This is a genomic window from Sphingomonas sp. EU05-FHT14C10 (assembly GCF_058790595.1).
Genome location: NZ_JBYTEN010000001.1, coordinates 388,145 through 441,252, shown reverse-complemented (window position 1 = coordinate 441,252; position 53,108 = coordinate 388,145). Strand labels below are relative to the sequence as shown.

The window sequence follows — 53,108 nt, the reverse complement described above, 5'->3', positions numbered from 1 at the left end:
GATCGCGAGACGCTGGCCAGCAAGTTGCATACCGTCGGGCTGGCCTGAGGCGGCGATGCGCGCGTCGGCGTCACGCATGGCCGGGCGGCAAGCCTCGGGCCAGATGCGGCCGATCAGGCTGCTGATCGTTGACGATTCGGCGGTCGCCCGGGCCGTCTTCACGCGGATGATTGCCGCGCGGCGCGAGTTCGACATCGCGGCGACGGTCTGCAGCGCCGATGCCGCGCTTGCGTTTCTGTCCGCCAATTGGGTCGACATCATCCTGCTCGATATCGAGATGCCGGGGATCGACGGGCTGACCGCGCTTCCCGATCTGCTCGCCGCCAGCAACGGCGCGCGCGTGCTGATCGTTTCCTCTTCGGCAGAGGAGGGGGCGGCGGCGACGATGCGCGCGCTGACGCTGGGCGCCGCCGATACGCTTGCAAAGCCGGGCGTCGGGTCGTTCGGCGGGCGTTTCGCTGACATATTGGCCGAAAGGCTCATACGCATCGGCCATGCGCGGTCGCCGCAGCTCGTGCCGGCCAGCGCCTTTGAAAGCGCGCCCGACGCGCCGGTTGAGCTGCGCCCGCTGTCGTCCGGCCCCGTCGCCTGTGTCGCCATCGGGGCGTCGACGGGCGGCCTTCACGCGCTGTCCGAATTTTTGCGTGCGTTGCCCGACGAGTTCGTCGCGCCGATCCTCATCACCCAGCATCTGCCGCCGGTCTTCATGTCCTTCTTCGCTGCGCAGATCGAAGAGATTTCGGGTCGCCCAACGCGCGTCGCGCATGAAGGCGCGCGCTTGCGCCCCGGCGCGATCGTCGTAGCGCCCGGCGAAGGCCATCTGGGGGTCGAGATCGTCCGCGGCGAACCCGTCGCCCGCATCATCAAGGGGCCGATGGAGAGCGGCTGCACGCCTTCTGTCGATCCGATGTTCGAGGCGGTGGCCGCTGTCTTCGGCTGCGACGGCGTCGGCGTCATTCTCTCGGGGATGGGGCGCGACGGAACGATCGGCGCGCGCAGCATGGTGATGGCGGGCAGCGACGTGCTGCTGCAGAGCCGCGAGACCTCGGTCGTTTGGGGCATGCCGGGGTCTGCTGCGGCGTCGGGCGCGGGATGCGCGATCCTGCCGCCCGCGCAGCTTGCCGAACTTATCGTCCGCCGCGCGCGCGTAGCTGCGCAATGAGGAAGATCACGTCGCCGACGCGTTTCCTTGCTGACCTGCTCGAGCGTCATACCGGACAGCAGCTTGCCGAAAACCGGCTTTGGCGGGTCGAGGCGGCGCTCAAGCCCTTGCTCCGCGAAAAGGGGCTGACCTCGCTCGCCGCGCTTGCCGACCGGCTGGCGGGCGGCGCCGATCGCCTGCTCGAGATCGCCGCGGTCGAGGCGATGCTCAATAACGAGACCTTCTTCTTCCGCGACCAAGCGGTCTTCACCCTGTTCCAGACCGGCGCGCTGGAGAAGCTGCGCGAGGCGCGTGCTAAGGAGCGGCGGCTGCGCATCTGGTCGGCAGGCTGCTCGACGGGGCAGGAAGCCTATTCGCTGGCGATGATCTTCGCCGATTCCCCCGCACGCTGGGATGGCTGGTCGATCGACCTGATCGCCAGCGACATTTCCCAGTCGGCGATCGATCAGGCGCGCGCCGGCCGCTTCACCCAGTTCGAGATCCAGCGCGGCCTGCCCGTGCTGCAGATGCTGCGCTGGTTCGAGCAGAAGGGTGAGCAGTGGATCGCCAGGCGCGATCTGGCGTCGCGCATCCGCTTCCAGCGCCACAACCTGCTCGAGCCGACGCCGTTCGCGGGGCGCGCCGACGCGATATTGTGCCGCAACGTCCTGCTCTATTTCACGCCCGAACGCCGCCGCACCGCCTTTGCTAGGCTTGCGGGGGCGGCGGCGAAGGATGGCTATCTGATGCTTGGCGCCGGCGAGACGGTGATCGGCCAGACCGAGGATTTCGTGTCCGACCCCGGCCTTCGCGGCCTTTATCGTCCGCGCGACTTCGTCGGCGCCCGCCGCGCCGCATAGCGACATTTTCGGATGACGCGGGCCGCCCTCGCTCGCTAAGACGCTTGCGCATGCCTGGGGAACGGCTGGCAGGGGAGTGAGTGGGCTTTGGCCGAGATGATCGAGACGCCGTCGCCCAATTTTGACGAGCGCAAGCTGCCGATCACGATGATCGTGCTGCATTATACGGGCATGAAGGATGCCGCTTCGGCGATCGACCGGCTGTGCGATCCCGAGGCCAAGGTTTCCGCGCATTATCTGGTCAACGAGGACGGGCAGGTCATTCGGCTCGTCCATGAGGACAAGCGCGCCTGGCATGCCGGCCGGTCGCACTGGCGCGGGGTCACGGACATCAACAGCGCCTCGATCGGGATCGAGATCGTCAATCCCGGCCATGAATTCGGCTATCGCCCTTTTCCCGAGGAACAGATCGAGGCGCTGATCCCGCTCATCGCCGACATCAAGGATCGCCACCTGATCACGCGCGGCAACATCGTCGGCCATTCGGACATCGCGCCGACGCGCAAGCAGGACCCGGGCGAGCTTTTCCCCTGGGGGCGGCTGGCGCGTCTGCGCCTTGCCCTGCCGCGCCCGACCAGGAATCTGATGGACCCCAACTGGACCGAGGCGGGCTTCCTGCTCGCGCTCGAGCGCTTCGGCTATGACGTGTCCGACAAGCTGGCGGCGGTCGTTGCTTTCCAGCGCCGCTTCCGCCCCGAGCTGATCGACGGCGAGATCGACGGCGAATGCCGCGCGATCCTCCTCGCGCTTCTGCTGCCCAAACCGCAGGGGGATGAATGAGTCTGGGCCGGTCCGGCTTTCCCCCCGACGCAATCGGCGCTAAGGGCAACCCGGCCAGAGGGTCGGGCGGCCGCGGGCATGGCAACATGCGCGAGGAAAGTCCGGGCTCCACGGAACGACGGTGCCGGGTAACGCCCGGCGGGGGTGACCCCAGGGAAAGTGCCACAGAGAGCAGGTCGCGACGGCTTCGGCCACGCGAAGGTGAAAGGGTGCGGTAAGAGCGCACCGCGCTTCCGGTAACGGCGGCGGCAGGGCAAACCCCACCGGGAGCAAGACCGAATAGGGGTGGTATATGGGCCTGTTCCGGCCCGTCACCCGGGTTGGTTGCTTGAGGCCGGCAGCAATGCCTGTCCTAGAGGAATGGTCGCCTATCCCCGCAAGGGGAAGACAGAACCCGGCTTACAGACCCTCTGGCTCATTCCCCCGCGATCAGGCTGCATTGCCCAGCCGTTCGACCAGCGAGGCTGCAAAACCCGATAGCGTGTCGTCGCGCGCGCCCATCACGACGATGCGGTCGCCGGGGCGCGCGAGGGCGATGAGGCGGTTGCCGCACGCGGCGCGGTCGGGGATGTGCTCGGCATGGCGGCCGGTGGCGGCGACGCCGGCGACGATGCGCTCGCTGCCCGTCGAGCGATCGACGGTGCCGCCGAAATAGACGGGATCGCACAGCAGCAGCACGTCGTCGTCAGTCATGTCGGCGCCGAGCCGCTCGATCAGCGCGTCGCCCATTACCTTGAGCGGGCCATAGCCATGCGGCTGGAAGAAGAGCAGCAACCGCCCCGGAAAGGCGTGGAGCGCCGCCAGCGTCGCACCGATCTTGTCGGGATTATGCCCGAAATCGTCGATCACGGTGACGCCGCCGGCCTCGCCGACAATCTCCATCCGGCGCTTGAGCCCCGCAAAGCCGCCCAGCGCCCGTGCCGCATCGCCCAGCGGCAGCCCGGCGGCGACGGCCGCGCCCAGCGCCGCAAGCCCGTTCGCCGCATTGTGTCGGCCGGGTACGGCGAGCCGCACCGCCGCGCGTTCGCCGGTGGCCCGATCGGTGACGGCGAAGGAAACGGCGTTGGGCTGCTCGACCAGATCGCTCCCCGCCAGCCGTGCCTCCGGAGAGGCGAAGCCGAAGCCGATGAGCTGATCGGCGTGGATTTCATGCGCCACGCGCACCGATTCCGCGTCGTCGAGGTTGATTACCGCCTTGCCCGCGCGCGTCGCGAAATCGCCGAACAGCGCGTGGAGTTCGTCGAGCGATTTGTGATCGAGCGAGATATTGTTGAGCACGGCGATCGCCGGATCGTAGAGCGCGATCGATCCGTCGCTCTCGTCGACCTCGCTGACGAAGACCCCGCCCGCGCCGACGAGTGCGCTGGCGAAGGGCGCATCGGCGGTGACGAAATTCTTCATCACCGCGCCGTTCATGATCGTCGGCTGCTTGCCCAGCGCTTCGAATATCCAGCCGATCATGCCCGTGGTCGTGGATTTGCCGCTGGTCCCGCCCACCGCGATCCCCACCGGCGCGGCGTTGAACAGGTCGGCGAGCAGCGCGGCGCGGGTCAGCCGTTCGCAGTGCAGCGCGATCGCCTGCCGGATATCGGGCACGCTTTCCTCGACCGCGGCCGAGGCGACGACGATCTGCGCGGGATCGGTCACGCCGCTGCCGTCCTGTGCGAACAGTTCGATCCCGCGCGCGCGCAGAAAATCGAACTTGGGCGCCGTCCGTCCCTGGTCCAGCGCACGGTCCGATCCTTTGACCTCATGGCCCTGCGCGCGGAGGATCAGCGCGAGGGGCAACATCCCGCTGCCGCCGATCCCGCAGAAGAAGTAGCTTTCATGCTCGCTCATCCGCGCGCTATCAGGGATTTCGCATGAGCATACAAGCTGGGTGAAGGCATGAGGATCGGGATCGTGGCGCCGGCGGGACGGATCGAGCCGGCGCTCGCCGAACGGCTGCTGGCGCTGGTCGGTCGCAGCGCCGAACTGGTGATCCACCCGCAATGCTTCAGCACCCACGGCCATTTTGCCGGCAGCGACGAGGAACGCGCGGCGGCGCTTGTCGCCTATGCCAATGATCCGGCGATCGACGCGATCTGGTTCGCGCGCGGCGGCTATGGATCGGCGCGCATCGTCGAGCGCGTGCTGCCCGCGCTCGGGCCTGCGGCGCGCGCTAAGCCCTGGCTGGGCTATAGCGACATGGGGACGCTGCTCGGCGCCTTCTACGGCGCGGGTTTCCACCATCTCGCGCATGGCCCCATGCCTGCCGACCTGAAGCGCGAGGGCGGCGAGCGCGCGGTGCTGCGCGCCATCGACTGGCTGGTCAATCGCGATTCGGCGGCGCTGGAGCCTTCGCCCGGTCGCCGCGCGGCCTTCAACATCACTATCCTCGCGCATCTGATCGGCACGCCCTGGCAGCCCGATCTTTCCGGCCATGTGCTGATGCTGGAGGAAGTCAGCGAATATCACTACGCGATCGACCGCGCCTTTGCGCAGATCACGGCCAATGCGAACATCCGCCGCGTCGCCGGAATCCGGCTGGGCCGGTGCAGCCTCATCCCCGAGAACGACGTCGATTTCGGCATGGATGAAGTGGCGATCGCCGAGCATTGGTGCCGCGCCTCGGGAATCCCTTTCCTCGGGCGTGCTGATATCGGTCATGATTCCGATAATCGGATCGTGCCGTTCGGCTGATCGCGCTTGGCTTGTGCAATGCGGCGTGGCACCTATCTGCGCCCTATGGCTCGCCGACAGACTCGTTCACTCGATTGGGGTTTTCCACGCTGGCGCGAATATGGTTCGTCGCGCGCGGCGGCCGAGGTGCGCCTGTGCGATCGCCATGGCTGCGACGAGGTGGGCGATCGCCCCGCGCCCAAGGCGCCCAACAGCCGCGAACGCTGGTATTTCTGCGAGCGCCATGCCGCCGAATATAACGCGAACTGGGACTATTTTCAGGGCCTCAGCGACGAGGAAGCCGCGCAGCGCGAGGCCGACGAGCGGCGCGATGCCGGCGGGTTCACCCAATCGGCGCACAGCCGCTGGGCGGGCCCCGGCGACGGTAGCCGATCGCGCGACGAGATGCGTGCGCTGGGCGTGCTGGAGCTTGAGGCCGATGCCGATTTCGAGGCGGTGAAGGCCGCATGGCGGCGGCTTGCCAAGGCCAACCACCCCGATGTGAAGCCCGGCGACGCCGATGCGGCGGTGCGCTTTCAGGCGATCCAGGCGGCTTATGAAGTGCTGCGCAGCGCTGAGGAACGGCGCGCGGCGTGAAATCCTCGGTCCGATCGAACTGGCAGGCGACGCTGCTCGTCTGCGGCAAATGCTCGAAGAAGCTCGGCGGCGGCTTCGGCCCCAAGGGCAAGACCGGCCTCGCCAAGGCGCTCAAGAAGGAAACCGGCGGCGGCAAGGGACGCAAGGCGCGCGTCGGCATCATCGAGACCAAATGCCTCGGTGTCTGCCCCAAACATGCCGTGACGATGGTCGATACGCGGCGCGGGCAGGACTGGATACTGGTCCGCGAAGGCGCCGACGTCGGCGATCTGGTCCGCGAGCTGGGGCTGGCCGACGAGGATTGAGGCCTGTGCCGCTATCCCCCGGCGTGCGCTGACCCTCCACACCAACCGTCATCCCCGCGAAGCTGGGAATCCATGAACGCAGACCCATTCTGAAAAGGCAGTGTTCATGGATTCCGGATCAAGTCCGGGATGACGAAGATGGAGTGCATCCGATCGGAGGCTAGCCCAGATAGCGCTCGGCGGTCTCGCGGATCAGTGCGATCATGTTGGGAATGCCCTGTGTCCGGTTCGAGCTGAGCTGGCTCTTCAGGTCGAAGGGCGCCAGCGCTTCCGCGATGTCGGTCGCGACGATCTCCGCAGGGCTGCGATCCTGCACGGTCAGCAGCACAAGCGCGATGATCCCCTTGGTGATCGCGGCATTGCTGTCGGCCAGGAAATGCAGCCGGCCGTCGTCGCGACGCATCGGATAGACCCAGACCGACGCCGAGCAGCCGCGGACCAGGGTTGCATCGGTTTTCAACGGATCGGGCATCGCCTCGAGGGCGCGGCCGAGATCGATCAGTTGGCGATAGCGATCGTCGGGTTCGAACAGTTCGTAGTCGGCAAGGACATCGGCAAGGCTGCTGGTCATGCCGGCCACTTAGTGCGGGGAAGCGCTCAGGTCATCCCCACATCGTCGTCATTGCGAGCGTAGCGAAGCAATCCAGCCGATGTTCGGCGGCTTGCCGGATTGCTTCGCTACGCTCGCAATGACGATCTCGGCATGTCACAGATCCACCCCGGCAGCGATCGCTTCCAGCTTGCGGATGCGTTCCTTCAGATCGGCGATTTCGATGCGCGATCCCGCGGTGGTCGAGGGGGCGGATTCGATCTGGTGCTGCTGGATTTCCAGCCGCTTGAGATCGAGCCATCCGCGCCAGCCGCGCAATCCGGCGGCCGAAAGCATCGCCAGCCCGGCCAGCGTGCTGGCGGCGATAGTGAGGATGATCACGGGGTCGTTCATGACGGCGTCCCTTTCTTCGTGATGCGGTTCAAGCCTTGTCGCGGAGACGTTCGATCTCGCGCTCCAGGCTGCTGCTGTCATCGGTGGCGAGGCGTTCGAGCACCGCCACACGTTCCTTGAGCGCCTTCAGCTCCTCGCGCAGGCGTTCCTTCTCCGGGTCGTCGCGGCCGACGAATTCCTCGCGGGCGTTCCGGCCGCGGCCGATGCGCACGACGCCATATTTGGCGCGGATGACGCTGGCGACCGCGGTGATGAAGACGATCGCGACAACCATTTCGAACGGGTTCATTGTCTTCTTCTCCGATCAATCAGTTGAGCGGGGGCCGGTCGCGCAGCTTCTCGATCTCGTCGGACACATCGATCCCCTTGTCGGTGACGATGCGTTCGAGGACGCGCATGCGCTGCTCCAGTCGCTCGGTATGGGCGGCATATTGGGCAGTCTTCTCGGCAGTCTCGCGCGACTGCGCTTCAAGCTGGCGTTCCTTCAGCTGCAGCCAGCTGCGGAAGCCCTTTACCGCGATCGCGGCGAGCGGGATCAGAACCCAGATGGTGGCGGGGCTGAATATGGTCATGGCCCTGTTCCTCAGTGCGCCTGATCGCGAAGGCTGTCGATCTCGGTCGAGAGGTCGACGCCGCGATCGGTGGCGATGCGCTCGAGGACGCGGACACGCTGTTCCAGCCGCTCGGTGTGCGCCGCATATTGCGCGGCTTTCTCGGCGGTCTGCGCGCCCATCACCTCAAGCTGCTTTTCCTTGTACTTCAGATGGCTCTTGTAGATGCCGGCGAGCACGGGGATGCCCACGACGATGAAGAAGAAGCCAAGGAAGACATAGGGTTCCATGTCGCGCGCTCCTCAGTTCGTCTTGTTGCGCAGCGCGTCGATCTCGCGATCGAGGCTGTGCGCGCTGTCGGTGACGATGCGCTCGACATTGGCGAGGCGATCCTTGATCGAGCCGAGCTCGGCACGGAGCTGGGCGTTCTCCTGCGTCAGCAGCTTCACGCGTTCCTGCGTCTCGGCATCCTTGCGCGGATAGACCGCCTGGCCCCAGGCTCCGTCGAGCGGGTAGCCGTTCTTGATCCGCATCCAGGTGGTGAGCACCCACCCGCCGACGCCGATTGCCGCGACGGTGGCGATGATTGGCGCGATCTGCGTGAAGAAGATGAGTTTGTCGTTCATGCCTGATGTCCCTGTTTGACTGCTGGCGCGTCGGGCGGCGAGGGCGATCCGGTTTCGACGAACCGCAACCCCGCTTCGATCAGCGTAGCTTGTCGATTTCCTCGGCGAGGCGGTTGGGCCGGTCGGTGGCGATCCGCTCGAGCACTGCGATCCGTTCCTCCAGCCGCGTGATCTGACCCTTCAGTTTCTCATTCTCGTTCGAAAGCAGGCCGATGGCGCGTTCCTGATCGGGGTTGTGGCGATCGACCTTGCCGCCCCATTCATTCTCGATCGGGTAGCCATGCTTGGCCCGGATGGCGGTGGTGATGACCCAGGCCACCATGCTCATCGCGATGATCGCAAGGACGAAAGTCGGACCTTGGAAGCTCATCATTTTTCTCCCCTGTCCGGTCTAGCGGTTGACGCTGGGTCAACCGCAAGCCGGGCAATGTCTGTTCAGCGCAGGCTGTCGATCTCGTCGGCCAACCGGCTGTTGCGGCTGGTGTAGTAGAGCTCGACGTCGGCCAGGCGGCGGTCGATGTCGCGGAACTTGGCGCGGACGTCGCGGGTGGAACGGGCGGGCGAGGTGCGGACGCCTTGCCAGAACTTCGCATCCTCGGCGCTGGAATAGAGGCCCACCGGCTTGGGGGTGCCCATCCAGGCGGCCATGAAGTATGCGATCAGCGTCCAGGGGAAACCGCCGATGAAGGTCAGGATGACCAGTCCGATGCGGACCCACATCACGTCGACGCCGGTATAGTCGGCGATCCCCGCGCAGACGCCCGACCATTTGGCGTTCTGCTTGTCGAGGTAGAATTTGGTGCGGCTGACGCTCATTGAATTTCTCCCCTGATCTTGGTTTCCAGATAGTCCGGAGCCGGGCGGCGCAGCTCCAGTCCGGGGTTGTCGGCGGCGATGATCCGCTCGATCGAATTCATCCGATCGTCGAGCCGGCGGGCCATCTCGTGCAGTTCGTCGAGCAGTTGTTCATCTTCGCGGGTGATCCCGCCGGCCTTCTTCCACTGGGTGACGTAGTGGAGGATCAGCCATGGCATCGCGACGAAGAGGAAGCCGCAGACGAAGATGGGGACGAGCACGTCTTCCATCGGATCAGCCCTCCTGTTCGGTCGGGCGTCCCAGCGCCTTGGCCTTCAGGGCTTCCAGCTCGGCCTCGACCTTCTCGTTCGAGCGCAGCTCGGCAATCTCTTCCTCGAGGCTCTTGGGCGCGGCCCCGAAACCGGCGGCTTCGGCGCGGCCCTCGGCCAGGTCGGCGCGGCGCTCGAGCATGTCGAAGCGGCTGAACGCCTCGTCGATCTTCGGGCCGGCATAGGCCTCGCGCATCTTCAGGCGATTGTGCGCGCTTTCCATGCGGGTGACGATCGCGTTCTGGCGGGCGCGCGCCTCGCGCAGCTTGCCCTGCAGCTTGGCGATGTCGGCTTCCGAGGCGCGGAGCGCGTCGTCGAGCACCGAAATCTCGGCTTCGAGCTGCTCGGCCATGTCCTTCGCCTTCTGCTTTTCGACCAGCGCGGCCTTAGCGAGATCCTCGCGACCCTTGGAGAGCGCCAGCTCGGCCTTCTCGGTCCAGCTGTCCTGCAGCTTGTCGAGCTTGGCGATGTGGCGGCGCATTTCCTTCTGATCGGCGATGGTGCGGGCAGCCGAAGCGCGGACCTCGACCAGCGTTTCCTCCATCTCCAGGATGATCATGCGGACCATCTTCGCCGGATCCTCGGCCCGATCGAGCAGATCGGTGACGTTGGCGGCGATGATGTCACGGGTTCGCGAGAAAATTCCCATCGATTGGCTCCTGAAACGCGGTTGGGAAGGGGTAGTGTGGGTCCGCTGAAGGCGGGGTGCCGGGACGAGCGCGCGTGAGGGGGGAAGCGCGCTCATCCCGGCGCTGGTCTCGGTCATGCCAGCGGCGCCGAGACGGTGTTGTCAGCGACTGTCCGGATCACCTGGGCGTCGTTGGCGCGGGCCGGGCCCACGGCGCTCAGCACGCAGGTGGTGCTAAACAGGACGGTGCAGAGGATCGCGGAGGCGGTCTTGCGGAATTCGAAGCTGCTGAACATTTCTGGTCTCCCTGTATCTCGAATGCGGTGTCTCAAATCTGGCGCCGTGGGCTTCCCCGGCGGCTTGTCCAAAGCATTGCAGGGCGCGTGCCAGTTTTTGCGCAACACGGATTTCCGCCATTTTTTCAGCAGTTGATTGGCGGCTTGGCATTTTTTCATTGCCAACTGTTGGGAAATTGCACCATATCGCGGCATGGACAGGGCCAATGCATTCATCGGTCAATCGCTCGCCTTTCTCGACTCGGTCGAGCGGGCCAGCCGCGCCGCGGCGCTCAATCGCCCCGTGCTGGTGATCGGCGAGCGCGGGACGGGCAAGGAACTGGTCGCGGAGCGCCTTCACCGCCTGTCGCCGCGCTGGGATGGCCCCCTGATCATCATCAACTGCGCGGCGCTTCCCGAAACGCTGATCGAGGCCGAACTGTTCGGGCATGAGGCGGGCGCCTTCACCGGCGCCACGCGCGCGCGCGCCGGCCGCTTCGAGGAAGCCGATGGCGGCACATTGTTCCTCGACGAGCTGGGCACGCTGTCCGCCGCCGCACAGGAAAGGCTGTTGCGCGCGGTCGAATATGGCGAGGTGACGCGGATCGGATCGTCCCGGCCCGTGCGCGTCGATGTCCGCATCGTCGCTGCCACCAACGAGAATCTGCCCGCGCTCGTCGATCAGAACCGCTTCCGTGCCGACCTGCTCGATCGCCTGTCGTTCGAAGTGGTCACGCTGCCGCCGCTGCGCGCGCGCGAGGGCGACGTGCCGGTGCTCGCCGATCATTTCGGTCGCCGCATGGCTGCCGAGCTGGATTGGCCGCACTGGCCGGGCTTTTCGGACGACGCGATGGCGACGCTGCTCGCGCATCGCTGGCCGGGCAACGTCCGCGAGCTGCGCAATGTCATCGAGCGCGCCGTCTATCGCTGGGACGATCCCGAACGGCCGATCGACGATATCCAGTTCGATCCCTTCGCCTCGCCCTGGGCGCCGAAGGGCGAGGCTGCACGCTCGCTCGCTACGGCGCAGGCCGCCCCCATGGCCGCCGCGCCTGCCGCCAATGTCGAGGTCAACGTCACGATCGAGGAGGTCGGGGACTTCCGCTCGGCGTGCGAAGCCTATGAGAAGAAGCTGCTGACCGAGGCGCTCCAGCGCTGCCGCTACAATCAGCGCCTGACTGCGAAGGCGCTGTCGCTGACCTACGACCAGCTTCGCCACGCACTGCGCAAGCATGAGCTGCTCAACGTGGTCGCTGTAGGTCAACCCACATAAGTGCTCCTGCGGAAGCAGGAGCATAGGAGTCACGCGCCCTGTGGCTCGATATCCCACGGAATCGGGCTTCCGCCGAGCACGGATTATCACGCCGTCATTGCGAGCGCAGCGAAGCAATCCAGAACATGCCCGACTTCGTACTGGATTGCTTCGCTGCGCTCGCAATGATGGAAAGGGGCTCAGAATCCCTGCTTTCTGCGAACGTTTCGCAAAGATAACGCGGGACATTTCCCGCCGCCATGCGTTAGCAGCGGCGACGACCGGACTCACGCCGAAGCCCCTCATTAAGGAGACCTGACATGGCTTTCGTCCTCCCCGAACTGCCCTACGCCAAGACCGCGTTCGGAGACATTCTGTCGGAAGAGACCTTCGACTTCCATTACGGCAAGCATCACAAGGCCTATGTCGACAACACCAACAAGCAGGCCGAAGCGGCGGGCCTCGCCAACGCTTCGCTGAGCGAAGTGATCAAGGCGGCGAAGGACAGCGGCAACAAGGGCCTGTTCAACAACAGCGCACAGATCTGGAACCACAGCTTCTACTGGCTGGGCCTCACCCCTGAGAAGAAGACGCCCAGCGCCGCGCTGCAGTCGAAGATCGACGCCTCGTTCGGCTCGACCAAAAAGCTGCTCGAAACGCTGAAGACCGAAGCCGTCGGCCACTTCGCCAGCGGCTGGGCCTGGCTGGTGCTCGATGGCGACGCGCTCAAGGTCACCTCGCTTCACGATGCCGATACGCCGCTCGTCCACGGCCTGACGCCGCTGCTGACGATCGATGTGTGGGAACATGCCTATTATATCGACTATCGCAACGCGCGCCCGAGCTATCTCGATGCGCTGCTCGCGGGCGCGATCAACTGGGATTTCGTCGAGCAGAATCTGGACGGCAAGGGCGTCAGCCGCGCCGACCAGCCGGGCGCGTAACGCTCACCCGCCGTCATTGCGAGGAGGCGAAGCCGACGAAGCAATCCAGCCGATGGCGAAAATCGCACTGGATTGCTTCGCCCCGCTCGCAATGACGCACACAGAAGTGCTCCGGCTTTCGCCGGAGCACTCTGCATTTGAGCATTGAAAACCTCAGCCTTCGGGCGGAACCGGCGGCGAATCCTTCGCGGTCTCGGCGGTCAGCCCGTGCTTCATCAGCATCGGGATATTGGCCATCGCGAACAATATGGTCATCGGGATCGCACCCCACAGCTTGAAGCCGACCCAGAAATCCCAGCTTTGGGTGCGCCAGACGATCTCGTTGAGCACGGCCATGCCCGCGAAGAAGATCGCCCAGTTGATCGTCAGCTTGCGCCATCCGATGTCGTTCAATCCCGGATAGGCATTTTCCAGCAGCATCTTGAGCAGCGGCCGGCCGCTGATCAGCCCGTAGGTGAGGATGATCGAGAACATCGCGTAGACGATCGTCGGCTTCACCTGGATGAAGGTCTGGTCGTGGAACCACAGGGTCAGGCCGCCGAACACGACGACGAGCCCGCCGCTGATCCACAGCATCGGCGAGACGCGTCCCGATTTCGCCCAGGACACGATCATGGCGATCACCGTGGCGATCACGAAGGCAGTCGTCGCGACCAGCACTTTCATCAGCTTGGGCTCGGGCGCCAGCGCATTGGCGGCGAAGAAGGTCGCCAGCGGCCCGAAGTCGATGGCCATGCGCAGCCCGGGGGAGAGCGCTTCCTTGGCGGGGGCGGGGTTGGTCACGTGTTGATCCTCAAATTCCGGTCGGGCTGGGCCCGTCGAAGCCCTTTACGTCCTGCATGCTGAACGAAGGAAGAAGCGAAGGGCTTCGACAGATTCGACCTGGATGGCGCAATTTTACTTTTCGTCGACGCCCGCGATCGCGCGCGCCAGTTCCTGCGGATCGAAGGGGCGCAGATCGTCCATGCCCTCGCCGACGCCGATCGCATGGATCGGCAGCCGGAACTTCTCCGCCGCCGCGACGAGCACGCCGCCGCGTGCCGTGCCGTCGAGCTTGGTCATGACGAGGCCGGTGACGCCGGCCACTTCCTTGAAAATCTCGATCTGCGACAAGGCGTTCTGCCCCGTCGTCGCATCGAGGACGAGGACGACGTCGTGCGGCGCTTCGGGGTTGAGGCGGCCAAGGACGCGGCGGATCTTCGCCAGCTCGTCCATCAGCTCGCGCTTGTTCTGTAGGCGGCCGGCGGTGTCGACGATCAGCACGTCGATGCCCGTCGCCGTCGCCTGTTTCACCGCGTCCCATACCAGCCCGGCAGCGTCGCCGCCCTCGGCGCCCGTGACGATCGGCACGCCGATCCGCTCGGCCCAAACCTTGAGCTGGCCGATCGCGGCGGCGCGGAACGTGTCGCCGGCGGCCAGCATCACGCCATAGTCCTGCTCGAGGAACAGATGCGCCAGCTTGGCGATCGTCGTCGTCTTGCCCGATCCGTTGACCCCGATGACGAGGATTACCTGCGGGCGCGGGAAGGCGTCGATCTCCAGCGGCTCTGCGACGGGGGCGAGCACCTTGGCGATCTCCTCGGCCACGACCTCGCGTACCCCGGCTTCGTCGAGCCCGCGCTCGAAGCGGCCCTCGGCCAGCCGTTCGCGCACGCGCCCGGCCGTCGCGGGGCCGAGATCGGAGACGATCAGCGCTTCCTCGATCTCGTCCAGCGTCTCGCGGTCGAGCGCGCTCTTGGTGAACAGCCCGGTGAGGTTCTCGCCCAACCGGTCCGAGGTGCGCTTGAAGCCGCCGAGCAGCTTCTCGTGCCAGCGCTTGTCGCTCATGCAATTGCTCCGGAAATCAATGTGTCGTCTTCGCGCGCGACGATCGGCGCGGCGATGATGCTGCCCGGCGCGGCAGGCGCGGGGAGGCGGATCCTGGCGAAATTCTCGGCATGGCCGGTCAGCCCGTCCTGCTCGACCAGCATCGTCTGCACCGTTCCGATCAGCGCGTCGAGCCAGCCATCGCGGCGCGCTTCGCAGGCTTCGCGGAGCAGGCGGGCGCGGGCGCGGGCTACTTCGGGCGCCACCTGCGGCATGTGCGCCGCTGGCGTGCCTTCGCGCGGCGAATAGGGGAAGATATGGCCATGCACGATGTCGCACTCGGCGACGATCTTCAGGCTGTTTGCAAACATCGACTCGGTTTCCGTTGGAAAACCTGCGATAATATCCGCGCCGATCGAAATTTCCGGGCGCGCCGCCTTGATCCGCTCGACGAGTGCGATCGCATCCGCGCGCAGGTGGCGGCGCTTCATCCGCTTGAGCACCATGTCGTCGCCCGCCTGCAGCGACAGATGGAGATGCGGCATCAGCCGCGGCTCGCTTTCGATCAGCGCGACCAGCTCGTCGTCGATCTCGACGGGGTCGAGCGAGGAGAGCCGCAGGCGCGGCAGATCGGGAACCAGCCGCAGGATGCGACCGACCAGGTTGCCGAGCCCGGGCTTGCCGGGCAGGTCGCCGCCATAGCTGGTGACATCGACGCCGGTCAGCACGATTTCGCGCTTGCCGGCCGCGACGAGCGCGCGGATCCGATCGATCACCGCGCCGGCGGGCAGCGAGCGCGCGGCTCCTCGCGCATGCGGGATGATGCAGAAGGTGCAGCGATGGTCGCAGCCATTCTGCACTTCGACGAAGGCCCGGGCGTGCGTCTCGTCCACTGCGTGCGGCGGCGCGGTGGTCGCGGCGGGGAGGCCGAAGCTCTTCGCGTCGAACTTGTCGGGGCCGCGCAATATCCGCGTCACTTCGGGCATGGATTCGAACGAAAGCGGGTCGATCTCGACCGCGCAGCCGGTGACGAACAGCCGTGCATCGGGGCGCTCGCGCCGCGCCTTGCGGATCGCCTTGCGCGTCTGGCGCACGGCTTCCGCCGTCACCGCGCAGCTGTTGACGATCACCAGATCGTCCGCCGACCCCCCGGCAAGCTCGCGCATCGCGGCCGATTCCGCGATGTTCAACCGACAACCTAGCGTGATCGTCTGCGCGCTCATCCGAACGCCTCGCTGTCCGCCTCGCCGGAGAAGACGAGCGTTGCAGGCCCCGCCATGCCGATCGTCCCGCCCTCGTGCCAGTCGATCATCAAATCGCCGCCGGGCAGCGTCACGCGCACAGGCGCGTCGACCAGGTTGCGCCGGATCGCTGCGACTGCCGTTGCGCAGGCGCCGGTGCCGCACGCGAGCGTCAGCCCCGCGCCGCGTTCCCACACGCGCAGGCGGATATGGTCGCGCGCGACGATCTCGGCGACGTTGACGTTCACGCGTTCGGGAAAGAGCGGATCATGCTCGATCAGCGGCCCCAGCCGCTCGAGCGCGATCGCATCGATATTCTCGACGAAGAAGATGACGTGCGGATTGCCGACGTTGACCGCCATCGGCCGGTCGAGCGCTTCCCAGCCGACCGGCATGTCCGCAGTGTCCTTGGCGTAGGCGAGGGGGATCGCATCCCAGTCGAAGCGTGGTGCCCCCATATCGACGCGCGCATTGGCGGCTTCGCCTTCGGCCCGGAGCAACCCGCCGGCGGTCTCGATGCTCAGCGCGCCGCCGATCAGGCTGGCGACGCAGCGCGTGGCATTGCCGCACGCCTCGACCTCGCCGCCATCGGGATTGAAGATACGCATCTTGAGATCGGCAATGTCGGACGGCTCGAGCAGGATCAGTTGATCGCAGCCGATGCCGCGATGCCGGTCGGCGATCGCCTGCGCCAGCCGTGCGTTCACGGCAAAGGCGCGCGCGCGTGCATCCACGACGACAAAGTCGTTGCCGAGCCCGTGCATCTTGTGAAAGGCGAAGCGCATCGCGCGCGACTTAGGGTCGCGACGCGCCGAAGTCCATCTTGGAGGCGGTCAGCCGGCCTTGCGCTGGCGCGCCTTGGCGATCGGCGCGACGGGCGCGGGTTCGCGCGCGGTCGGCAGAAGGCCGCGGTCGGCGAGCAGCGCGCGGACGCTGGGCAGGTCCATCGGCTTGCCGAAAAGCCAGCCCTGGCCCTTGCTGCAGCCCAGTTCGCGCAGGCGCGCCTCGATGACCGAATCCTCTATGCCTTCGGCGGTGATCGGCAGGTTGAGGCTTTCGCCCAGCCGCGTGATCGCGTTGACGATCGCGGCGCTTTCCGAATTCTCGTTGATCGACGAGACGAAGCTGCGGTCGATCTTGATCCGGTCGAAGGGCAGCGCGCGCAGATGCGCAAGGCTCGAATAGCCCGTGCCGAAATCGTCGAGCGCGATGCGGATGCCCTGATTCTTCAGGCTGCCGACGATCGACTGGGCGAGGCCGAGATTCTCGAACAGCGAGCTTTCGGTGATCTCGACTTCGAGGCGCTGGGCGGGGAAGCCGGTCTCGATCAGCAGCTTGACGATCTTCTGCGCAAGCCAGGGATCCTTGAGCTGCATCGGCGAGATGTTGACCGACAGCATGATCGAGCGGTCCCAGCTCTTCGCTTCCATGAAGGCCTGGCGCATGACCGACAGCGAAAGATCGCCGATCATGCCGGTTTCCTCGGCGATCGGAATGAAGATGTCGGGCGGGACGATGCCGCGCGTCGGGTGGATCCAGCGCGCGAGAATCTCGAAGCCGTGGAGACGGCCTGTGGTCAGGTCGATCTGCTGTTCGTAATAAGGCACGAACTGGCCCTGCGGAATGCCGTCGCGCATGCCGAGTTCGATCGCATTGCGCGTCTGCAACTCGCGCTCCATCGATCCGTCGAACCAGTTGTAACGGCTGCGGCCTTGATTCTTGGAAACATACATGGCGATGTCGGCGCGGCGGATCAGTGCTTCGATCGTCTCGCAATCGGCCTCGGTCCGGGCGATGCCGATCGACACGCTGATATGCGCGCTGATCCCCTTCGCTTCGAGCGGACGGCTGAGCCGCGCGACGATGCTTTCGGCGACGAGATCGACGACTTCGGGGGCGGCGGGATCGAAGGGGATGGCGCAGGCGAATTCGTCGCCGCCCAGCCGCGCCGCGATGGCGTCGGTCGGCAGTCCGGCCGCGATGATGCTCGATGCGACGCCGAGTACGGCGTCGCCGGCGGCATGACCGTTCACGTCGTTGACCGTCTTGAAATGGTCGAGGTCGAGCAGCAGCACCGCGACGTACTTGCCGCGCTTCGCTGTCTTCTCGATCATTTCCGCGCCGTCCTCGAGGAAAGCGTGGCGATTGGGCAGGCCGGTCAACGTGTCGCTATAGGCCAGCGCGCGGACGCGCGCCTCGGCCTCGGTGCGTTCGCGCACTTCGCGCGAGAGATCGACATAACGTCGCCAGCCGAACAGCAGCAGCGCGATGTTGAGGATCAGCGTGGTCGCGAGGACCGTATCGGCATTGGCGCCCGCGCCCGAGATCAGCTGGCCGATCGAGGGCAGGACCGCGCTGCCATTGGCGACGAAGAGGAAGATCGTGGCAACAACGATGCCGCCCGCGACAATCTCGCGATTGGCGATGGAAAGGGGGCTGCGGCCGCCTTCGTCCTTGTCATTGTCCTGAACGCCCATGACTCCCCCGCGTGCCGGAAACCCTGTTGTGCTGCCTCTGATCGCATTTCCGGCTCTATAAGATGTTAACGCGGGGGTACTCGCCCTCGCTTGCGTCCCGGGCGCGGATCGGTTAGGGGCGCGGCAACATTTCCTTCCGGGGAAAGGTCTGATGCAAGCGCCTGCAGGGCGCACGCTGGTCGGCGAGGTTTCGCCCACCGGCGTTTTTTGCGTTACGACCCGGACAGCGGGAGGCGCAATGGAGTGAGTGCATGTTCGACACTTTGAGCGATCGGCTCGGCGGCGTTTTCGACCGTCTTCGCGGGCGCGGCGCGCTGAATGAAGCCGACGTGCGCGCGGCGATGCGCGAGGTGCGCATCGCGCTGCTCGAGGCCGACGTTGCGCTCCCCGTCGTTCGCGATTTCGTCGACAAGGTGACCGAGCAGGCCGTGGGGCAGCAGGTGCTGAAGTCGGTCACGCCGGGCCAGCAGGTCGTCAAGATCGTCAACGACGCGCTCGTCGAGATGCTGGGCGCAGATTCGAGCGATCTCGCGATCGACGTCACCCCGCCCGCGATCATCATGATGGTCGGCCTGCAGGGCTCGGGCAAGACGACGACGACCGCCAAGATCGCGAAGCGCCTTGCCGAGAAGGACCGGAAAAAGGTCCTGATGGCGTCGCTCGACGTCAATCGTCCCGCCGCGCAGGAGCAGCTGGCGACGCTGGGCGAGCAGACCAAGGTCGCGACCCTGCCGATCGTCGCGGGGCAGTTGCCCGTCGATATCGCGCGCCGGGCGCTGAGCGCCGCCAGGCTCCAGGGCTATGACGTGCTGATGCTCGACACGGCGGGCCGCCTGCATGTCGACCAGGCACTGATGGACGAGATGAAGGCGGTCGCCGATGTCGCGCAGCCGCAGGAAATCCTCCTCGTCGTCGACTCGCTGACCGGTCAGGACGCGGTCAATGTCGCGAAGAGCTTCTCCGAGCAGGTGCCGCTGACCGGCGTGGTGCTCACCCGCATGGACGGCGATGCGCGCGGCGGCGCCGCGCTGTCGATGCGCGCGGTCACCGGCAAGCCGATCAAGTTCGCGGGCGTCGGCGAAAAGCTCGACCAGCTCGAGGCTTTCCATCCCTCGCGCGTCGCCGGGCGCATCCTTGGCATGGGCGACGTCGTCGGCCTCGTCGAGCGCGCGGCCGAGACGATCAAGCAGGACGAGGCCGAGGCGCTTGCCGCCAAGATGGCCAAGGGCCAGTTCGACATGAACGACCTGCGCGCCCAGCTTGCCCAGATGAAGCGCATGGGCGGCCTCGGCGCGCTCGCCGGCATGATTCCGGGCATGAAGAAGGCGCAGGCGGCGATGGCGTCGGGCGCGGTCGACGACAAGATACTCGTGCGCATGGATGCGATCATCACCTCGATGACGCCCAAGGAGCGCGCGAAGCCCGAACTGCTCAATGCCAAGCGCAAGATCCGCATCGCCAAGGGCAGCGGCACGACGGTTCAGGACGTGAACCGCCTGCTCAAGATGCATCAGGAAATGGCGACCACGATCAAGAAGCTCCGCAAGATGGGCGGGCTGAAGGGTCTGGCCGCGATGTTCGGCAAGGGCGGCGGGCTCGGCGGTGCGCTGGGCGGCGGCCTTCCCGGCGGCGCGGGCGGCATGCCCGATCTGTCGGGGCTTCCGGGCCTTCCCGGCGGCGACATGCCCAAGCTCCCGCCTGGGTTCCAGAATTTTTTGAAGAAGAAATAAGTTCAAGCAAAGGAAGTTAAGATGGCAGTTTCCATTCGTCTCTCGCGCGGCGGTTCCAAGAAGCGCCCCTATTACCGCATCGTCGTCGCCGACGCGCGCAGCCCGCGCGACGGCAATTTCATAGAGAAGATCGGCACCTATAACCCGCTGCTCGCCAAGGACAGCCCGGAGCGCGTGAAGCTCGACACCGATCGTGCGAAGCACTGGCTGAGCGTCGGTGCGCAGCCGACCGACCGCGTCGCCCGCTTCTTCGACGCCGCGGGCGTCAAGGAACGCGCCGCGCGCAGCAACCCGAAGAAGGGTGAGCCGGGCGAGAAGGCCAAGGAGCGCGCCGAGGAGCGTGCCGAGAAGCTGAAGGCCGCGCAGGAAGCAGAGACCGAGGCGTCGCAGGCCGAGACCGAAGCTGTGATGGCCGCCGAGATCGAAGCCGCGACCGAAGAGCCGACCCCGGAAGCCGAAGCGGTTGCCGAGGCGGTCGCTGAGGAAACCCCGCCGGCCGAGGCCTAAGTGGCAAAGCATTCCCCCGTCACGCTCGCCGTCGTCACGGGCGCGCACGGCGTGATGGGGGAAGTCCGCCTCAAGGTCTTCGCGGACGCGCTGAAGCGCTATAAAAGCTTCAATGGCGGCGCGCTGACGCTCAAGTCGCTGCGCGACGGCAGCAATGGCGCGATCGCGCGCTTCGCCGAGATCGCAGACCGTAACGCCGCCGAAGCGTTGCGCGGTACCGAACTGGTCGTGCCCCGCAGCGAACTGCCCCCGCTGGCCGAGGGCGAATATTATCATGTCGATCTGATCGGCCTGCCTGTCGTCTCGGACACGGGCGAGGCGCTCGGCATCTGCGTCGCTGTCGAGAATTTCGGCGCGGGCGACGTGATCGAGATCGAACGCGCCACCGGCAAGCGCTTCATGGTCCCGATGCGGCCCGAGGCGGTGCCCGAATGGGGCGATAGCATCGTCGTGGCCGACGCCTTCGTCGAGCGATGAGCTTCGCCGCCACGGTCCTGACGCTTTACCCGGGCATGTTTCCGGGGCCGCTCGGCACCTCGCTTGCGGGGCGTGCGATGGCGGAAGGGCGCTGGTCGCTCGATGCCGTCAACATCCGCGACTTCGCTGCCGACAAGCATCGCACGGTCGACGACACGCCGGCCGGCGGCGGGGCTGGGATGGTGCTACGCGCCGACGTACTGGCTGCGGCGGTCGACAGCGTGGCTGACGAACGGCCGATACTGGCGATGAGCCCGCGTGGGCGCCCGCTCACCCAGCAGCGTGTTCGCACGCTTGCGGAAGGGCCGGGTGCGATCATCCTGTGCGGCCGTTTCGAGGGCTTCGACGAACGGATTTTCGAGGGGCGGGCGATCGAGCCGGTCTCGATCGGCGACTATATATTGTCGGGCGGCGAGATGGGCGCGCTGGTGCTGCTTGACGCTTGCATTCGGCTGCTTCCCGGCGTAATGGGCGCGGCTTCGAGCGGAGACGAGGAAAGCTTCGAAAGCGGCCTCCTCGAATATCCGCACTATACCCGACCTGTCGAATGGGAAGGGCGCACGATCCCTGAAGTGCTGCGATCGGGGGATCATGCGAAAATCGCCGCCTGGCGGAAACAAAGGGCGGAAGATGATACACGGCTAAGGCGGCCGGACCTTTGGGAGCGCTATGTCGGCGCTCGGGACCAGTCGCCCTCTGGTGCGCATGCGAAGAAGAAGGACTAGAGGCATGAACCTCATCCAGCAGCTCGAAGCCGAGGCGATCGAGCAGTTCAACAGCACCAAGAAGATTCCCGAATTCCGTCCGGGCGACACCGTCCGCGTCGGCGTGAAGGTCGTCGAAGGCGAGCGCACCCGCGTTCAGGCCTATGAAGGCGTCTGCATCGCCCGCGCCAACAAGGGCATGGGTTCGTCGTTCACCGTCCGCAAGATTTCGTTCGGCGAAGGCGTCGAGCGCGTCTTCCCGCTCTATTCGCCGAACATCGATTCGATCGAGGTCGTGCGTCGCGGCGTCGTCCGTCGCGCGAAGCTCTATTATCTGCGCGGCCGTCGCGGCAAGTCGGCCCGTATCGCCGAACGTCGCGACACGCGCGAGACGGCGGAGGCCTGATCGGCTTTCGTTCCCGCGTTTCGCAGGCTACGAACGGGCGTCGGCATCTTGGTGTCGGCGCCCGTTCCTCGTTCAGGATCCTTTGATGCTCAGGACGCTGCTGATCTCTACCGCGCTCATGATGACGATGACCCAAGCAAACGCCCAGCAGCCCGAGAAGCTCAGCCTCGAACGCGTGTTCGGAAACCCCTCGCTTTCCGGCCCGACGCCGCGTGCGGTGAAGCTGTCGCCCGACGGCCGCTGGCTGACCTCGCTGCGCAACCGGCCCGACGAGAAGGAGCGGTTCGACCTGTGGGCCGTCGATACCTCGACGGGCGCGGCGAAGATGCTCGTCGATTCGAAGAAGCTCGGCAGCGGCGCCGAACTGTCCGAGGCGGAGAAGATGCAGCGCGAGCGCGCGCGCATCGCCGACCTGAAAGGCATCGTCGCCTATGACTGGAGCGCGGACGGCAAGTCGATCCTCGTGCCGCTCGACGGCGATCTCTACCTCGCCGGGCTGGATGGCAGCGTCCGCCGGCTGACCAGCAGCGCGACGAGCGAGCTCGACGGGACGACGAGCCCTAAGGGCGGCTTCGTCTCCTTCGTGCGCGACCAGAATCTGTTCGTGCTCGATCTGGCGAACGGCGCCGAGACGCAGCTGACGCGCGACGGCGGCGGCACGTTGAGCTGGGGCGTCGCCGAATTCGTCGCGCAGGAGGAAATGCACCGGACGCGCGGCCATTGGTGGTCGCCCGACGACAAGCGCATAGCGGTGGCGCGCGTCGACGAGAGCCCGGTTGCGATCGTGACGCGCGCGGCGATCGGCGCGGACGGCACCAAGGTCTATGACCAGCGCTATCCGAAAGCGGGCACGCCCAATGCCGTCGTCGAGCTGTACGTGATGGCGCCCGACGGCTCAGGATCGGTGAAAGTCGATCTGGGTGCCAACAAGGACATCTATCTGGCGCGCGTCGACTGGGCGCCCGACGGATCGGCGCTCTACGTCCAGCGCGAAAGCCGCGACCAGAAGAAGCTCGATATGCTGAAGGTCGATCCGGCGACGGGGGCCGCGAGCATCGTCTTTTCCGAGACCGCCAGGACCTGGCTCAACCTCCACGACAATTTCAAGCCGCTGCGCAATGGCGGTCTGCTCTGGTCGTCGGAACGCGATGGCTACAGCCACCTCTATTTCTGGAAGTCGGGGCGCTGGACCCAGCTGACCAGAGGCGCGTGGGGAGTGCGGTCGGTGATCGGCATCGATCAGACGCGCGGGCGCATCTATTTCATCGCCAACAAGGATACGCCGCTCGAGTGGCAGCTTTATTCCGTCGACCTCGGCCATCCGGGGCTGATCCAGCAGCTGACCGAGAATGGCTTCACCTATAATGCAGTGATGGACGACAATGCGACGCGGCTGATCGTGACGCGCCAGTCGCCCGCGCAGCCGCCGCAAAGCTACCTCGCCGACGCCACCGGCAAGCGCATCGAATGGATCGAGCGCAACGCGATCGACGGCGACCATCCCTATGCGCCGTTCAAGGCGGCGCATGTCGTGCCCCAGTTCGGCGTCATCAAGGCCGATGACGGGTCGGACCTGCAGTATAAGATTTTCGTGCCCAAGGGCTTCGACGGACCGCGCCCGGTGCTGGTGCAGGTCTATGGCGGGCCGGGCGCCGGGCGGCAGGTGACGCGCGACTGGGTGAACCCGATCCAGGAATATTTCGTGTCCAGGGGCTGGATCGTCTTTTCGATCGACAATCGCGGCACGCCCGATCGCGGCAAGGCGTTCGAGGACCAGATCTACCGCGCCATGGGCAGCGTCGAGGTCGCCGACCAGTTGAAGGGCGTGGCATGGCTGAAGGCGCGAGCCGATGTCGATCCCAATCGCATCGCCGTCTTCGGCTGGTCCTATGGCGGCTATATGACGCTGAAGCTGCTGGAAGCCGCGCCGGGCGTGTTCGCGGCGGGCGTGGCTGGCGCGCCGCCGACCAAATGGGAGCTTTACGACACCCATTATACCGAGCGCTACATGGGCAATCCCGCGACCGACCCCGCGCCTTATGTGAAATCCGATGCGCTGACCGAGGCGACCAGGATCGCCGATCCGCTGCTGCTGATCCACGGCATGTCGGACGACAATGTCGTGTTCGACAATTCGACCGCGTTGATGGCGAAGCTGCAGGGCGCGGCGGTGCCGTTCGAGACGATGGTCTATCCGGGGCAGGGGCACCGCGTGGCGGGGCCGGGGATTAGCGTCCACCTCTATCGGACGATCGAGAATTTCCTCGACGCCAAGGTGCTCGGCAAGGGCGAGTGAGCGCGCAGCCATCGTCACGCTGCCCGCTGTAGGGAATCGCGGAAAAGCGTGATTCCCGTCTCTGGAAGTTGACAAAGTTGAGAGGCTGGAGCGGTCTTCTCAACTTCCGAGTTCGGGCGAGGTCAAAGAGCGGGGCGGTTTGCGCGCAGCCCGCCTAGCAGCACAGCCGGGCTGTAGGACAGCTTTTCACGCTGCGGCCCGCGCTAGGGCGCGACGACGAGGCAGGCATTGCCTGCGGCCTTGGCGGTCGCGCAGAGCTTCTCCGCAGCGGCCTTGGTCTCGACCGGGCCGGCGCGCAGGCGGGTGACGGCCCCGGCCTTCTCATAGGCGGGCTGGAGCGCGGCAAAGCCATCCAGCGTCGCGCTCTTGCCCCACAGCGTGCGGGCGCGGCCTTCGTCGCTGAACGCGCCGAGCTGAATGCGCCAGCCGCCGGTAGAAGCGGCAATGGCCGGGGCCGCGGCCGGAGGGGCGACGGCGGGCTTTGGCGCGACCGGCGTCGGTGTGGGCTTCGGGGCGGGCGGCGGCGCCGGCTTGGGCGTAGCGGCCATCTGAACCGGGCGAGGCGATGCTGAAGGCGTCGGCGCTGCAGCCGGGGGCGGCGCGTAGCTTGCGCCGGCCTGCGACGGCGGGAGCTGGGTGGTTGCAATGGCAGGCACGGCAGGGCGCGGCGCCATGGGGATCGGCGCGCGTGCGGTGCCCATGCCCGCCTGAACGGGGGGTGCGGGGGCAGGGCGAGGCTGGGCCGCCGCCATGGTGCGGGCGAGCGCGATGCCTTTGGTGCGATCGGCCTCCGACAGATATTTGTCCATCTGCGCGAGGCTGGTGGTCGCCTGCGTGATCCCTTGCGCCGACGATCGCGTCATCAGCGCATAGGCGCGGGGCCAGTCCTTCTCGGCGAGGTCGCCGTTGAACATCGCGGTGCCGAGGACATATTGCGCGCGGGGCTCGCCGCGATCGGCGGACTTGCGGATCCACGGCATCGCTTCCTGCCGCTTGTTGTTCTGGAACAGGATGAGGCCGAGATTGTCCTCGGCCTGGACATGGCCTTTCTGTGCGGCCTTGCGATACCAGTCTTCGGCGATGTTCAGATCCTGCGGCACGCCGCGCCCGAGCTTGTAGGCCTGCGCGAGATTGAACTGGGCATCGGGATCGCCGGCGACGGCAAGCGGACGCCACTCGGCCACGGCCTGCGCGAAGTCGCCGGCCTCCCAAGCATCGACGCCCGTCTTGACGTCGGCGAGCGCGGGCGTGGCGGCGAGCATGAGCCCGACGATCAAAGCGCGCTTCAAACCAGTCCGCATCTGTTCCCCAACCCTGAAAAAGTACCGCCCGACAGCGATAATCCCGCTTTCCTAAGGATATGTTATCCAAGTTCGGCGAGGGATTCACGCCTTCCTTCGCACGGCCGGGCATTTGCCGCCACGACGGCGCGACGCCGCGCATATTAACCAGATTTTAGGCTCCCGATGCGACCACAGCGGAGAGGGACTTCTACCCGAAGGGGATGAAATGCGCGTTTTGGCGATGGCTTCGCAAAAGGGCGGATCGGGGAAAACCACCCTGTCCGGCCATCTCGCCGTCCAGGCACAGCTGGCCGGGGCAGGCCCCGTAGTGCTGATCGACATCGATCCGCAGGGCTCGCTGGCCGACTGGTGGAATGAACGCGAGGACGAATTCCCCGCCTTCGCGCAGACCACGGTCGCGCGGCTTGCCGCCGATCTTGAGATGCTGCGCCAGCAGGGCTTCAAGCTGGCGGTCATCGATACGCCGCCCGCGATCACAATGGCGATCCAGAGCGTCATCGCCGTCGCCGAACTGATCGTCATCCCGACGCGCCCGAGCCCGCACGATCTGCGCGCGGTCGGCGCCACGGTCGATCTGTGCGACCGCGCCGGCAAGCCTCTGATCTTCGTCGTCAACGGCGCGACCCCCAAGGCCAAGATCACCAGCGAAGCCGCCGTCGCCCTTTCGCAGCACGGCACGGTCGCGCCGATCACGCTGCATCACCGCACAGATTTCGCCGCTTCGATGATCGACGGCCGCACCGTGATGGAAGTCGATCCCAATGGCCGCTCCGCCGCCGAGGTGCGCGAGTTGTGGACCTATGTCTCCGACCGGCTGGAGAAGAATTTCCGCCGTACCGTGTTCAGCGCGCCCGGCGTCGGCCAGGCGGGCTTCGGCCATCGTCCGGCAGGTGGCGGCTTCGGCCGTCGCGTGGTCGGCCAGTGAAGGGAGCGGGACACATGTCTGAACCGAAGCCCTTCGCTTCGCTCACTTCGGGTCTTCTGGCGCGCAAGGGACAGGCGAAGCCTGCCATGCGTCCGCAGGGCTTTGCCGGTTTCGGCCCGATGACCGGAACGGGTCACGAGGATCTTGGCTGGAACGATATGGGATATGACGCGCCGCGCCCGGCGCCGACCCCGGTCACCGAGACACCGATCGTCGCCCCGGTGCCGGCGGTGATCCGCCAGCGTGAGGCGCTTGCCGCCGAAATCGAGACGCCTGCGGCCCAGCCGGAAGCCAAATCGGCGCCCAAATCTGCCGAAGTCACGCCGATCAAGCGCGATACGGCGCGGCCCAAGAAGCAGATGGTGATCAGCCGTGTGCCGACGAACAGCACTAAGGCCAAGGCAGCCTTCACGCTGCGCCTCGACGCTGATCGCCACCTTCGGCTGCGGCTGGCGTGCGCGGTGAGCAACCGTTCCGCCCAGCAGATCGTCACCGAGGCGCTCGACAATTTTCTCGCGACCATCACCGAACTCGATTCGCTTGCCGGACAGGTGCCCGCACGCAACGCGGGCTGAGGGGGACAAGATGATCAACAAGCGTGTTCTGACCCGGATCGCCGCTTCCTCGCTGATCATCGCCGCGGCGATGGTCGGTGCAGGCAATGTCGGGCTTGCGCCCAGCGCCAATGCTTCGGGGACGACCGAGCAGACGCGCGATGCGATGAAATCCGCCGACCGCGCCGAAAAGGCGCTGGCCAAGAAGGATTATGCCGCCGCGATCGGCTTTGCCGAGGAAGCGGTGGCGGCAAGCCCGCGCGACGCGGGCTACCGCATGCTGCTCGGTCGCGCCTATTTGGCCGGCGGACGCCTGCTTTCGGCGGGAACGACCTTCCGCGACGTGCTTGACCTCGATCCGTTGAACGGACGCGCTGCGCTCAACCTCGCGCTGATCGAGACTGCGCTCGGCAGCAAGGAGGATGCGCGCGAGACGCTGTCGACCAACGCGGCGTCGATTCCGGTGAGTGATCGCGGGCTTGCGCTCGCGCTGGCCGGCGACTCGACTGCGGCGGTGAGCCTGCTCGAAGGCGTGGTGCGCGCCGGGCAGGCCGACGCCAAGACGCGGCAGAATCTTGCGCTGTCCTATGCGCTCGCCGGTCGCTGGTCGGATGCGAAGGTGATGGCGTCCTACGATCTGCCCGAAGATCAGGTGACTGTGCGCATCATGCAATGGTCGCAGTTCGCGCGGCCGACTTCGGCATCGGATCAGGTGGCGTCGCTGTTGGGGATCAATCCCGTTGTCGATGCCGGCCAGCCGACGCGGCTCGCGCTCGGCGCGGTCGAGGCCCAGCCGGTCGCGCTGGCGCAGGCCCAGCCGGTGCCGGCGCCCGTTCCGACGGTCGCAGCAGCGCCCGAACCCGCCCCGGTGCCCGTCGTTGTGGCGCAGGCCGAGCCGGCTCCGGTTCCTGTTCCCGCGCCCGTCGCGCCGGTCGTCGAGCAGCGGAGTGCGCCGTCGATCGTTGCTTCGGCTGAGCCCGCGCCGGCCCCGGTTTCGGCTGCGACGCAGGCCAATTTCTCGGGCGTGACCTTCGCGCCGCGCACCGAGGTGGTGCAGGCGCTCCCAGTCAAGGCGGTTGCCGCCAAGGCCGAAGGGCTCGACAGCTTCCTTGCCAGCAAGCCGCAGCGCACGGCCGCCTTCGCGCCCGAGCGTGTCGCCGCGACCGAAACCAAGGCGCGCGTGCTGCGCCCGGCCGGCTTCCAGCGGGCGGCCTATGTGAAGCCCGCCGCGACCGGCGGCCAGTTTGTCGTCCAGCTTGGTGCTTTCTCGAGCGCGTCGCGCGTCGAGGCCGCGTGGAACAAGGCGGTGGGCCGCTTCGGGTCGCTCCGTGACTTCTCGCCTTCCACCGCGACCTATGTGCGCACCACGCCGGCTTCGGCGACGCTTTATCGTCTGTCTATCGGCGGTTTCGCGACGCGTTCGGATGCCGTGCAGGTGTGCGAGCGGATCAAGACGGCGGGTGGTGCCTGCTTCGTGCGCGGCGTTGCCGGCGATGCGCCGCTGCAATGGGCGTCGCGCAACGCGCCGACGCGGCTCGCCGCACGCTGACCCATCGCTTCAGTCGATCTTCCCGAAAGGCGGTCAGTCGAGAGGCTGGCCGCCTTTCAGCGTTTTGAGCACCTTGCCCTGCACCGGCAGCCCGTCGAACGGCGTGTTGCCGGCAAGCGCGACGAGGCGTTCGGAATCGATTTTCCACGGCGCGCCGGGATCGAACAGGATCAGGTCGGCAGGCGCGCCCGCCTCGAGCAATCCGCCAGGAACGCCAAGGATGCGCGCGGGGTTGGCGGCAAGCAGTTCAAACAGGCGCGGCAGATCGACGAACCCGTCGCGGACGAGGCCGAGCGACAGGGCAAGCAGCGTCTCCGCGCCCGCCATGCCCGGCGCGGCATCGGCGAAGGGCAGGCGCTTGTCCTCCGGACCGCGCGGATCATGGCCGCTGGCGATCACGTCGATCGTGCCGTCGGCGACGGCGGCGAGCGCGGCCTGACGATCGACTTCGCTGCGCAGCGGCGGAGACAGGCGCGTGAAGGTGCGGAAACCGGTCATCGCGATGTCGGACAGGAAGAGGTGCGCGGGCGTGATCCCGGCGGTGACGCGCAAGCCGGCGCGCTTGGCGGTGCGGATCAGATCGAGGCCGCGCGCCGTCGTCACCTGACGGAAATGAATGCGCGCGCCGGTCGCCTCGGCAAGCGCGAGGTCGCGCGCGATCGCCATCGCCTCGGCGGCGGCGGGCGCGCTCGGCAGGCCGAGGCGCGTCGCCGTCTCGCCATCGGTCGCGACGGCGCGGTCGGTGAGGCCGCCATCCTCGCTGTGGACGACGACGGTCAGATCCTGCGCGGCGGCATAGGCGAGGAGGCGGAGCATCACGCCCGAATCGGCGATCCAGCCGCGTCCGGTCGCCACGCCTTGCGCGCCGCCGGCCTTCATCAGCCCGATCTCGGCCAGCTCCTCGCCCTTCAGGCCGCGTGTGGCGGCGGCGAGGGGGTGAATCCAGACGCTGGGCTTGCCGATCGCGGCGGCGTGCTGGATCAGTGCGGGGTGATCCAGCGCGGGCGACTGATCGGGCATCAGCGCGGCGCGGGTGATGCCGCCGGCGCGGAAGGCCGCGCGATCGACCGCGAACACGCCGAGATCGACCAGGCCGGGAGCAATGATCGCACCTGCGGCGTCGAGAATGTCGGCGTCGGCAGGCAGCGCGAAATCGCCGACCGCGACGATGCGGTCGCCCTCGATCAGCACGCCGCCGCGCGTGCCGTCGGGCAGCTTGCCGCCGATGATGGCGAGGCGGTGGGTGTTCGTCATGCCCAGCCCTCCACGCCGCGTCGTTTCCGGGTCAAAATATCGAGGCAGGCCATGCGGACGGCGACACCCATTTCGACCTGCTCGGTGACGGCGGAACGCAGCGGATCGTCTGCGATCACGCTGTCGATCTCGACGCCACGGTTCATCGGCCCCGGATGCATGACCAGCGCATCGGGCGCGGCGCGGGCGAGCCGCTCGGCCGTCAGCCCCCACAGCGCATGATATTCGCGCGGCGAGGGGATGAAACCGCCGTCCATGCGCTCATTCTGCAGGCGAAGCATCATCACCACGTCGGCGCCTTCGAGGCCCGCGTCCATATCGGTGAAGGCCGTGACGCCCATCCGCTCGACATCGGCGGGGATCAGCGTCGGCGGGGCAACGACGCGAACGTCGGCGGCGAGCGCGGTGAGCGCGAGGATGTTGGAGCGCGCGACGCGGCTGTGGAGCACGTCGCCGCAGATCGCGACGGTGAGGCCGGCGATCTGGCCCTTGCGGCGACGGATGGTGAGCGCATCGAGCAGCGCCTGAGTGGGGTGCTCGTGGCGGCCGTCGCCGGCATTGAGCACCGGGCAGTCGACCTTGTCGGCGATGAGCTGGACCGCACCCGAGCTCTGATGACGGATCACGATCATGTCGGCGCGCATCGCGTTGAGCGTCTGCGCGGTATCGATCAGCGTCTCGCCCTTCTTCACGCTCGACTGGGCCGCGTGCATGTTGACCGTGTCCGCGCCCAGCCGCTTGCCTGCAATCTCGAACGAGAGAAGCGTGCGCGTCGAATTCTCGAAAAAGGCGTTGATCAGGGTCAGCCCGGCAAGCCGGTCGTCATGCTTGGTGGTGGCGCGGTTGACCGCGATCCACTGTTCCGCCTCGTCGAGAAGGAAGCTGATTTCGTGGGGCTGAAGCCCGCTGATTCCAAGCAGATGCCTGTGCGGAAACATCTCGGCGCCGGCGAGCGCGAGGGGAGGGCGGGGATGCGATGTCATTAAAGCCCGTCCCTAGCGCCGGGGGCGATCAGGGGCAAGCGGTGCCTGTCCCACGTCGTTCGGGCAGAGCCTGTCGAAGCCCATTTCTTATTTACTGACGCCGCAAGGGAAGGATTGGGCTTCGACAGGCTCTGCCCGAACGGTAGGCGACAAGGCTGGTTAGCCCATCATCATCGCGTCGATCGCGCCTTGCAGGATGTAGCTGGCCGCCATCTTGTCGACCAGTTCGGCACGGCGGGCGCGGCTGGCGTCGGCCTCCAGCAGCGTGCGCGTGACGGCCTGGGTCGACCAGCGCTCGTCCCACAACAGGATCGGGCGATCGCCTGCCATGTTGCGCGCGAAGGCGCGGATCGACTGGGTGCGCGGCGAATCGCTGCCGTCGAGGTTGAGCGGCAGGCCGATGACGAGCCCGGTGACGAACTGCTGCTTCATCAGCGTGTCGAGCGCGGCCTTGTCGACCGCGAACTTGGCGCGCTTGATGAGGCTTGCGGGGCTCGCGATCGTCCACTGCGCGTCGCACAGAGCGGTGCCGATCGTCCGCGTGCCGACGTCGAGCCCGATCAGCCGGCCGCCATTGGGCAGCGCGGCGCGGAAATCCGCAGCCTTGTCGTGGATCATTGTGCTTCGAATGCCTTCAGCCTGCGATCGATGTCGGCACGGATATTGGCCCAGAACAGGCTGTAGTCGAAGACATGATAATTATTGCCGGGCAGCGTGTACGGCCCCATGTCCGGCGGCGAGCCGATCAGCAAAATGCCGCGCTGGTCGCAGCGCGCGCCGATGCGCCCGGCCTCGATCGTCGCGCTCTTGAGGTCCGCGCCTGGATAGAGCGCGCCGAGATTGGCCGAGGGCAGGGCGGCGGTGCCCGGCGCCCCGGTGATCGGGTTGACGCAGAGCATCGGCGTGCCGCGGCGCGGCTTGCCGTCGAAGCCCGTGCTCTCGTCATAATGCTCGAGGATCAGCGCCGGGTCGGCGGGTTCGGCGAAGGCCTGCCAGGAGAGGATGCAGCCCGCCTGATCGGGGCGTTCGCACGCCGGCATTCCCATCGCCTTGACGTCGGTGGCGAGCGAGACCGGCCAGCCGACGATATAGGCCGCGACGATGCGTTTCACGAGCGGCTTGCCGGCCACCCGATCGCGCAGCAGGCGCGTGAGGTGCAGCGCGCCCTGGCTGTGGCCGGCCAGGATGATGGGCTGATCGGCCGGCGCGTCGGCAAGGAAGCGATCGAAGGCGGCGAGTATGTCGCCATAGGCGAGGTCGAGCGCCTTGTCGGCATCGGCGCGCGTGGTGAGGAAAGCCCCGAAGGTCGCCTGGCGATAGCGGGGCGCCCACACGCTGCCGACGCCGTTGAAGGCGCTGGCCTGCCCGCGCAGGAACAGCGCGGCACGGTCATTGGCTTCGGCATCGTCGAGCGGGGCGTTCCAGGCGGCGCGATTCAGGTAGCTTGTCGGGTGGATATAGAAGATCGCCGCGCGCGGGGTCGTGGTCGCCTGATAGCCTTTGGGCGTCCACAGCGCAGGATCGGCGCGGCCCTTGCCGGGACTCGAGAACCACATGGCGGGATCGGCATAGGCGTTGGGCGCAAGCGGCGCTTCTGCCTTGAAGGATGCGGACGGGATCATCGTCGCCCGCAGGATCTGCAGACCGAATATCCGGTATGCGAACGAAGCGGCAATAGCGAGCACGATCAATCCTGCGATTATATAGAGAAATTTGCGAGCCAAGGGCTGTTCCGTTGTGCAGTGCAACATGAATGACGTGCGGTTGCAAGTGCGTAACCGGCAACCGCGCCTCCGTCCAACGGAAGTGTAGTGTCCGGGGATGGGTTCAGGCGTTTCGGAGGCGGCACCGGCGCCGCCAATCCATCAGGCTTGATGCGGAGCGGGGCGGATGCTAGCCGCGCGGCCATGTCAGTCGATACCGCAACCGTCCGCCGGATCGCCGGCCTCGCGCGCATCGCCGTGAGCGATGCCGAGGTCGATGCGATGGTCCCCGAACTCAACAATATCCTCGGCTGGATCGAGCAGCTGGGCGAGGTCGACACCAGCGGGATCGAGCCGATGACGGCGGTGATCGCCAATCATCTGCGCCTGCGCGACGATGTGGTGACCGACGGCGCGGTGCGCGACAAGGTGCTGGCCAATGCGCCGCAGGCCGAGCATGGCTTCTTCGCCGTTCCGAAGGTGATCGAATAATGGGCGCGCTGACCGATCTTGGGATCGCCGCGATCCGCGACGGCGTGCGCGACGGCGACTTCACTGCGCGCGAGGTGACGGAAGCCTTCGTCACGCGCGTCGAGAAGGCGCGTTCGCTCAATGCCTTCCTCGTCGAGACTCCCGACCATGCGCTGGCGGCGGCCGATGCGGCGGACAAAGACCGCGCGGCAGGTGCGCTCAAGCCCCTGTCCGGCGTGCCGATCGGCATGAAGGACCTGTTCTGCACCGTGGGCGTGCAGGCGGCGGCGGCGAGCCACATCCTCGAGGGGTTCAAGCCCCCCTATGAATCGACCGTCTCGGGCAAGCTGTGGTCGGCGGGCGCCGGCATGCTGGGCAAGCTCAACATGGACCAGTTCGCGATGGGTTCGTCGAACGAGACCAGCGCGTTCGGCAACGTCATCTCGCCCTGGCGACGCAATGACGGCGGCAATGCCCCGCTGACCCCCGGCGGTTCGTCGGGCGGCAGCTCGGCTGCGGTCTCGGCGCGGCTCTGCCCGGGGGCGACGGGCACCGATACCGGCGGCTCGATCCGCCAGCCGGCGGCCTTCACCGGCATTTCGGGGATCAAGCCGACCTATGGGCGCTGCTCGCGCTGGGGCGTGGTCGCTTTCGCCTCGTCGCTCGATCAGGCGGGAGCGATGGCGCGCGACGTCCGGGACTGCGCGATCATGCTAGAGGCAATGAGCGGCTTCGATCCCAAGGATTCGACGTCGCTCGACCTTGCCGTGCCCAACTGGGAAGCCGCGCTTTCGGCCGACCTGCGCGGCAAGCGCGTCGGCATCCCCAAGGAATATCGCGTCGACGGCATGCCTGTCGAGATCGATGCGCTATGGAAGCAGGGCGTCGACTGGCTGACGGAAGCGGGGGCGGAGATCGTCGACGTCTCGCTGCCGCACACCCGCTATGCGCTGCCGGCCTATTATATTGTGGCGCCGGCCGAGGCTTCGTCCAACCTCGCGCGCTATGACGGCGTGCGCTACGGCCTGCGCGATCTGCCCGACGGGGCCGGGTTGCAGGACATGTATGCGGCGACGCGCGCGGCCGGTTTCGGCGCGGAAGTGAAGCGGCGCATCCTGATCGGCACCTATGTGCTCTCCGCCGGCTTCTACGACGCCTATTACACGCAGGCGCAGAAGGTGCGCGCGCTGATCGCCCGCGATTTCGAGAAGGCCTGGGAAAGCTGCGACCTGCTGCTGACCCCCACGGCGCCGTCGGCGGCCTTCGGACTGGGCGAGAAGTCGGCCGACCCGATCGCCATGTATCTGAACGACGTCTTCACCGTGCCGTCGTCGCTGGCCGGGCTGCCGGCAATGTCGGTGCCGGGCGGCGTCGATGCGGTCGGGCTGCCGCTGGGCCTGCAGGTCATCGGCAAGCCGCTGGACGAGCAGGGCGTTCTCAACGCCGCGCTGGCGATAGAGCAGCGCGCGGGCTTCGTCGCGCGGCCGGCGGACTGGTGGTGATTTGAAAGCCCCGGCTCAGCGACCGAGCCGGGGTTTTTTGGAGTTCGCCGGACCGGTGTCGTGCCTGTCCCATTTTGGGAATGACGGTGCTGCGGGGCGCTTTTGGTGTCCCACAACGGCACATCGTTCAATCAAAAATAGTAAAACTTTCGATTTAGCGGTGAAACGTTCACGCAACATGTTGCGTTGCAGCGCAATGGGTTGTTCCTGATCGCTCGAAGCATAGTTTTGCGGGGCGTGGTTGCGGGGAGCGTTTTAGGCGTGATGGACGCTATGGTCTCATTCAACGACCGGCCGCTGGTCAGCGGTCGCGCTGCCGCGCGTCTCGATGGCCGGATCGGACTGCTCTCCAACGCCAATCTCTCGCCGTGGATCAACTGGACCACGCTGGCGCCGCCGCTGTTCGAGGAAATCGGGCGGCTGACCGACAGCGTCGAGATCGCGCCGCCGCCGCTGAGCATCGGCAGGATCGGCGGCATGGCGGGCGCGATCGGGCGCGCCTGGTCGGTCAAGCACATGTTCCAGTTCCAGGCCTCGTCCAAGCCCGAACTGCCCTTGCTCGCGATCTCGGCGATGCGCGGTTTCGTGAAACGGTCGGCTTTCGTCGTCGATCCGTGGCGGCCGCAGCTTGGCAAGATCGCGATGGGCGCGCGGCTCCAGCGGCTCGACCATGTCTTCATTCCCTATATCGAGGCATGGTCCGAGCTGTCGCGCGACGGGGCGGACGAGCGTTACCACTGGCTGCCCTTCGGCGTCGACACGACGGTATTCGCCAGCCACACGCCCGAGCGCGACATCGACATCTACTGGATGGGCCGGCGCTACGAGCCACTGCACCGCGCACTGCTCGACCTCAGCGAGCAGACCGGGCTCAAATATGCCTATACCGGCAAGGTCTCGATGTTCGACAATCCCATGGAACTGGGCAATTTCGTCAGTCGCTGCCGCTATTTCGTCGTCACGCCGCCCGATCTCGACAATCCCGAGCGGACGGGCGGGTTCAGCCCGCTGGTGATGCGCTATCTGGAAGGGCTGGCCGCCGGATGCCGGTTGCTCGGCGTGCTGCCGAAAAGCGGCTCGTTCGAGCGGCTGTTGCCGCGCAACGCGATCCTCGAAGTCGCGCCCGACGGCAGCGACCTGGCCGAGAAGCTGGCCGCCGATGCGGCCGATCCCGCCGGCTGGGATGCGACGATGCTCGCGACGCGGCTGGTGCGCGATCGCCATAGCTGGGCGGCGCGCGCGCGCACGATTGTGGATGTGCTCGCCAGGGGCTAGGGGGTTCCGATCAGCCATAGCGGATCGAAGATGACCAGCAGCACTTATCGTATTCAGGGCGCAACGGGCGAGTGGGAGGTCGTGATCGGCCTCGAGGTCCACGCGCAGATCACCTCGAACGCCAAGCTCTTCTCGGGCGCGGCGACTGCCTTTGGCGCCGAGCCCAATACGCAAGTCTCGCTGATCGATGCGGCGATGCCGGGAATGCTGCCGGTTCCGAACCGCGAGTGCATCCGCCAGGCGGTGCGCACCGGCATGGCGATCGACGCAGTGATCAACCGCTGGTCGCGCTTCGATCGCAAGAATTATTTCTACGCCGATCTGCCGCAGGGCTACCAGATCTCTCAGCTTTACCACCCGCTGGTCGGCGAGGGATCGATCACCATCGAGCCCGCCGAAGGCGAGGAGAAGGTCGTCGGGATCGAGCGCATCCATGTCGAGCAGGATGCCGGCAAGCTGATGCACGACCAGCATCCGACGCGCTCCTATGTCGATCTCAACCGATCGGGCGTGGCTCTGATGGAGATCGTGTCGCGGCCTGACATGCGTTCGCCTGCGGAAGCAGGGGCTTATGTGCGGAAGCTGCGATCGATTCTGCGCTACGTCGGCTCGTGCGACGGCAATATGGAAGAAGGATCGATGCGCGCCGACGTGAACGTCAGCGTGCGCAAGCCGGGCGAGGAATTCGGGACGCGGACCGAGACCAAGAACGTCAACTCGGTGCGCTTCGTGATGCAGACCATCGAATATGAGGCGAGCCGCCAGGTCGACGTGCTCGAATCGGGCGGTCGCGTGGTGCAGGAGACGCGGCTCTTCGATCCCGACAAGGGCGAGACGCGGTCGATGCGCTCCAAGGAGGATGCGCACGACTATCGCTATTTCCCCGATCCCGACCTGCTGCCGCTGGAGCTGGACGATGCCTTCATCGCCGAGTGCCGCGATAGTCTGCCCGAGCTGCCCGACGCCAAACGCGCCCGCTATCGTGACGCGCTGGGGCTGAGCCCCTATAATGCCGACGTGCTGACCGCCGAGGCGGAGACCGCGCGCTGGTTCGAGGCGCTGCTGGCGGCGTGTGGCGACAAGGTGGCGCCCAAGGCGGCAGCCAACTGGGTGATTTCGGACCTGTTCGGTGCGCTCAACCGGCTGGGCAAGGACATCGAGACCAGCCCGGTGACGCCGGCGCAGGGCGCCGAGCTGCTCGGCCTCGTCGCCGACGGCACGCTTTCGGGCACGCTTGCCAAGCAGGTGTTCGAGATCATGCTGGAAACCGGCGACGATCCCGCGAAGATCGTCGAGGAGCGCGGCCTGAAGCAGACCAGCGACACCGGCGCGATCGAGGACGTGATCGCCGGCGTCCTCGCCGCCAATGCCGACAAGGTCGAGCAGTATAAGGGCGGCAAGGAAGCGCTGTTCGGTTTCTTCGTCGGCCAGACGATGAAGGCGATGGGCGGCAAGGCCAACCCGCAGGTGGTGAACGAGCTGCTCCGAAAGGCGCTTGCCTGAGGGCAGGAGCTGGATCATTCCTTTCGGGCGGCGCGGGGGCGTCGCCCGGGGGGGATGGGATGAAGTCGCTTGTTCGCGCGGTGATTGCGGGGCTGTGCCTGCTGGCGGCGGGCACAGGCCATGCGCAGGAACGCTTCGCCGTGAAACCCGGCTTCGCTTTCCCCGCGGATCGCCCCTCGACGGTCGTCGTCTATCGTCCCGACGTGCATGTCGGCTCGCTGACCACGGGCGGGATCGAGGAGCCCAACGCCGACTGGACGGCGGAAGCGCGCGGTCTGCTGGCCGATGCGCTGAAGGCCGACGGCAGGGTGGCCGGGGCGAGGCTGATCTTCGCCGAAGAGCCGGCGGGCGACGACGCCGACTATCTGGCGCAGTATCGCGCGCTCTTCTCGGTCGTGGCCGGATCGATCATGGAATATAAGCTGTTCCCGGGCGGCCGCCTGCCGACGAAGAAGAAGGTCTTCGACTGGACGCTGGGCGGCGGCGTGGAGCGGCTGGGGCGAATGACGGGGGCCGATTATGCGCTCTTCATGTTCACCCGCGACGCATACGGATCGGCGGGGCGCAAGACGGCGCAGATCGTTGGGCTGCTGCTGGGCGTCTATATGCCCGCAGGCGTGCATCTAGGCTATGCCGGGCTGGTCGATCTGAAGACCGGCGACGTCGTGTGGCTCAACGCCGATCCGCAGATGGGCGGCGACGTGCGCACCTCCGAAGGCGCGGCCAAGCGCGTGACGCAATTGCTCGAGGGGCTGCCGGGGCGTGCGCCCGCAGCCGGAGCGGCGATCGTCGCGGCGAAATGAGGCTGCGCCGGGCTATCGATGCGCTGATGATCGCCGCGCTGACCACCGGCGCGGCGCCGCCATCGACACGCACACCAGCGCCCTTCGCGCGCGCCGGGATGGGGTTCGCGCCGCAGGACAAGGACGAGCGCGGGCTGTGGTTCGAGATGGACGAGGAGGAGCGCCAGCTCAAAACCTCGCAATTCGTGATCCGGGATCGGGCGTTGAACGCCTATGTGCGCAAGGTGTTCTGCCGCGTTGCCGGACCCGATTGCGCGGCGATGCGGCTCTACATCGTGCGCACGCCCTATTTCAACGCGAGTGCTGCTCCGAACGGCATGATCCAGGTCTGGTCAGGGCTGTTCCTGCGCGTGCGCAACGAAGCACAGCTCGCTGCGGTGCTGGGGCACGAATATGTCCATTATCGCGACCGTCACATGATCCAGATCTGGCGCGACATGAAGAGCAAGACGGCTTCGGCGACCTTCCTGTCGCTGTTCGGTCTGGTCGGCGGGCTGGTGGCGATGGGGCAGCTGACGAGCGTCTACAGCTATTCGCGCGACTTCGAGGCGGCGGCGGACAGCGGATCGATCGGGCTGCTCGTCGCGGCGGGCTATGATCCGATGGCGGCTTCGCAGATCTGGGGTCAGATTCGCGACGAGGCCGATGCGACGGCGGCGGCGCGCGGGACCAAGAGCCGCAAGGACAAGAATGGCGGCATGTTCGCCACGCACCCGCCGACCGCCGAGCGCATGGCCGCGCTGAAGGCGCTGGCCGAGCAGACGCAGGTGACGGGCACGCCGAAGTTGGGGCGCGCCGATTATCGCGCGGCGCTCGCGCCCCTGTGGACGAGCTTCATCGACGATCAGATCAAGCTCAACGATTTCGGCGCGACGGAGTATCTGATCGGCCAGCTTGCCGCCGAAGGCTGGACCACCGACCTCGTCTATGCTCGCGCCGAGCTGTATCGTGCGCGCGGGCGGCCGAGCGACCTGAAGCAGGCGATCCTCTTCTACCGGCAGGTGACGGCCGACCCGGCGGCGCCGGCCGAGGCATGGCGCGGGCTGGGGCTGTCGTTGCTGCGTGCGGGCGAACAGGCGGAGGGGCAGGCGGCGCTCAGGGATTATCTGTCGCGCCGACCCGATGCCTCTGACCGCGTGATGATCGCGGCGCTGGTGGGAGCCTGATGTGGCGACGATGCGTGGCGTTGCGCTGGTCCTCCTGCTGGCGGTGGCGGGCGAGGGGGCGGCTTTGGCCGCGAAGCTGATGCACAGGGACGTGGCGGTCGCGGTCGCCAGGTCCGAGCTGACGGTGACGCCCGCCGACGACTGGAACCGGATCGGAACGCGGCCGGGGCGCAATGCCGAGAGCTGGACGCTCGACGGGCTCGGCCTCAACGACCTGACTTTCTATGGCGGGATCGCCGACGACCGCACATTGTTCCGCGACGCGCGTCGCAAGACCGACCCGCTGCCGCGCTTTTCCAGATCGATGCTCGCGCCCGACATCGCCCAGCTTTTCGAAAGCAGCTACCGCGTCGCCGCCGGCACTTCGCTGATGGCGATCGATACGATCGAGCCGGTGCGTTTTGCAGGGCGGCAGGGCTTTCGCTTCACCTATCATTTCACCCTGCAGGGCGAGGAAGTACGCCGTAAGGGCGAGGCGGCGGGAGCGGTGATCGACGGGCGGCTCTACCTGATCGCCTTCGAGGCGCCCGAGATCCATTATTTCGACGCTGGAATCGACCGGGCTCGCGCGATCGTCGCCAGCGCGCGCATCGTGCCGATCGTCAAATAGCGGGACTCTTTGCATTCCGTCATTGCGAGCGCAGCGAAGCAATCCAGTCTCGATGGTTGCCATCTCCTGGATTGCTTCGCTGCGCTCGCAATGACGAAAAGCGGCGATTGGAGGAGATCGGCGGTTGATATGTCCGATCCGCTTGCCCTTCCGGCCTCTCCTGTTATAGACGCCGCCGACCGGCGGTCCTGAAGCGGGCGTGGCGGAACTGGTAGACGCGCCAGATTTAGGTTCTGGTATCGCAAGATGTGGGGGTTCGAGTCCCTTCGCCCGCACCAGTCCAAGCGCCCCGAGCGCAGGACCGGCCAAAGAAATTCAGCTTGAAAAGGCTTGTTGACCGAGATGCAGACTGTCGAGACGTTGAACGAAGGCCTGAAGCGCGCCTACACGCTGACCATCACCGCCAAGGATATCGACAAGCGCGTCGATGCCGAGCTGAAGTCCGTCGCGCCGCAGGTGCGCATGCCCGGCTTCCGCCCCGGCAAGGTGCCCGCCAATCTGGTGCGCAAGATGCACGGCCCGGCGCTGACGCAGGACGCGCTCAACAGCTCGATCCAGGAAGGCGTGCAGAAGATTCTCGCCGACAACCAGATTCGCCCGGCCATGCAGCCGGCGGTCGAACTGGTCGAGGGTTATGAGCCCGGCAAGGACGCCGAGGTGAAAGTGACGCTCGAAGTCCTGCCGAACGTGCCGGCGCCGCAGATCGAGGGCCTGAAGCTCGAGCGCCTCGTCGTTCCCGTGACCGATGCCGAAATCGACGCGCAGGTCGAGCGCCTCGCCCAGCAGAACAAGAGCTGGGACGAGACGAAGGCGACCTACAAGGCGAAGACCGGCGACCTCGTGACCATGGACTTCGTCGGCAAGGTCGACGGCGTCGAGTTCGAGGGCGGCAAGGGCGAAGGCATGTCGGTCGAGATCGGATCGGGCCAGCTCATCCCCGGCTTCGAGGACCAGCTCGTCGGCGTGAAGGCCAATGACGAGAAGACCATCGAGGTTTCGTTCCCCGAAGATTACGGCGCCAGCCAGCTCGCCGGCAAGCCCGCGACCTTCGATCTCGTCATCACCGAGGTGAAGACGCCGAAGCCGACCGTCGCCGACGACGAGTTCGCCAAGCAGCTTGGCCTCGAAGGCCTCGAGCAGCTCCGCGAGCTGTTCAAGGGCCAGGTCGAGCAGGAGCATAACGGGCTGACCCGCACGCACATGAAGCGTCGCCTGCTCGATCAGCTTGCCGCCGCGCATGATTTCGACGTTCCGCCGTCGATGGTCGATGCCGAGTTCCAGCAGATCTGGGCGCAGCTCGAGCATGAAGCGAGCCACGAGGCCGATCCGGCCGCCGCGCTTGCCGAGATCGAGAAGGATCGCGAAGATTACCGCGCGATCGCGGTGCGCCGCGTCCGTCTGGGCCTGCTGCTCTCCGAAATCGGCCAGGCCAATGGCGTCGAGGTCAGCGCGCAGGAAATGAACCGCCTCGTCCAGCAGGCTGCGATGCAGTATGCGCCCAAGGATCGCGAGCGTTTCGTCCAGTATCTGCAGCAGGAGCCGATGGCGGCTGCCCAGCTCCGCGCGCCGCTCTATGAGGACAAGGTCGTCGACTTCCTGTTCTCGAAGGCCGACATCAGCGAGCGTGAGGCGACCCGCGAGGAAATCGAGGCCGAGATCGAGTCCGAGGATGACGGCCACGTCCATGGCCCGGGCTGCGGCCACGATCACCACCACGATCACGACCATGGCAAGAAGCCGGCCGCCAAGAAGGCTGCACCGAAGAAGGCCGTGAAGGAAGATGCCAAGGCCGAGGACGCCGCCGTCGAGGACGCGCCGAAGCCGGCCGCCAAGAAGGCTGCGCCGAAGAAGGCCGCCGCCAAGGCCGACGAAGCCGAGACGGCGGAAGCCAAGCCCGCCGCCAAGAAGCCGACGGCGAAGAAGGCTCCGGCCAAGAAGGCGGAGTAAGGGTCTGCACGGGCGCCGTCATCCCGGCGGCGCCGATCCTGCAAGGGGTGGGGTGTGACTGACGTACCGCTTCGCGTTGCCGTCCTGCTGCCCTGCTATAACGAGGAAGCCGCTGTCGCGCAGACGATCGCCGGTTTCCGCGCGGCGCTGCCCGGCTCCACCATCTATGTCTATGACAATAACAGTCGTGATCGCACGGTAGAGGTGGCGCGCGCCGCGGGCGCGGTCGTGCGCAGCGAGCGGATGCAGGGCAAGGGCCATGTCGTCCGCCGGATGTTCGCGGACATCGAGGCCGACATCTATGTGATGGCCGATGGCGACGCCACCTATGACGCCTCGGCCGCTCCCGCAATGGTCGCCAAACTGGTCGAGGAGCAGCTCGACATGGTGGTCGGTGCACGCGAATCCGAGGTGCAGGCGGCCTATAGGCGTGGCCATATACTCGGCAACCGGTTGCTCACCGGCCTGTTGGCCAAGATGTTCGGCCAGAGCTTCAGCGACATATTGTCGGGCTATCGCATTTTCTCGCGCCGTTTCGTGAAGAGTTTCCCCGTCTTGTCCGCCGGGTTCGAGATCGAGACCGAGATCAGCGTCCACGCACTCGAACTGGCAATGCCGGTGGGCGAGGTGGTGACGCGTTATGGCGCGCGGCCCGAAGGATCGGTGTCCAAGCTCGCCACCTATCGCGATGGTTGGCGCATCCTGAAGACGATGGGCAATCTCTATCGTTCCGAACGGCCCGTTTCCTTCTTTGGGCTGGTGGCGGCGGCGCTGGCGTTGCTCGGCGTGGCGCTGGTCGTGCCGCTGGCGATCACTTATATGGAAACGGGGCTGGTCCCCCGGCTGCCGACGGTGGTGTTCGTCACCGGGCTCGGGATCATAGCCGTGCTCAGCATCTTCGCAGGGCTGATACTGGACACGGTGACCAAGGGACGGCGCGAGGTCAGGCGGCTCGCCTACCTGTCGTTCCCGGCGCTGGGCGCGGAATGATCGCCGCTCGCACCGGCAATCGTGCGACGAGATAGCGCCGCGAACAGCGGCGGCCCGAATGCCGGATCGCGATAATGCGGCAGGACTGTGCGATCATCCGATATCAGGACTTGTGAGCCGAACCGCATGGTCGCGGCGGGGGCTTGCGCCCGGCGCGGCGACATCCGATGTAGGCGGGGCAAATACGGAGCCTCTATGTCCTATCCCGATCATGCTGACATCGCCAACGCGCTCGTGCCCATCGTCATCGAGCAGTCGAACCGCGGCGAGCGCAGCTTCGACATTTATTCACGCCTGCTGCGCGAGCGGATCATCTTCGTCACCGGGCAGGTCGAGGACCATATGGCCTCGCTGATCACCGCCCAGCTGCTCTTCCTCGAGTCCGAGAACCCGAAGAAGGACATCTATATGTACATCAACTCGCCGGGCGGCGTGGTGACGGCCGGCCTCGCGATCCACGATACCATGCAGTATATCCGCCCGCGCGTCGGCACGGTCTGCATCGGCCAGGCGGCGTCGATGGGCAGCTTCCTGCTCTCGGCGGGCGAGCCGGGGATGCGCGTCGCGCTCACCAACAGCCGGATCATGATCCACCAGCCCTCGGGCGGTGCGCAAGGCATGGCGGCCGACATCGAGATCCAGGCGCGCGAGATCCTGCGTATGCGCCATCGGCTCAACTCGCTCTACGCCAAATATACCGGCAAGAGCCTGGAAGAGATCGAGACGGCCATGGACCGCGACAAGTTCATGGAAGCCGACGAAGCCAAGGCCTTCGGCCTGATCGACGAAGTGTTCGAGAAGCGCCCGACCCCGGCCGATGAGCCGAGCCAGGCTGCCGCGTAAAACAGGCGATGCCGGAACCAAAAATTCGGCATTGTCGAATAGAAGGGGGCCGCGCTAGGATGCGTGGCCCCAAACGGCCCGCAGTACGGGCCAAAGGAATGTGTGAATGACGAAATTGAGCGGCGGCGATTCCAAGAGCACTCTCTACTGCTCCTTCTGCGGCAAGTCGCAGCACGAGGTGCGCAAGCTCATCGCCGGACCGACGGTGTTCATCTGCGACGAATGCGTCGAGCTGTGCAACGACATCATCCGCGAGGAAACGAAGTCGGCGCTGGTCTCCAAGAAGGACGGCGGCGTGCCGACGCCGCACGAGATCTGCGAGCATCTCGACCAGTATGTGATCGGGCAGAACCGCGCCAAGCGCGTGCTCTCCGTCGCGGTGCACAACCATTACAAGCGGCTCAACCACGGCGCCAAGGGCGGCGAGGTGGAGCTTGCCAAGTCGAACATCCTGCTCGTGGGCCCCACGGGTTCGGGCAAGACGCTGCTCGCCCAGACGATGGCGCGCCTGCTCGACGTGCCCTTCACCATGGCGGATGCGACGACGCTGACCGAGGCAGGCTATGTCGGCGAGGATGTCGAGAACATCATCCTCAAGCTGCTCCAGGCCTCCGACTATAATGTCGAGCGGGCGCAGCGCGGCATCGTTTATATCGACGAGATCGACAAGATCAGCCGCAAGGCCGAGAATCCCTCGATCACGCGCGATGTTTCGGGCGAAGGCGTGCAGCAGGCGCTGCTCAAGCTGATGGAAGGCACGACCGCGAGCGTGCCGCCGCAGGGTGGGCGCAAGCATCCGCAGCAGGAGTTCCTGCAGGTCGACACGACCAACATCCTGTTCATCTGCGGCGGCGCCTTCTCGGGCCTCGAGAAGATCATCGCCGACCGTCTGCAGGGCAAGTCGATTGGCTTCGGCGCGCATGTCGCCGCGCCTGACGAACGTCGCACGGGCGAGATTCTGCGCCACGGCGAGCCCGAGGATCTGCTGAAGTTCGGCCTGATCCCCGAATTCGTCGGCCGTCTGCCGGTGATCGCGACGCTGGAGGACCTCGACATCGAGGCGCTGGTCAAGATCCTCATCGAGCCGAAGAATGCGCTGGTGAAGCAGTATCAGAAGTTGTTCGAGATGGAGGCAGTGAAGCTGTCCTTCACCGAGGAAGCGCTGGCCGCGATCGCCAGGAAGGCCATCGAACGCAAGACTGGCGCGCGCGGGCTACGCTCGATCCTCGAAGGCATCCTGCTCGACACCATGTTCGACCTGCCGTCGATGGACGGCGTCGACGAGGTGCTGATCGACAAGGACGTGGTCGACGGCCGCAAGGAGCCGATCCGCGTCTATGCCAAGAAGGAAAAGGAAAAGGCGGGCGGGGCGGCATAACAGCCGGCCTTTCGCCGCCGCGCGTTCGAGAGCTCCGAAAACGCATGATTCGTGGTCCGCGCAGGGATGTGCGGGCCGCGAACGTCGTTAATAGGCGGCGTTTTCGCCCTTTTGCCCACAGTTTTCGACAAGTGGCGGCCCGGCGCTGATTGATGCGCCGCGCCTCGGCACCATATAGTCATGCGAACGGCGCCACCGGGCGCCACCGGAGTTTGCATGACGACAACCTATCCCGTCCTTCCCCTGCGCGACATCGTGGTGTTCCCGCAGATGATCGTTCCGCTTTTCGTCGGCCGCGACAAATCCGTCGCCGCGCTCGAACAGGCGATGACGGCCGACAAGGAAATCTTCCTCGTTTCGCAGCTCGACCCGCAGGAGGATGATCCCGGCCGCGACGATCTCTACGATCTCGGCGTGCTGGCGACCGTGCTCCAGCTGCTCAAGCTGCCCGACGGCACGGTGCGCGTGCTCGTCGAGGGCAAGCAGCGCGCGACCCTCGATACGCTCACCACCGAGAACGGCCATCTCGTCGCGACCATCGATCCGATCGCCGACATCACCGCCAGCGGCCCCGAGGCCCAGGCGCTGATGCGCTCGGTCGTCGAGCAGTTCGAGAATTACGCGAAGCTCAACAAGAAGCTGCCGCCCGAGACGGCGGTGCAGCTTGCCGAGATCGACGATGCTTCGCGCCTCGCCGACGCTGTGGCCTCCAACCTGTCGATCAAGGTTTCCGACAAGCAGGCGTTGCTTGCCGAACGCGATCCCGCGCGCCGGCTGGAAATGGCCTTTGCCTTCATGGAAGGCGAGCTGGGCGTGCTCCAGGTCGAGAAGAAGATCCGCAGCCGCGTTAAGCGGCAGATGGAGAAGACCCAGCGCGAATATTATCTCAACGAGCAGTTGAAGGCGATCCAGCGCGAGCTGGGCAACGAGGGCGAGGAAGAGGGCGACGAGATCGCCGAGCTTTCGGCGCGTATCGCCAAGCTCAAGCTGTCGAAGGAAGCGCGCGCCAAGGCGACGTCGGAGCTGAAGAAGCTCAAGACGATGGCGCCGATGTCCGCCGAGGCGACGGTGGTGCGCAATTATCTCGACGTGCTGCTGGGGCTGCCCTGGGGCAAGAAGTCCAAGCTCAAGAAGGATATCGGCGAGGCGCAGGCGATCCTCGACGAGGATCATTATGCGCTTGAGAAGGTGAAGGACCGGATCGTCGAATATCTCGCGGTCCAGGCGCGTACCAATAAGCTCAAGGGGCCGATCCTGTGCCTCGTCGGCCCGCCGGGCGTGGGCAAGACCTCGCTCGGTCGCTCGATCGCCAAGGCGACGGGGCGCGAGTTCGTGCGCCAGTCGCTGGGCGGCGTGCGCGACGAGGCCGAGATCCGCGGACACCGCCGCACCTATATCGGCTCGTTGCCAGGCAAGATCGTGTCGAACCTGAAGAAGGCCGGCACCTCCAACCCGCTGTTCCTGCTCGACGAGATCGACAAGCTCGGCCAGGATTTCCGCGGCGATCCGGCCTCGGCGCTGCTCGAAGTGCTCGACCCCGAGCAGAACAGCAAGTTCCAGGACCATTATCTGGAGATCGACATCGATCTGTCGGACGTGATGTTCGTCACCACGGCCAACTCGCTCAACCTGCCGCAGCCCTTGCTCGACCGCATGGAGATCATCCGGCTCGAAGGCTATACCGAGGATGAGAAGGTCGAGATCGCCGAGCGCCACCTGATCTCCAAGCAGATCGAGACGCACGGGCTGAAGGATGGCGAGTTCGCGCTGACGCAGGACGGCCTGCGCGACCTGATCCGCTATTATACCCGCGAGGCGGGCGTCCGCACGCTCGAGCGCGAGATCGCCAAGCTCGCGCGCAAGGCGCTGCGCCGCATCCTCGAAGGCAAGGCGGCTTCGGTCGAAGTCACGCCCGAAAATCTCGCCGACTTCGCGGGCATCCGGAAGTTCCGCCACGGCGTGGGTGAGGAAGAGCATCAGATCGGCGCGGTCACCGGGCTCGCCTGGACCGAGGTGGGTGGTGAGTTGCTGACCATCGAGTCGGTCACGGTGCCGGGCAAGGGCGCGGTGCGCACCACCGGCAAGCTGGGCGACGTGATGCGCGAGTCAGTCGAGGCGGCCTTCTCCTACGTGAAGGCGCGTTCGCCGGGTTACGGCATCAAGCCCAGCCTGTTCGGCCGCAAGGATATCCACATCCACCTGCCCGAGGGCGCTGTGCCCAAGGACGGACCGTCGGCGGGCATCGGCATCGTCACCTCGATCGTCTCGACGCTGACCGGCGTGCCGGTGCGCCGCGACATCGCGATGACGGGGGAGGTTACGCTGCGCGGCCGCGTGCTGCCGATCGGCGGGCTGAAGGAAAAGCTGCTGGCGGCGCTGCGCGGCGGGATCAAGACCGTTCTCATTCCGATCGAGAATGAGAAGGATCTGGCCGAAATTCCGGCCAACGTCCGCGAAGGGCTGGAGATCGTGCCGGTCGCGCATGTCGACGAGGTGTTGCGACTCGCTCTCACCGAGCCGCTGACGGCGATCGATTGGACCGAAGCGGATGAGCTGGCCGCCCAGCCGCCCGTCGCGAGCGCCCAAACGCTTGCCGAGGGCGGCTCAGGCCTCGCCCACTGACCGAAAAAGCGCTGAAATTGGCCATCTATCGGCCGATTTCGGCGCTTTTGCTTTGACAGTTCGTTAGAGTCTCGCCTTATTGGCGCATGGCCAAGCGCCATGATTCAACGACACCAGCCAAATCTAGGGGGTTCCCAGGGCATGAACAAGCAAGAGCTGATCGGCGCCGTCGCTGACGCTTCGGGTCTGAGCAAGGGCGACGCGGGTAAGGCCGTGGAGGCCGTGTTCGATTCGATCGGCGCCGCGCTGAAGAAGGGCGACGAGGTTCGTCTCGTCGGCTTCGGGACCTTCTCCGTCAGCAAGCGCAAGGCTTCGACCGGCCGCAATCCGCGCACCGGCGAGCCGATGACCATCAAGGCGTCGAGCCAGCCGAAGTTCAAGGCCGGCAAGGGCCTGAAGGACTCGGTCAACTGATCGTCGACCGCCGGCGCAGGGGATGCCCTGCGCCGGCGGTTTCGATTTATGCCAGCTTCGGGCTGGACAAGCAGGCGGCGGATGCCTATTCGGCCGCGACCGGATCAGTCGCCCTCGGGCAGATCGATCCTTTTGAAGAGACGAAGCGCGGCGGAACGCCCGTTTCCATCCTCTCTTCTTCTCAGGCGTGGGCGCGTAGCTCAGCGGTAGAGCACACCCTTCACACGGGTGGGGTCACAGGTTCAATCCCTGTCGCGCCCACCACGCCTTTCCTCCTCGCTTTCAGATTTTGGCCGGCAGGAAGCGCGGATTCCTGAGCAGCCCTGCCGCGATCAGCGCGACGACCAAGCCCACCGGGAAAATCTCCAGGAAGGTCATCGGCAGCCTGAACAGCGGGTTGCGATACTGGATGCGCATCTCCTCCAGCTTCGCGCTCTCCGCCGCCAGCGCTGCGCCGGTGACGCCGGCGGCCTGCTTCGCCTTGAGGATGCCCGCTATATATTGATCCATGAAGGCATAATGGGTCAGCGCAAGATAAACCTCCCACACCGCGACATAGACAAGCGACGCCATCACCGCGATGCCGAGCCCCAGCGCGAAGACCTGGCCGAAACGGATGACGCCGCCGCGCTCGACGTCGCGGAAGCGTTTCATGCCCACGAAGACGAAAGTCATCGCGACGAGCATGACGAGATAGCCGAACCACATGGTCGAAAAGATGCTGACCCGGTCAGACAGCCCGATGCCGGCGATGAGCACGATGATGATGATCAGCCCCGACAGCGTTCCATAGCTGAGCGCGTAGCGTAGCGGCGTGTTCATATGGTCGAACCTCCCTGTGACTGGCATGCAAGGCTATGCCGGACCTTGGGGGAGAGCCATCGCCCGGATGGGTGATTTGAGCGTGGTCGCCCGATTTTCCTATTCGATCAGCGCCAGCATCCGCGCCTTTTCGATGGCGTGGATGCGGCGATCGACGCCGAGCTTCCCGAACAGGCTGGCGAGGTGCGTCTTCACCGTATTGGGCGAGATGCCGAGGCTGCGCGCGAGCTCCTTGTTCGAGCGGCCCGAGGCGAGCAGCGCCAGTATCTCGCACTCGCGCGCCGTGAGCCCGAGCGAACGGATCGCTGCGTCGTTGCGCGCAAACGTGGCAGGGCGTGGGCGCGGGGTGAGCGCGCGGCCGGCCCAGAGGCCGAGCGCGGTAAAGCCCGCCGCGATCAGCAGGATGTAGAGTTCGCCGGGTAGGGCGAGAATCGCCCGCTTGTAATCGAGCCAGGCGAGGAGCGTCGCCGCGAGTCCCAGCGCCAGCGCGTAAAGGCCGATCGTGCGTGCCATGAGGTGCGAAGCTGCCAGAAACGGCGACGCGCGACTAGCGGCGCGATCAGTGCAGCTTGGCGATCGAAAGGCCGTCCTGCTTGGCGCGTTCCTTGACCGATTCCTCGCTGCGGGTGAGCGCCTTGGCGATGGCTTTCAACGCCATGCCTTTCTTCGCGAGCGTGTGGAGTTTCTGGATCTCGGCACTCGTCCAGGGTTGGCGGTGTCGTTCGAAGCGTTCGGAAGCCATGGGTGATCCTATCCGATCCGTCTGAGGCGGACCAGCGCCTCGTCGAGCGCCGAGAGGAAGCGCGATCGATCGGTCTTGCTGAACGGCGGCGGGCCGCCGATCGCGTCGCCGCCGGCCCGGAGATCGGCCATGATCGCGCGCGTGGCGATCGCGCCGCCGATCGAGCTGGTGGTGAAGGGCTTGCCGTTGGGCGCGATCACCACCGCGCCGGCCTTGAGCGCGCGATCGGCCAGCAGGATATCCGCCGTCACCACCACCGCGCGCCGGTCGGCCTGTTCGGCGATCCAGTCGTCGGCGGCGTCGAAGCCGTCGCTCACCACGACGCGGCCAATCAGCGGATGATCGGGAACGCGCAAATGGCTGTTGCTGACGATGGTCACCGGCACGGCGAGGCGGAAGGCGACCTTGTAGATTCCCTCCTTCACCGGGCAGGCATCGGCATCGACCAGGATGCGGAGCGGGGCGGGGGACGGCGTACTGTTCATGATCAGACCCTACGGACTTTCCCGATTTTGCATATTGGGGCGAGTTGAGCGACACTCGGTTTCGGAGAGAAACGTAACTGATCGGCAAAAGCGACATGGAGCATTTCGACGTCATCATCGTTGGCGCGGGGCTGTCGGGCATCGGCGCGGGCTATCATCTGCAGAAGAACTGCCCCGATCGCAGCTATGCGATCCTCGAGGCGCGCGGCGCGATCGGCGGGACATGGGATTTGTTCCGCTATCCCGGCATCCGATCCGATTCGGACATGTACACGCTGGGCTACAACTTCAAACCCTGGCGTGAGGCGAAGGCGATCGCCGACGGTCCCTCCATTCTCAAATATGTCCGCGAGACAGCGAGTGACAACGGGATCGACAAGCATATCCGCTTCAACCATTCGGTGACGCGCGCGTCCTGGTCGAGCGCCGATGCGCGCTGGACGATCGAGTCCGACCATGACGGCAAGACCGTCAGCTACACCTGTTCCTTCCTGTTCATGTGCAGTGGCTATTATGACTATGCGCAGGGGCATGACCCCGAGTTCGCGGGTCGCGACAGCTTCGCCGGCACGATCGTCCATCCCCAGCATTGGCCCGAGACGCTCGATTATTCGGGCAAGCGCGTCGTCATCATCGGCAGCGGCGCGACGGCGGTGACGCTGGTGCCCGAAATGGCGAAGACCGCAGCGCATGTTACGATGCTCCAGCGCTCGCCCACCTATGTCGTCTCGCGCCCGGCGGAGGACGGCATCGCCAACTGGCTGCGCAAGCGGCTGCCCGCGATGACCGCCTATCAGATGGTGCGCTGGAAGAACGTACTGTGGGGCATGTTCTTCTTCAACATGGCGCGCAAGAAGCCGGAGAAGGTGAAGGAACGGCTGATCGGCATGGTGCGCGAGCATCTGGGGCCGGACTATGACGTCGATCGCCATTTCACGCCGCGCTACAATCCGTGGGACCAGCGGCTCTGCCTCGTCCCCGATTCCGATCTGTTCGATTCGATCAAGGCCGGGCAGGCCTCGGTCGTCACCGACCGGATCGAGCGTTTCACGCCTTCGGGCATCAAGCTCGAATCGGGCAACGAATTGCCCGCCGACGTCATCGTGACCGCAACGGGGCTGAAGCTCGTCGTGCTCGGCAAGGCCGAGTTCCTCGTCGATGGCCAGCGCATCAATTTCAGCGAGACGACCAGCTATAAGGGCATGATGTATAGCGGGGTGCCGAACATGGCGTCGTCGTTCGGCTATACTAACGCATCGTGGACGCTGAAGGCCGATCTGACCTGCGAATATGTCTGCCGCCTGCTCAATCACATGAAGGCGGGGGGCTTCGACATCTGTACGCCGACGCTTTCGGGCGAGCCGATGGAGGAGATCCCCTGGCTCGACTTCTCGTCGGGCTATGTCCAGCGCTCGCTGGAGCTCTTCCCCAAGCAGGGCGCGCGCAAGCCTTGGCGGATTCATCAGAATTACGCGAAGGACCTGCTGGCCTTCCGCTATGCGTCGGTCGCCGACGAGGCGATGGTCTTCGCCAAGCGCGGCAGCGCAAATCAGGACGCAGGGACAGACAAAAACGCCGAACTCCAGTTTACGTCAGCGTAAAGCGGCGCTACCTAGTCGGCGATAACAAGGAGTCGGCAGGATGGACCTGAATTTCACGCCGGAGGATCTGGCATTCCAGGCGGAGGCGCGCGCCTTCATCGCCGAGAATTATCCGGCGCATTTGCGCGGCAAGCAGGATGAAGGCGAGGAGCTGGCGAAGGAGGATTTCCTGAGCTGGCACCGCGTTCTGGCCAGGAAGGGCTGGATCGCGCCGGCATGGCCCGTCGAATATGGCGGCCCCGGCTGGACGACGACCCAGCGCTATATCTGGCAGGAAGAACTGGCCCGCGCCGATGCGCTGCCCATTCTGCCTTTCGGCATCAGCATGGTCGCGCCGGTGATCTACACCTTCGGCACGCCCGAGCAGAAGGCGCGTTTCCTGCCGCGCATCCTTTCGGGCGACGACTGGTGGTGTCAGGGCTATTCGGAGCCGGGTGCGGGATCGGACCTCGCCTCGCTGCGCACCAAGGCGGTGCGTGACGGCGATCATTATATCGTCAACGGGCAGAAGACCTGGACAACGCTGGCCCAGCACGCCGACTGGGGCTTCTTCCTCGTCCGCACCGATCCCGACGCCAAGCCGCAGGAAGGTATCAGCTTCCTCCTCATCGACATGAAGTCGCCGGGCATCACCGTGCGTCCCATCATTACGCTGGGCGGCGAGCATGAAGTGAACGAAGTGTGGCTGGAGGATGTGCGCGTTCCGGTCGACCAGCGCATCTATCAGGAGAATAAGGGCTGGACCTGCGCCAAGTTCCTCCTTGCGCACGAGCGCACCGGCATTGCCGGCGTCGCGCGGTCGAAGCGCGGGATCGAGCGGATCAAGGCGATCGCCCGCACCGAGCTGGACGGGGACAAGCCGCTGCTCGCCAATCCCTTCTTCAAGCGCAAGGTCGCCGAACTCGAGGTCGACCTGACCGCGCTGGAGTTCACCGAGCTGCGCACGCTGGCCGGCGAGGCGGCGGGCAAGGGGCCGGGGCCGGAATCGAGCCTGCTCAAGATCAAGGGCACCGAGATCCAGCAGCGCATCACCGAACTCGCGCTCGAAGCGGTCGGCCATTATGGCGCGCCTTACTTCCGCGGCTTCGGCGAAGGCGACAATGCGCATCCGATCGGCCCCGACTACGCGCACCGCGCGGCGCCGACTTACTTCAACGTCCGCAAGACCAGCATCTACGGCGGGTCGAACGAAATCCAGCGCAACATCATCGCGAAGATGGTGCTGGGGCTCTGACCCCGGCGCCGTCCTTCACGCGATCAAAAACAGTTTCGAGAGGATCGAATGGACTTCACCTATACCGACACGCAGGACATGCTGCGTGACACGCTCG

Annotated in this window: 60 protein-coding genes, 2 tRNA genes and 1 other RNA gene (2 of these 63 running past the window's edge); 37 read left to right on the top strand and 26 right to left on the bottom strand. The window is 66.1% G+C overall.

Annotation, left to right across the window (positions count from 1 at the left end):
* From AC3WT0_RS02230 to rnpB, 5 genes are all read left to right on the top strand, one after another.
* Positions 1-48 carry the 3' end of a response regulator gene (locus AC3WT0_RS02230; RefSeq protein ID WP_492751077.1) on the top strand. 318 nt of this gene lie to the left of the window's left edge, so the window shows 48 of its 366 coding nt (coding positions 319-366); its start codon lies beyond the left edge, outside the window; it ends in the stop codon at positions 46-48.
* A 28-nt stretch (positions 49-76) separates the two neighbouring features.
* A complete protein-coding gene (cheB, locus tag AC3WT0_RS02225) occupies positions 77-1,162 on the top strand; it encodes a chemotaxis-specific protein-glutamate methyltransferase CheB (protein WP_492751075.1) in 1,086 nt (361 codons plus the stop codon).
* Entirely contained in the window at positions 1,159-2,001 is an 843-nt protein-coding gene (locus tag AC3WT0_RS02220) for a CheR family methyltransferase (protein WP_492751073.1), read from the top strand. The genes cheB and AC3WT0_RS02220 overlap by 4 nt, the downstream gene beginning before the upstream one ends.
* 96 nt (positions 2,002-2,097) lie before the next feature.
* Positions 2,098-2,781: an N-acetylmuramoyl-L-alanine amidase gene (locus tag AC3WT0_RS02215; protein WP_492751197.1), complete on the top strand. Its 684-nt coding sequence runs from the start codon at positions 2,098-2,100 to the stop codon at positions 2,779-2,781.
* A gap of 54 nt (positions 2,782-2,835) precedes the next feature.
* An RNA gene (gene rnpB, locus AC3WT0_RS02210) (RNase P RNA component class A) lies at positions 2,836-3,199 on the top strand.
* 11 nt (positions 3,200-3,210) lie between these two features.
* On the opposite strand, the gene AC3WT0_RS02205 is transcribed toward rnpB, so the two are convergent.
* Entirely contained in the window at positions 3,211-4,620 is a 1,410-nt protein-coding gene (locus AC3WT0_RS02205) for a glutamate ligase domain-containing protein (RefSeq protein ID WP_492751071.1), read from the bottom strand.
* Between the two features lie 48 nt (positions 4,621-4,668).
* Between AC3WT0_RS02205 and AC3WT0_RS02200 the strand changes: the two genes are divergently transcribed.
* The 3 genes from AC3WT0_RS02200 to AC3WT0_RS02190 are packed head-to-tail and all read left to right on the top strand — an operon-like array spanning position 4,669 to position 6,344.
* Positions 4,669-5,463: an LD-carboxypeptidase gene (locus AC3WT0_RS02200; protein WP_492751069.1), complete on the top strand. Its 795-nt coding sequence runs from the start codon at positions 4,669-4,671 to the stop codon at positions 5,461-5,463.
* 45 nt (positions 5,464-5,508) lie between these two features.
* Entirely contained in the window at positions 5,509-6,039 is a 531-nt protein-coding gene (locus tag AC3WT0_RS02195; RefSeq protein ID WP_492751195.1) for a J domain-containing protein, read from the top strand.
* The gene (locus AC3WT0_RS02190) at positions 6,036-6,344 is read left to right on the top strand and encodes a (2Fe-2S) ferredoxin domain-containing protein (protein WP_492751068.1); all 309 of its coding nucleotides are present in this window, start codon (positions 6,036-6,038) and stop codon (positions 6,342-6,344) included. Before AC3WT0_RS02195 ends, AC3WT0_RS02190 begins: the two co-directional genes overlap by 4 nt.
* A gap of 160 nt (positions 6,345-6,504) precedes the next feature.
* Here the strand turns inward: AC3WT0_RS02190 and AC3WT0_RS02185 are convergent, their stop codons facing one another.
* From AC3WT0_RS02185 to AC3WT0_RS02135, 11 genes are all read right to left on the bottom strand, one after another.
* Positions 6,505-6,915: a SufE family protein gene (locus tag AC3WT0_RS02185; protein WP_492751067.1), complete on the bottom strand. Its 411-nt coding sequence runs from the start codon at positions 6,913-6,915 to the stop codon at positions 6,505-6,507.
* A 135-nt stretch (positions 6,916-7,050) separates the two neighbouring features.
* Entirely contained in the window at positions 7,051-7,287 is a 237-nt protein-coding gene (locus AC3WT0_RS02180) for a hypothetical protein (RefSeq protein ID WP_492751065.1), read from the bottom strand.
* Between the two features lie 28 nt (positions 7,288-7,315).
* Positions 7,316-7,576 carry a hypothetical protein gene (locus tag AC3WT0_RS02175; protein ID WP_492751064.1) on the bottom strand — a complete coding sequence of 87 codons (261 nt, stop codon included), beginning with the start codon at positions 7,574-7,576 and terminating at the stop codon, positions 7,316-7,318.
* 19 nt (positions 7,577-7,595) lie between these two features.
* Complete coding sequence (locus AC3WT0_RS02170) at positions 7,596-7,859, bottom strand: hypothetical protein (RefSeq protein WP_492751062.1); 264 nt, start codon at positions 7,857-7,859, stop codon at positions 7,596-7,598.
* A gap of 11 nt (positions 7,860-7,870) precedes the next feature.
* The gene (locus tag AC3WT0_RS02165) at positions 7,871-8,128 is read right to left on the bottom strand and encodes a hypothetical protein (protein ID WP_492751061.1); all 258 of its coding nucleotides are present in this window, start codon (positions 8,126-8,128) and stop codon (positions 7,871-7,873) included.
* 12 nt (positions 8,129-8,140) lie between these two features.
* Entirely contained in the window at positions 8,141-8,464 is a 324-nt protein-coding gene (locus tag AC3WT0_RS02160; protein WP_492751059.1) for a hypothetical protein, read from the bottom strand.
* Positions 8,465-8,543: 79 nt separating this feature from the next.
* Positions 8,544-8,834: a hypothetical protein gene (locus AC3WT0_RS02155; protein ID WP_492751057.1), complete on the bottom strand. Its 291-nt coding sequence runs from the start codon at positions 8,832-8,834 to the stop codon at positions 8,544-8,546.
* 65 nt (positions 8,835-8,899) lie between these two features.
* A complete protein-coding gene (pspC, locus tag AC3WT0_RS02150; protein WP_492751055.1) occupies positions 8,900-9,280 on the bottom strand; it encodes an envelope stress response membrane protein PspC in 381 nt (126 codons plus the stop codon).
* Positions 9,277-9,549: an envelope stress response membrane protein PspB gene (pspB, locus tag AC3WT0_RS02145; protein WP_492751054.1), complete on the bottom strand. Its 273-nt coding sequence runs from the start codon at positions 9,547-9,549 to the stop codon at positions 9,277-9,279. Before pspB ends, pspC begins: the two co-directional genes overlap by 4 nt.
* A gap of 4 nt (positions 9,550-9,553) precedes the next feature.
* Positions 9,554-10,237: a phage shock protein PspA gene (gene pspA / locus AC3WT0_RS02140; protein WP_492751053.1), complete on the bottom strand. Its 684-nt coding sequence runs from the start codon at positions 10,235-10,237 to the stop codon at positions 9,554-9,556.
* Positions 10,238-10,350: 113 nt separating this feature from the next.
* Entirely contained in the window at positions 10,351-10,512 is a 162-nt protein-coding gene (locus tag AC3WT0_RS02135) for a hypothetical protein (protein WP_492751051.1), read from the bottom strand.
* A gap of 193 nt (positions 10,513-10,705) precedes the next feature.
* Between AC3WT0_RS02135 and pspF the strand changes: the two genes are divergently transcribed.
* Positions 10,706-11,764, top strand: coding sequence for a phage shock protein operon transcriptional activator (pspF, locus tag AC3WT0_RS02130; protein ID WP_492751050.1), 1,059 nt, complete (start codon positions 10,706-10,708; stop codon positions 11,762-11,764).
* 299 nt (positions 11,765-12,063) lie between these two features.
* Positions 12,064-12,687 (top strand): superoxide dismutase, encoded by a 624-nt coding sequence (locus AC3WT0_RS02125; RefSeq protein ID WP_492751049.1) that lies wholly within the window; start codon positions 12,064-12,066, stop codon positions 12,685-12,687.
* 153 nt (positions 12,688-12,840) lie between these two features.
* On the opposite strand, the gene AC3WT0_RS02120 is transcribed toward AC3WT0_RS02125, so the two are convergent.
* The 5 genes from AC3WT0_RS02120 to AC3WT0_RS02100 form a co-directional block, all read right to left on the bottom strand.
* The gene (locus AC3WT0_RS02120; RefSeq protein ID WP_492751048.1) at positions 12,841-13,470 is read right to left on the bottom strand and encodes a septation protein A; all 630 of its coding nucleotides are present in this window, start codon (positions 13,468-13,470) and stop codon (positions 12,841-12,843) included.
* Between the two features lie 114 nt (positions 13,471-13,584).
* Complete coding sequence (gene ftsY, locus AC3WT0_RS02115) at positions 13,585-14,514, bottom strand: signal recognition particle-docking protein FtsY (protein WP_492751046.1); 930 nt, start codon at positions 14,512-14,514, stop codon at positions 13,585-13,587.
* The gene (gene mtaB / locus AC3WT0_RS02110) at positions 14,511-15,716 is read right to left on the bottom strand and encodes a tRNA (N(6)-L-threonylcarbamoyladenosine(37)-C(2))-methylthiotransferase MtaB (protein ID WP_492751044.1); all 1,206 of its coding nucleotides are present in this window, start codon (positions 15,714-15,716) and stop codon (positions 14,511-14,513) included. The genes ftsY and mtaB overlap by 4 nt, the downstream gene beginning before the upstream one ends.
* Entirely contained in the window at positions 15,713-16,519 is an 807-nt protein-coding gene (gene dapF, locus AC3WT0_RS02105; protein ID WP_492751043.1) for a diaminopimelate epimerase, read from the bottom strand. Before dapF ends, mtaB begins: the two co-directional genes overlap by 4 nt.
* A gap of 48 nt (positions 16,520-16,567) precedes the next feature.
* Positions 16,568-18,211 carry a putative bifunctional diguanylate cyclase/phosphodiesterase gene (locus AC3WT0_RS02100; protein ID WP_492751042.1) on the bottom strand — a complete coding sequence of 548 codons (1,644 nt, stop codon included), beginning with the start codon at positions 18,209-18,211 and terminating at the stop codon, positions 16,568-16,570.
* Between the two features lie 251 nt (positions 18,212-18,462).
* Between AC3WT0_RS02100 and ffh the strand changes: the two genes are divergently transcribed.
* The 6 genes from ffh to AC3WT0_RS02070 all read left to right on the top strand — a co-directional run bounded on the left by ffh (position 18,463) and on the right by AC3WT0_RS02070 (position 24,331).
* On the top strand, positions 18,463-19,941 hold the full coding sequence (gene ffh, locus AC3WT0_RS02095) for a signal recognition particle protein (protein ID WP_492751041.1): 1,479 nt from the start codon (positions 18,463-18,465) through the stop codon (positions 19,939-19,941).
* A 21-nt stretch (positions 19,942-19,962) separates the two neighbouring features.
* A complete protein-coding gene (gene rpsP / locus AC3WT0_RS02090; protein ID WP_492751039.1) occupies positions 19,963-20,448 on the top strand; it encodes a 30S ribosomal protein S16 in 486 nt (161 codons plus the stop codon).
* The gene (rimM, locus tag AC3WT0_RS02085; RefSeq protein ID WP_492751037.1) at positions 20,449-20,925 is read left to right on the top strand and encodes a ribosome maturation factor RimM; all 477 of its coding nucleotides are present in this window, start codon (positions 20,449-20,451) and stop codon (positions 20,923-20,925) included.
* A complete protein-coding gene (trmD, locus tag AC3WT0_RS02080; RefSeq protein WP_492751034.1) occupies positions 20,922-21,650 on the top strand; it encodes a tRNA (guanosine(37)-N1)-methyltransferase TrmD in 729 nt (242 codons plus the stop codon). Before rimM ends, trmD begins: the two co-directional genes overlap by 4 nt.
* A 4-nt stretch (positions 21,651-21,654) precedes the next feature.
* Positions 21,655-22,035, top strand: coding sequence for a 50S ribosomal protein L19 (rplS, locus tag AC3WT0_RS02075; RefSeq protein ID WP_492751032.1), 381 nt, complete (start codon positions 21,655-21,657; stop codon positions 22,033-22,035).
* A gap of 85 nt (positions 22,036-22,120) precedes the next feature.
* Positions 22,121-24,331: a S9 family peptidase gene (locus AC3WT0_RS02070; protein WP_492751031.1), complete on the top strand. Its 2,211-nt coding sequence runs from the start codon at positions 22,121-22,123 to the stop codon at positions 24,329-24,331.
* 203 nt (positions 24,332-24,534) lie between these two features.
* On the opposite strand, the gene AC3WT0_RS02065 is transcribed toward AC3WT0_RS02070, so the two are convergent.
* Positions 24,535-25,632 (bottom strand): SPOR domain-containing protein, encoded by a 1,098-nt coding sequence (locus AC3WT0_RS02065; protein WP_492751029.1) that lies wholly within the window; start codon positions 25,630-25,632, stop codon positions 24,535-24,537.
* A 208-nt stretch (positions 25,633-25,840) separates the two neighbouring features.
* Between AC3WT0_RS02065 and AC3WT0_RS02060 the strand changes: the two genes are divergently transcribed.
* Genes AC3WT0_RS02060 through AC3WT0_RS02050 form a run of 3 tightly spaced genes read left to right on the top strand, consistent with a single transcriptional unit; the run spans position 25,841 to position 28,663 of the window.
* Positions 25,841-26,560, top strand: coding sequence for an AAA family ATPase (locus AC3WT0_RS02060; protein WP_492751028.1), 720 nt, complete (start codon positions 25,841-25,843; stop codon positions 26,558-26,560).
* A gap of 14 nt (positions 26,561-26,574) precedes the next feature.
* A complete protein-coding gene (locus AC3WT0_RS02055; RefSeq protein ID WP_492751026.1) occupies positions 26,575-27,135 on the top strand; it encodes a hypothetical protein in 561 nt (186 codons plus the stop codon).
* Between the two features lie 10 nt (positions 27,136-27,145).
* Positions 27,146-28,663, top strand: coding sequence for an SPOR domain-containing protein (locus AC3WT0_RS02050; protein WP_492751025.1), 1,518 nt, complete (start codon positions 27,146-27,148; stop codon positions 28,661-28,663).
* 33 nt (positions 28,664-28,696) lie between these two features.
* Here AC3WT0_RS02050 and AC3WT0_RS02045 read toward each other — a convergent pair whose 3' ends face one another.
* The 4 genes from AC3WT0_RS02045 to AC3WT0_RS02030 all read right to left on the bottom strand — a co-directional run bounded on the left by AC3WT0_RS02045 (position 28,697) and on the right by AC3WT0_RS02030 (position 32,624).
* Positions 28,697-29,917, bottom strand: a complete 1,221-nt coding sequence (locus tag AC3WT0_RS02045) for a dihydroorotase (protein ID WP_492751024.1) — start codon at positions 29,915-29,917, stop codon at positions 28,697-28,699.
* Complete coding sequence (locus tag AC3WT0_RS02040; protein WP_492751193.1) at positions 29,914-30,855, bottom strand: aspartate carbamoyltransferase catalytic subunit; 942 nt, start codon at positions 30,853-30,855, stop codon at positions 29,914-29,916. Before AC3WT0_RS02040 ends, AC3WT0_RS02045 begins: the two co-directional genes overlap by 4 nt.
* A 204-nt stretch (positions 30,856-31,059) precedes the next feature.
* A complete protein-coding gene (ruvX, locus tag AC3WT0_RS02035) occupies positions 31,060-31,518 on the bottom strand; it encodes a Holliday junction resolvase RuvX (protein WP_492751023.1) in 459 nt (152 codons plus the stop codon).
* Positions 31,515-32,624, bottom strand: a complete 1,110-nt coding sequence (locus tag AC3WT0_RS02030; protein WP_492751022.1) for a DUF3089 domain-containing protein — start codon at positions 32,622-32,624, stop codon at positions 31,515-31,517. The genes ruvX and AC3WT0_RS02030 overlap by 4 nt, the downstream gene beginning before the upstream one ends.
* Positions 32,625-32,807: 183 nt before the next feature.
* Here AC3WT0_RS02030 and gatC point away from each other — a divergent pair, with 183 nt between their 5' ends.
* The 15 genes from gatC (at position 32,808) to AC3WT0_RS01955 (ending at position 48,391) form a co-directional block, all read left to right on the top strand.
* A complete protein-coding gene (gene gatC / locus AC3WT0_RS02025; protein ID WP_492751020.1) occupies positions 32,808-33,095 on the top strand; it encodes an Asp-tRNA(Asn)/Glu-tRNA(Gln) amidotransferase subunit GatC in 288 nt (95 codons plus the stop codon).
* Positions 33,095-34,576 (top strand): Asp-tRNA(Asn)/Glu-tRNA(Gln) amidotransferase subunit GatA, encoded by a 1,482-nt coding sequence (gene gatA, locus AC3WT0_RS02020; RefSeq protein ID WP_492751018.1) that lies wholly within the window; start codon positions 33,095-33,097, stop codon positions 34,574-34,576. The genes gatC and gatA overlap by 1 nt, the downstream gene beginning before the upstream one ends.
* Before the next feature lie 261 nt (positions 34,577-34,837).
* Positions 34,838-35,851, top strand: a complete 1,014-nt coding sequence (locus tag AC3WT0_RS02015) for a CgeB family protein (protein WP_492751017.1) — start codon at positions 34,838-34,840, stop codon at positions 35,849-35,851.
* A 30-nt stretch (positions 35,852-35,881) separates the two neighbouring features.
* Positions 35,882-37,354 carry an Asp-tRNA(Asn)/Glu-tRNA(Gln) amidotransferase subunit GatB gene (gene gatB, locus AC3WT0_RS02010; RefSeq protein ID WP_492751015.1) on the top strand — a complete coding sequence of 491 codons (1,473 nt, stop codon included), beginning with the start codon at positions 35,882-35,884 and terminating at the stop codon, positions 37,352-37,354.
* Positions 37,355-37,413: 59 nt separating this feature from the next.
* Entirely contained in the window at positions 37,414-38,157 is a 744-nt protein-coding gene (locus AC3WT0_RS02005) for a hypothetical protein (RefSeq protein WP_492751014.1), read from the top strand.
* The gene (locus AC3WT0_RS02000; RefSeq protein ID WP_492751012.1) at positions 38,154-39,323 is read left to right on the top strand and encodes a M48 family metallopeptidase; all 1,170 of its coding nucleotides are present in this window, start codon (positions 38,154-38,156) and stop codon (positions 39,321-39,323) included. The genes AC3WT0_RS02005 and AC3WT0_RS02000 overlap by 4 nt, the downstream gene beginning before the upstream one ends.
* A 10-nt stretch (positions 39,324-39,333) precedes the next feature.
* Positions 39,334-39,933, top strand: coding sequence for a hypothetical protein (locus tag AC3WT0_RS01995; protein WP_492751191.1), 600 nt, complete (start codon positions 39,334-39,336; stop codon positions 39,931-39,933).
* Positions 39,934-40,126: 193 nt separating this feature from the next.
* A tRNA-Leu gene (locus AC3WT0_RS01990) sits at positions 40,127-40,211 on the top strand.
* 64 nt (positions 40,212-40,275) lie between these two features.
* Positions 40,276-41,880 (top strand): trigger factor, encoded by a 1,605-nt coding sequence (gene tig, locus AC3WT0_RS01985; RefSeq protein WP_492751010.1) that lies wholly within the window; start codon positions 40,276-40,278, stop codon positions 41,878-41,880.
* A 54-nt stretch (positions 41,881-41,934) separates the two neighbouring features.
* Entirely contained in the window at positions 41,935-42,870 is a 936-nt protein-coding gene (locus AC3WT0_RS01980) for a glycosyltransferase family 2 protein (RefSeq protein ID WP_492751008.1), read from the top strand.
* 195 nt (positions 42,871-43,065) lie between these two features.
* The gene (clpP, locus tag AC3WT0_RS01975; protein WP_492751007.1) at positions 43,066-43,713 is read left to right on the top strand and encodes an ATP-dependent Clp endopeptidase proteolytic subunit ClpP; all 648 of its coding nucleotides are present in this window, start codon (positions 43,066-43,068) and stop codon (positions 43,711-43,713) included.
* Positions 43,714-43,819: 106 nt separating this feature from the next.
* On the top strand, positions 43,820-45,091 hold the full coding sequence (gene clpX / locus AC3WT0_RS01970) for an ATP-dependent Clp protease ATP-binding subunit ClpX (protein ID WP_492751006.1): 1,272 nt from the start codon (positions 43,820-43,822) through the stop codon (positions 45,089-45,091).
* A gap of 216 nt (positions 45,092-45,307) precedes the next feature.
* Positions 45,308-47,713 carry an endopeptidase La gene (gene lon, locus AC3WT0_RS01965; protein ID WP_492751005.1) on the top strand — a complete coding sequence of 802 codons (2,406 nt, stop codon included), beginning with the start codon at positions 45,308-45,310 and terminating at the stop codon, positions 47,711-47,713.
* Between the two features lie 141 nt (positions 47,714-47,854).
* Positions 47,855-48,127: an HU family DNA-binding protein gene (locus AC3WT0_RS01960; RefSeq protein ID WP_492751003.1), complete on the top strand. Its 273-nt coding sequence runs from the start codon at positions 47,855-47,857 to the stop codon at positions 48,125-48,127.
* Positions 48,128-48,316: 189 nt separating this feature from the next.
* Positions 48,317-48,391: transfer RNA gene (locus tag AC3WT0_RS01955), tRNA-Val, on the top strand.
* A gap of 18 nt (positions 48,392-48,409) precedes the next feature.
* Here AC3WT0_RS01955 and AC3WT0_RS01950 read toward each other — a convergent pair.
* The 4 genes from AC3WT0_RS01950 to AC3WT0_RS01935 all read right to left on the bottom strand — a co-directional run bounded on the left by AC3WT0_RS01950 (position 48,410) and on the right by AC3WT0_RS01935 (position 50,176).
* Positions 48,410-48,949, bottom strand: a complete 540-nt coding sequence (locus AC3WT0_RS01950) for a DUF4199 domain-containing protein (RefSeq protein ID WP_492751001.1) — start codon at positions 48,947-48,949, stop codon at positions 48,410-48,412.
* Between the two features lie 99 nt (positions 48,950-49,048).
* Positions 49,049-49,462, bottom strand: a complete 414-nt coding sequence (locus AC3WT0_RS01945) for a response regulator transcription factor (RefSeq protein ID WP_492750999.1) — start codon at positions 49,460-49,462, stop codon at positions 49,049-49,051.
* 46 nt (positions 49,463-49,508) lie between these two features.
* Positions 49,509-49,691 carry a hypothetical protein gene (locus tag AC3WT0_RS01940; RefSeq protein ID WP_492750997.1) on the bottom strand — a complete coding sequence of 61 codons (183 nt, stop codon included), beginning with the start codon at positions 49,689-49,691 and terminating at the stop codon, positions 49,509-49,511.
* A gap of 8 nt (positions 49,692-49,699) precedes the next feature.
* Positions 49,700-50,176, bottom strand: coding sequence for a YaiI/YqxD family protein (locus tag AC3WT0_RS01935; RefSeq protein WP_492750995.1), 477 nt, complete (start codon positions 50,174-50,176; stop codon positions 49,700-49,702).
* A gap of 95 nt (positions 50,177-50,271) precedes the next feature.
* Here AC3WT0_RS01935 and AC3WT0_RS01930 point away from each other — a divergent pair, with 95 nt between their 5' ends.
* The 3 genes in view from AC3WT0_RS01930 to AC3WT0_RS01920 are tightly spaced (at most 48 nt apart) and all read left to right on the top strand, a layout consistent with a single transcriptional unit that may run on beyond the window.
* Entirely contained in the window at positions 50,272-51,777 is a 1,506-nt protein-coding gene (locus tag AC3WT0_RS01930; RefSeq protein ID WP_492750993.1) for a flavin-containing monooxygenase, read from the top strand.
* Between the two features lie 40 nt (positions 51,778-51,817).
* Positions 51,818-53,011, top strand: coding sequence for an acyl-CoA dehydrogenase family protein (locus tag AC3WT0_RS01925; protein WP_492750991.1), 1,194 nt, complete (start codon positions 51,818-51,820; stop codon positions 53,009-53,011).
* A gap of 48 nt (positions 53,012-53,059) precedes the next feature.
* Positions 53,060-53,108, top strand: the start of a protein-coding gene (locus AC3WT0_RS01920) for an acyl-CoA dehydrogenase family protein (RefSeq protein WP_492750989.1). It continues 1,091 nt past the right edge of the window; 49 of the gene's 1,140 nt are visible here — the first part of the coding sequence; its start codon is at positions 53,060-53,062; the stop codon falls past the right edge of the window.

What these genes read in the sequence shown, in the direction of transcription:
- cheB (WP_492751075.1), top strand. Translation starts at nt 77, where the DNA reads ATGGCCGGGCGGCAAGCCTCGGGCCAGATGCGGCCGATCAGGCTGCTG.
- AC3WT0_RS02220 (WP_492751073.1), top strand. Translation starts at nt 1,159, where the DNA reads ATGAGGAAGATCACGTCGCCGACGCGTTTCCTTGCTGACCTGCTCGAG.
- AC3WT0_RS02215 (WP_492751197.1), top strand. Translation starts at nt 2,098, where the DNA reads ATGATCGAGACGCCGTCGCCCAATTTTGACGAGCGCAAGCTGCCGATC.
- AC3WT0_RS02205 (WP_492751071.1), bottom strand. Translation starts at nt 4,620, where the DNA reads ATGAGCGAGCATGAAAGCTACTTCTTCTGCGGGATCGGCGGCAGCGGG.
- AC3WT0_RS02200 (WP_492751069.1), top strand. Translation starts at nt 4,669, where the DNA reads ATGAGGATCGGGATCGTGGCGCCGGCGGGACGGATCGAGCCGGCGCTC.
- AC3WT0_RS02195 (WP_492751195.1), top strand. Translation starts at nt 5,509, where the DNA reads ATGGCTCGCCGACAGACTCGTTCACTCGATTGGGGTTTTCCACGCTGG.
- AC3WT0_RS02185 (WP_492751067.1), bottom strand. Translation starts at nt 6,915, where the DNA reads ATGACCAGCAGCCTTGCCGATGTCCTTGCCGACTACGAACTGTTCGAA.
- AC3WT0_RS02180 (WP_492751065.1), bottom strand. Translation starts at nt 7,287, where the DNA reads ATGAACGACCCCGTGATCATCCTCACTATCGCCGCCAGCACGCTGGCC.
- AC3WT0_RS02175 (WP_492751064.1), bottom strand. Translation starts at nt 7,576, where the DNA reads ATGAACCCGTTCGAAATGGTTGTCGCGATCGTCTTCATCACCGCGGTC.
- AC3WT0_RS02170 (WP_492751062.1), bottom strand. Translation starts at nt 7,859, where the DNA reads ATGACCATATTCAGCCCCGCCACCATCTGGGTTCTGATCCCGCTCGCC.
- AC3WT0_RS02165 (WP_492751061.1), bottom strand. Translation starts at nt 8,128, where the DNA reads ATGGAACCCTATGTCTTCCTTGGCTTCTTCTTCATCGTCGTGGGCATC.
- AC3WT0_RS02160 (WP_492751059.1), bottom strand. Translation starts at nt 8,464, where the DNA reads ATGAACGACAAACTCATCTTCTTCACGCAGATCGCGCCAATCATCGCC.
- AC3WT0_RS02155 (WP_492751057.1), bottom strand. Translation starts at nt 8,834, where the DNA reads ATGAGCTTCCAAGGTCCGACTTTCGTCCTTGCGATCATCGCGATGAGC.
- pspC (WP_492751055.1), bottom strand. Translation starts at nt 9,280, where the DNA reads ATGAGCGTCAGCCGCACCAAATTCTACCTCGACAAGCAGAACGCCAAA.
- pspB (WP_492751054.1), bottom strand. Translation starts at nt 9,549, where the DNA reads ATGGAAGACGTGCTCGTCCCCATCTTCGTCTGCGGCTTCCTCTTCGTC.
- pspA (WP_492751053.1), bottom strand. Translation starts at nt 10,237, where the DNA reads ATGGGAATTTTCTCGCGAACCCGTGACATCATCGCCGCCAACGTCACC.
- AC3WT0_RS02135 (WP_492751051.1), bottom strand. Translation starts at nt 10,512, where the DNA reads ATGTTCAGCAGCTTCGAATTCCGCAAGACCGCCTCCGCGATCCTCTGC.
- pspF (WP_492751050.1), top strand. Translation starts at nt 10,706, where the DNA reads ATGGACAGGGCCAATGCATTCATCGGTCAATCGCTCGCCTTTCTCGAC.
- AC3WT0_RS02125 (WP_492751049.1), top strand. Translation starts at nt 12,064, where the DNA reads ATGGCTTTCGTCCTCCCCGAACTGCCCTACGCCAAGACCGCGTTCGGA.
- ftsY (WP_492751046.1), bottom strand. Translation starts at nt 14,514, where the DNA reads ATGAGCGACAAGCGCTGGCACGAGAAGCTGCTCGGCGGCTTCAAGCGC.
- mtaB (WP_492751044.1), bottom strand. Translation starts at nt 15,716, where the DNA reads ATGAGCGCGCAGACGATCACGCTAGGTTGTCGGTTGAACATCGCGGAA.
- dapF (WP_492751043.1), bottom strand. Translation starts at nt 16,519, where the DNA reads ATGCGCTTCGCCTTTCACAAGATGCACGGGCTCGGCAACGACTTTGTC.
- AC3WT0_RS02100 (WP_492751042.1), bottom strand. Translation starts at nt 18,211, where the DNA reads ATGGGCGTTCAGGACAATGACAAGGACGAAGGCGGCCGCAGCCCCCTT.
- ffh (WP_492751041.1), top strand. Translation starts at nt 18,463, where the DNA reads ATGTTCGACACTTTGAGCGATCGGCTCGGCGGCGTTTTCGACCGTCTT.
- rpsP (WP_492751039.1), top strand. Translation starts at nt 19,963, where the DNA reads ATGGCAGTTTCCATTCGTCTCTCGCGCGGCGGTTCCAAGAAGCGCCCC.
- trmD (WP_492751034.1), top strand. Translation starts at nt 20,922, where the DNA reads ATGAGCTTCGCCGCCACGGTCCTGACGCTTTACCCGGGCATGTTTCCG.
- rplS (WP_492751032.1), top strand. Translation starts at nt 21,655, where the DNA reads ATGAACCTCATCCAGCAGCTCGAAGCCGAGGCGATCGAGCAGTTCAAC.
- AC3WT0_RS02070 (WP_492751031.1), top strand. Translation starts at nt 22,121, where the DNA reads ATGCTCAGGACGCTGCTGATCTCTACCGCGCTCATGATGACGATGACC.
- AC3WT0_RS02065 (WP_492751029.1), bottom strand. Translation starts at nt 25,632, where the DNA reads ATGCGGACTGGTTTGAAGCGCGCTTTGATCGTCGGGCTCATGCTCGCC.
- AC3WT0_RS02060 (WP_492751028.1), top strand. Translation starts at nt 25,841, where the DNA reads ATGCGCGTTTTGGCGATGGCTTCGCAAAAGGGCGGATCGGGGAAAACC.
- AC3WT0_RS02055 (WP_492751026.1), top strand. Translation starts at nt 26,575, where the DNA reads ATGTCTGAACCGAAGCCCTTCGCTTCGCTCACTTCGGGTCTTCTGGCG.
- AC3WT0_RS02050 (WP_492751025.1), top strand. Translation starts at nt 27,146, where the DNA reads ATGATCAACAAGCGTGTTCTGACCCGGATCGCCGCTTCCTCGCTGATC.
- AC3WT0_RS02045 (WP_492751024.1), bottom strand. Translation starts at nt 29,917, where the DNA reads ATGACGAACACCCACCGCCTCGCCATCATCGGCGGCAAGCTGCCCGAC.
- AC3WT0_RS02040 (WP_492751193.1), bottom strand. Translation starts at nt 30,855, where the DNA reads ATGTTTCCGCACAGGCATCTGCTTGGAATCAGCGGGCTTCAGCCCCAC.
- ruvX (WP_492751023.1), bottom strand. Translation starts at nt 31,518, where the DNA reads ATGATCCACGACAAGGCTGCGGATTTCCGCGCCGCGCTGCCCAATGGC.
- gatC (WP_492751020.1), top strand. Translation starts at nt 32,808, where the DNA reads ATGTCAGTCGATACCGCAACCGTCCGCCGGATCGCCGGCCTCGCGCGC.
- gatA (WP_492751018.1), top strand. Translation starts at nt 33,095, where the DNA reads ATGGGCGCGCTGACCGATCTTGGGATCGCCGCGATCCGCGACGGCGTG.
- gatB (WP_492751015.1), top strand. Translation starts at nt 35,882, where the DNA reads ATGACCAGCAGCACTTATCGTATTCAGGGCGCAACGGGCGAGTGGGAG.
- AC3WT0_RS02005 (WP_492751014.1), top strand. Translation starts at nt 37,414, where the DNA reads ATGAAGTCGCTTGTTCGCGCGGTGATTGCGGGGCTGTGCCTGCTGGCG.
- AC3WT0_RS02000 (WP_492751012.1), top strand. Translation starts at nt 38,154, where the DNA reads ATGAGGCTGCGCCGGGCTATCGATGCGCTGATGATCGCCGCGCTGACC.
- AC3WT0_RS01995 (WP_492751191.1), top strand. Translation starts at nt 39,334, where the DNA reads ATGCGTGGCGTTGCGCTGGTCCTCCTGCTGGCGGTGGCGGGCGAGGGG.
- tig (WP_492751010.1), top strand. Translation starts at nt 40,276, where the DNA reads ATGCAGACTGTCGAGACGTTGAACGAAGGCCTGAAGCGCGCCTACACG.
- clpP (WP_492751007.1), top strand. Translation starts at nt 43,066, where the DNA reads ATGTCCTATCCCGATCATGCTGACATCGCCAACGCGCTCGTGCCCATC.
- clpX (WP_492751006.1), top strand. Translation starts at nt 43,820, where the DNA reads ATGACGAAATTGAGCGGCGGCGATTCCAAGAGCACTCTCTACTGCTCC.
- lon (WP_492751005.1), top strand. Translation starts at nt 45,308, where the DNA reads ATGACGACAACCTATCCCGTCCTTCCCCTGCGCGACATCGTGGTGTTC.
- AC3WT0_RS01960 (WP_492751003.1), top strand. Translation starts at nt 47,855, where the DNA reads ATGAACAAGCAAGAGCTGATCGGCGCCGTCGCTGACGCTTCGGGTCTG.
- AC3WT0_RS01950 (WP_492751001.1), bottom strand. Translation starts at nt 48,949, where the DNA reads ATGAACACGCCGCTACGCTACGCGCTCAGCTATGGAACGCTGTCGGGG.
- AC3WT0_RS01945 (WP_492750999.1), bottom strand. Translation starts at nt 49,462, where the DNA reads ATGGCACGCACGATCGGCCTTTACGCGCTGGCGCTGGGACTCGCGGCG.
- AC3WT0_RS01940 (WP_492750997.1), bottom strand. Translation starts at nt 49,691, where the DNA reads ATGGCTTCCGAACGCTTCGAACGACACCGCCAACCCTGGACGAGTGCC.
- AC3WT0_RS01935 (WP_492750995.1), bottom strand. Translation starts at nt 50,176, where the DNA reads ATGAACAGTACGCCGTCCCCCGCCCCGCTCCGCATCCTGGTCGATGCC.
- AC3WT0_RS01930 (WP_492750993.1), top strand. Translation starts at nt 50,272, where the DNA reads ATGGAGCATTTCGACGTCATCATCGTTGGCGCGGGGCTGTCGGGCATC.
- AC3WT0_RS01925 (WP_492750991.1), top strand. Translation starts at nt 51,818, where the DNA reads ATGGACCTGAATTTCACGCCGGAGGATCTGGCATTCCAGGCGGAGGCG.